General features: G+C 54.9%; 61 protein-coding genes and 1 tRNA gene (1 of these 62 only partly in view). 39 read left to right on the top strand and 23 right to left on the bottom strand.

Annotated features, from left to right (window positions below):
• The 3 genes from IB237_RS24005 to IB237_RS23995 form a co-directional block, all read left to right on the top strand.
• Window positions 1-210, top strand: partial view of a hypothetical protein gene (locus IB237_RS24005; protein ID WP_192491266.1) — the 3' portion only. 42 nt of this gene lie to the left of the window's left edge; the window shows 210 of its 252 coding nt (coding positions 43-252); its start codon lies beyond the left edge, outside the window; it ends in the stop codon at window positions 208-210.
• 104 nt (window positions 211-314) lie between these two features.
• The gene (locus IB237_RS24000; protein ID WP_192491265.1) at window positions 315-518 is read left to right on the top strand and encodes a hypothetical protein; all 204 of its coding nucleotides are present in this window, start codon (window positions 315-317) and stop codon (window positions 516-518) included.
• Window positions 515-910 carry a hypothetical protein gene (locus IB237_RS23995; RefSeq protein ID WP_192491264.1) on the top strand — a complete coding sequence of 132 codons (396 nt, stop codon included), beginning with the start codon at window positions 515-517 and terminating at the stop codon, window positions 908-910. Before IB237_RS24000 ends, IB237_RS23995 begins: the two co-directional genes overlap by 4 nt.
• 273 nt (window positions 911-1,183) lie before the next feature.
• Here the strand turns inward: IB237_RS23995 and IB237_RS23990 are convergent, their stop codons facing one another.
• Window positions 1,184-1,804 (bottom strand): helix-turn-helix transcriptional regulator, encoded by a 621-nt coding sequence (locus tag IB237_RS23990; protein WP_192491263.1) that lies wholly within the window; start codon window positions 1,802-1,804, stop codon window positions 1,184-1,186.
• 308 nt (window positions 1,805-2,112) lie between these two features.
• Here IB237_RS23990 and IB237_RS23985 point away from each other — a divergent pair, with 308 nt between their 5' ends.
• Window positions 2,113-2,361 carry a hypothetical protein gene (locus tag IB237_RS23985; RefSeq protein WP_192491262.1) on the top strand — a complete coding sequence of 83 codons (249 nt, stop codon included), beginning with the start codon at window positions 2,113-2,115 and terminating at the stop codon, window positions 2,359-2,361.
• A gap of 208 nt (window positions 2,362-2,569) precedes the next feature.
• A complete protein-coding gene (locus IB237_RS23980) occupies window positions 2,570-3,352 on the top strand; it encodes a helix-turn-helix domain-containing protein (RefSeq protein WP_192491261.1) in 783 nt (260 codons plus the stop codon).
• A gap of 170 nt (window positions 3,353-3,522) precedes the next feature.
• Here the strand turns inward: IB237_RS23980 and IB237_RS23975 are convergent, their stop codons facing one another.
• Window positions 3,523-3,945, bottom strand: a complete 423-nt coding sequence (locus IB237_RS23975; RefSeq protein WP_192491260.1) for a hypothetical protein — start codon at window positions 3,943-3,945, stop codon at window positions 3,523-3,525.
• A gap of 406 nt (window positions 3,946-4,351) precedes the next feature.
• Here IB237_RS23975 and IB237_RS23970 point away from each other — a divergent pair, with 406 nt between their 5' ends.
• Both IB237_RS23970 and IB237_RS23965 read left to right on the top strand, forming a co-directional pair.
• Window positions 4,352-6,895, top strand: coding sequence for a CHC2 zinc finger domain-containing protein (locus IB237_RS23970; protein ID WP_192491259.1), 2,544 nt, complete (start codon window positions 4,352-4,354; stop codon window positions 6,893-6,895).
• 84 nt (window positions 6,896-6,979) lie between these two features.
• Complete coding sequence (locus IB237_RS23965; protein WP_192491258.1) at window positions 6,980-7,795, top strand: glycoside hydrolase family 108 protein; 816 nt, start codon at window positions 6,980-6,982, stop codon at window positions 7,793-7,795.
• Window positions 7,796-8,256: 461 nt separating this feature from the next.
• Here the strand turns inward: IB237_RS23965 and IB237_RS23960 are convergent, their stop codons facing one another.
• On the bottom strand, window positions 8,257-8,709 hold the full coding sequence (locus IB237_RS23960) for a flavin reductase family protein (RefSeq protein ID WP_192491410.1): 453 nt from the start codon (window positions 8,707-8,709) through the stop codon (window positions 8,257-8,259).
• A 223-nt stretch (window positions 8,710-8,932) separates the two neighbouring features.
• Between IB237_RS23960 and IB237_RS23955 the strand changes: the two genes are divergently transcribed.
• From IB237_RS23955 to IB237_RS23925, 7 genes are all read left to right on the top strand, one after another.
• Window positions 8,933-10,027 (top strand): branched-chain amino acid ABC transporter substrate-binding protein, encoded by a 1,095-nt coding sequence (locus IB237_RS23955; RefSeq protein ID WP_246788265.1) that lies wholly within the window; start codon window positions 8,933-8,935, stop codon window positions 10,025-10,027.
• Between the two features lie 149 nt (window positions 10,028-10,176).
• Window positions 10,177-10,854 carry a ribulose-phosphate 3-epimerase gene (rpe, locus tag IB237_RS23950; protein ID WP_192491257.1) on the top strand — a complete coding sequence of 226 codons (678 nt, stop codon included), beginning with the start codon at window positions 10,177-10,179 and terminating at the stop codon, window positions 10,852-10,854.
• Entirely contained in the window at window positions 10,851-11,582 is a 732-nt protein-coding gene (locus tag IB237_RS23945) for a DUF2259 domain-containing protein (RefSeq protein WP_192491256.1), read from the top strand. Before rpe ends, IB237_RS23945 begins: the two co-directional genes overlap by 4 nt.
• A 24-nt stretch (window positions 11,583-11,606) precedes the next feature.
• Window positions 11,607-12,095: a hypothetical protein gene (locus IB237_RS23940; protein ID WP_192491255.1), complete on the top strand. Its 489-nt coding sequence runs from the start codon at window positions 11,607-11,609 to the stop codon at window positions 12,093-12,095.
• A gap of 60 nt (window positions 12,096-12,155) precedes the next feature.
• The gene (gene purB / locus IB237_RS23935) at window positions 12,156-13,463 is read left to right on the top strand and encodes an adenylosuccinate lyase (RefSeq protein ID WP_192491254.1); all 1,308 of its coding nucleotides are present in this window, start codon (window positions 12,156-12,158) and stop codon (window positions 13,461-13,463) included.
• Between the two features lie 165 nt (window positions 13,464-13,628).
• Window positions 13,629-14,201 carry an alpha/beta hydrolase gene (locus IB237_RS23930; protein ID WP_192491408.1) on the top strand — a complete coding sequence of 191 codons (573 nt, stop codon included), beginning with the start codon at window positions 13,629-13,631 and terminating at the stop codon, window positions 14,199-14,201.
• A 78-nt stretch (window positions 14,202-14,279) separates the two neighbouring features.
• A complete protein-coding gene (locus IB237_RS23925; RefSeq protein WP_192491253.1) occupies window positions 14,280-14,486 on the top strand; it encodes a CsbD family protein in 207 nt (68 codons plus the stop codon).
• 194 nt (window positions 14,487-14,680) lie between these two features.
• Here the strand turns inward: IB237_RS23925 and IB237_RS23920 are convergent, their stop codons facing one another.
• Window positions 14,681-15,073 (bottom strand): PAS domain-containing protein, encoded by a 393-nt coding sequence (locus IB237_RS23920; RefSeq protein WP_192491252.1) that lies wholly within the window; start codon window positions 15,071-15,073, stop codon window positions 14,681-14,683.
• 454 nt (window positions 15,074-15,527) lie between these two features.
• On the opposite strand from IB237_RS23920, the gene IB237_RS23915 reads away from it, so the two are divergent.
• The 8 genes from IB237_RS23915 (at window position 15,528) to IB237_RS26610 (ending at window position 20,442) form a co-directional block, all read left to right on the top strand.
• The gene (locus IB237_RS23915; RefSeq protein WP_192491251.1) at window positions 15,528-16,874 is read left to right on the top strand and encodes a hypothetical protein; all 1,347 of its coding nucleotides are present in this window, start codon (window positions 15,528-15,530) and stop codon (window positions 16,872-16,874) included.
• Window positions 16,875-17,108: 234 nt separating this feature from the next.
• On the top strand, window positions 17,109-17,534 hold the full coding sequence (locus IB237_RS23910) for a hypothetical protein (RefSeq protein ID WP_192491250.1): 426 nt from the start codon (window positions 17,109-17,111) through the stop codon (window positions 17,532-17,534).
• A gap of 504 nt (window positions 17,535-18,038) precedes the next feature.
• A complete protein-coding gene (locus IB237_RS23905; protein ID WP_192491249.1) occupies window positions 18,039-18,320 on the top strand; it encodes a hypothetical protein in 282 nt (93 codons plus the stop codon).
• A gap of 171 nt (window positions 18,321-18,491) precedes the next feature.
• A complete protein-coding gene (locus tag IB237_RS23900; protein WP_192491248.1) occupies window positions 18,492-18,701 on the top strand; it encodes a cold-shock protein in 210 nt (69 codons plus the stop codon).
• A gap of 109 nt (window positions 18,702-18,810) precedes the next feature.
• Complete coding sequence (locus IB237_RS23895; RefSeq protein ID WP_192491247.1) at window positions 18,811-19,101, top strand: cold-shock protein; 291 nt, start codon at window positions 18,811-18,813, stop codon at window positions 19,099-19,101.
• 27 nt (window positions 19,102-19,128) lie between these two features.
• The gene (rpsU, locus tag IB237_RS23890) at window positions 19,129-19,365 is read left to right on the top strand and encodes a 30S ribosomal protein S21 (protein WP_192491246.1); all 237 of its coding nucleotides are present in this window, start codon (window positions 19,129-19,131) and stop codon (window positions 19,363-19,365) included.
• A gap of 33 nt (window positions 19,366-19,398) precedes the next feature.
• A complete protein-coding gene (locus IB237_RS23885; protein WP_192491245.1) occupies window positions 19,399-19,617 on the top strand; it encodes a hypothetical protein in 219 nt (72 codons plus the stop codon).
• Window positions 19,618-20,106: 489 nt separating this feature from the next.
• Window positions 20,107-20,442: a GCG_CRPN prefix-to-repeats domain-containing protein gene (locus IB237_RS26610; RefSeq protein WP_371815396.1), complete on the top strand. Its 336-nt coding sequence runs from the start codon at window positions 20,107-20,109 to the stop codon at window positions 20,440-20,442.
• 92 nt (window positions 20,443-20,534) lie between these two features.
• Here the strand turns inward: IB237_RS26610 and IB237_RS23870 are convergent, their stop codons facing one another.
• The gene (locus IB237_RS23870; RefSeq protein WP_246788264.1) at window positions 20,535-21,146 is read right to left on the bottom strand and encodes a VRR-NUC domain-containing protein; all 612 of its coding nucleotides are present in this window, start codon (window positions 21,144-21,146) and stop codon (window positions 20,535-20,537) included.
• A gap of 123 nt (window positions 21,147-21,269) precedes the next feature.
• Window positions 21,270-21,449, bottom strand: a complete 180-nt coding sequence (locus IB237_RS23865) for a hypothetical protein (protein ID WP_192491243.1) — start codon at window positions 21,447-21,449, stop codon at window positions 21,270-21,272.
• Between the two features lie 341 nt (window positions 21,450-21,790).
• On the opposite strand from IB237_RS23865, the gene IB237_RS23860 reads away from it, so the two are divergent.
• The gene (locus IB237_RS23860; RefSeq protein WP_192491242.1) at window positions 21,791-22,324 is read left to right on the top strand and encodes a hypothetical protein; all 534 of its coding nucleotides are present in this window, start codon (window positions 21,791-21,793) and stop codon (window positions 22,322-22,324) included.
• 111 nt (window positions 22,325-22,435) lie between these two features.
• On the opposite strand, the gene IB237_RS23855 is transcribed toward IB237_RS23860, so the two are convergent.
• Both IB237_RS23855 and IB237_RS23850 read right to left on the bottom strand, forming a co-directional pair.
• Window positions 22,436-22,912: a DUF3597 domain-containing protein gene (locus tag IB237_RS23855; RefSeq protein WP_192491241.1), complete on the bottom strand. Its 477-nt coding sequence runs from the start codon at window positions 22,910-22,912 to the stop codon at window positions 22,436-22,438.
• Window positions 22,913-22,985: 73 nt separating this feature from the next.
• Window positions 22,986-23,189, bottom strand: a complete 204-nt coding sequence (locus IB237_RS23850; RefSeq protein ID WP_192491240.1) for a CsbD family protein — start codon at window positions 23,187-23,189, stop codon at window positions 22,986-22,988.
• Between the two features lie 117 nt (window positions 23,190-23,306).
• Between IB237_RS23850 and IB237_RS23845 the strand changes: the two genes are divergently transcribed.
• Window positions 23,307-23,570 (top strand): hypothetical protein, encoded by a 264-nt coding sequence (locus tag IB237_RS23845; RefSeq protein WP_192491239.1) that lies wholly within the window; start codon window positions 23,307-23,309, stop codon window positions 23,568-23,570.
• A gap of 83 nt (window positions 23,571-23,653) precedes the next feature.
• On the opposite strand, the gene IB237_RS23840 is transcribed toward IB237_RS23845, so the two are convergent.
• Window positions 23,654-23,743, bottom strand: a tRNA-Ser gene (locus IB237_RS23840).
• 572 nt (window positions 23,744-24,315) lie between these two features.
• Between IB237_RS23840 and IB237_RS23835 the strand changes: the two genes are divergently transcribed.
• Window positions 24,316-26,874 (top strand): bifunctional diguanylate cyclase/phosphodiesterase, encoded by a 2,559-nt coding sequence (locus IB237_RS23835; protein WP_192491238.1) that lies wholly within the window; start codon window positions 24,316-24,318, stop codon window positions 26,872-26,874.
• A gap of 46 nt (window positions 26,875-26,920) precedes the next feature.
• On the opposite strand, the gene IB237_RS23830 is transcribed toward IB237_RS23835, so the two are convergent.
• Window positions 26,921-27,232 carry a DUF1476 domain-containing protein gene (locus tag IB237_RS23830; RefSeq protein ID WP_192491237.1) on the bottom strand — a complete coding sequence of 104 codons (312 nt, stop codon included), beginning with the start codon at window positions 27,230-27,232 and terminating at the stop codon, window positions 26,921-26,923.
• Between the two features lie 637 nt (window positions 27,233-27,869).
• On the opposite strand from IB237_RS23830, the gene purC reads away from it, so the two are divergent.
• The 4 genes from purC (at window position 27,870) to IB237_RS23810 (ending at window position 30,061) form a co-directional block, all read left to right on the top strand.
• On the top strand, window positions 27,870-28,634 hold the full coding sequence (gene purC / locus IB237_RS23825; RefSeq protein WP_192491236.1) for a phosphoribosylaminoimidazolesuccinocarboxamide synthase: 765 nt from the start codon (window positions 27,870-27,872) through the stop codon (window positions 28,632-28,634).
• A gap of 21 nt (window positions 28,635-28,655) precedes the next feature.
• On the top strand, window positions 28,656-28,898 hold the full coding sequence (gene purS, locus IB237_RS23820) for a phosphoribosylformylglycinamidine synthase subunit PurS (protein ID WP_192491235.1): 243 nt from the start codon (window positions 28,656-28,658) through the stop codon (window positions 28,896-28,898).
• 16 nt (window positions 28,899-28,914) lie between these two features.
• A complete protein-coding gene (purQ, locus tag IB237_RS23815; protein ID WP_192491234.1) occupies window positions 28,915-29,586 on the top strand; it encodes a phosphoribosylformylglycinamidine synthase subunit PurQ in 672 nt (223 codons plus the stop codon).
• A 67-nt stretch (window positions 29,587-29,653) separates the two neighbouring features.
• Window positions 29,654-30,061: a hypothetical protein gene (locus IB237_RS23810; protein WP_192491233.1), complete on the top strand. Its 408-nt coding sequence runs from the start codon at window positions 29,654-29,656 to the stop codon at window positions 30,059-30,061.
• A gap of 382 nt (window positions 30,062-30,443) precedes the next feature.
• Here the strand turns inward: IB237_RS23810 and IB237_RS23805 are convergent, their stop codons facing one another.
• Window positions 30,444-30,731, bottom strand: a complete 288-nt coding sequence (locus IB237_RS23805) for a DUF1127 domain-containing protein (RefSeq protein WP_192491232.1) — start codon at window positions 30,729-30,731, stop codon at window positions 30,444-30,446.
• 94 nt (window positions 30,732-30,825) lie between these two features.
• On the opposite strand from IB237_RS23805, the gene IB237_RS23800 reads away from it, so the two are divergent.
• From IB237_RS23800 to IB237_RS23770, 7 genes are all read left to right on the top strand, one after another.
• On the top strand, window positions 30,826-32,244 hold the full coding sequence (locus tag IB237_RS23800) for a PLP-dependent aminotransferase family protein (RefSeq protein WP_192491231.1): 1,419 nt from the start codon (window positions 30,826-30,828) through the stop codon (window positions 32,242-32,244).
• Between the two features lie 293 nt (window positions 32,245-32,537).
• Window positions 32,538-33,137: an acyloxyacyl hydrolase gene (locus tag IB237_RS23795; RefSeq protein WP_246788262.1), complete on the top strand. Its 600-nt coding sequence runs from the start codon at window positions 32,538-32,540 to the stop codon at window positions 33,135-33,137.
• Window positions 33,138-33,444: 307 nt separating this feature from the next.
• On the top strand, window positions 33,445-35,679 hold the full coding sequence (gene purL, locus IB237_RS23790) for a phosphoribosylformylglycinamidine synthase subunit PurL (RefSeq protein WP_192491230.1): 2,235 nt from the start codon (window positions 33,445-33,447) through the stop codon (window positions 35,677-35,679).
• An 18-nt stretch (window positions 35,680-35,697) separates the two neighbouring features.
• Window positions 35,698-35,931: a BolA family protein gene (locus IB237_RS23785; protein ID WP_192491229.1), complete on the top strand. Its 234-nt coding sequence runs from the start codon at window positions 35,698-35,700 to the stop codon at window positions 35,929-35,931.
• A 7-nt stretch (window positions 35,932-35,938) separates the two neighbouring features.
• Entirely contained in the window at window positions 35,939-36,202 is a 264-nt protein-coding gene (locus tag IB237_RS23780) for a hypothetical protein (RefSeq protein WP_192491228.1), read from the top strand.
• Between the two features lie 158 nt (window positions 36,203-36,360).
• Entirely contained in the window at window positions 36,361-36,696 is a 336-nt protein-coding gene (gene grxD / locus IB237_RS23775) for a Grx4 family monothiol glutaredoxin (RefSeq protein WP_192491227.1), read from the top strand.
• A gap of 138 nt (window positions 36,697-36,834) precedes the next feature.
• Window positions 36,835-38,040, top strand: coding sequence for a multidrug effflux MFS transporter (locus tag IB237_RS23770; protein ID WP_192491406.1), 1,206 nt, complete (start codon window positions 36,835-36,837; stop codon window positions 38,038-38,040).
• 347 nt (window positions 38,041-38,387) lie between these two features.
• Here IB237_RS23770 and IB237_RS23765 read toward each other — a convergent pair whose 3' ends face one another.
• The 8 genes from IB237_RS23765 to rpsD all read right to left on the bottom strand — a co-directional run bounded on the left by IB237_RS23765 (window position 38,388) and on the right by rpsD (window position 46,529).
• Entirely contained in the window at window positions 38,388-39,212 is an 825-nt protein-coding gene (locus IB237_RS23765) for an inositol monophosphatase family protein (protein ID WP_192491226.1), read from the bottom strand.
• A 15-nt stretch (window positions 39,213-39,227) separates the two neighbouring features.
• A complete protein-coding gene (locus IB237_RS23760; RefSeq protein WP_192491225.1) occupies window positions 39,228-40,058 on the bottom strand; it encodes an inositol monophosphatase family protein in 831 nt (276 codons plus the stop codon).
• A gap of 14 nt (window positions 40,059-40,072) precedes the next feature.
• Entirely contained in the window at window positions 40,073-40,981 is a 909-nt protein-coding gene (gene ttcA / locus IB237_RS23755) for a tRNA 2-thiocytidine(32) synthetase TtcA (protein WP_192491224.1), read from the bottom strand.
• Window positions 40,982-41,057: 76 nt separating this feature from the next.
• A complete protein-coding gene (locus IB237_RS23750; protein WP_192491223.1) occupies window positions 41,058-41,987 on the bottom strand; it encodes a glutaminase in 930 nt (309 codons plus the stop codon).
• A 318-nt stretch (window positions 41,988-42,305) separates the two neighbouring features.
• Window positions 42,306-43,124, bottom strand: a complete 819-nt coding sequence (locus IB237_RS23745; RefSeq protein ID WP_192491222.1) for a ChbG/HpnK family deacetylase — start codon at window positions 43,122-43,124, stop codon at window positions 42,306-42,308.
• Window positions 43,121-44,113 carry a glycosyltransferase family 2 protein gene (locus IB237_RS23740; protein WP_192491221.1) on the bottom strand — a complete coding sequence of 331 codons (993 nt, stop codon included), beginning with the start codon at window positions 44,111-44,113 and terminating at the stop codon, window positions 43,121-43,123. Before IB237_RS23740 ends, IB237_RS23745 begins: the two co-directional genes overlap by 4 nt.
• 29 nt (window positions 44,114-44,142) lie before the next feature.
• A complete protein-coding gene (locus IB237_RS23735; RefSeq protein WP_192491220.1) occupies window positions 44,143-45,654 on the bottom strand; it encodes a glycosyltransferase family 39 protein in 1,512 nt (503 codons plus the stop codon).
• A 257-nt stretch (window positions 45,655-45,911) separates the two neighbouring features.
• Window positions 45,912-46,529, bottom strand: coding sequence for a 30S ribosomal protein S4 (rpsD, locus tag IB237_RS23730; RefSeq protein WP_192491219.1), 618 nt, complete (start codon window positions 46,527-46,529; stop codon window positions 45,912-45,914).
• Between the two features lie 443 nt (window positions 46,530-46,972).
• Between rpsD and IB237_RS23725 the strand changes: the two genes are divergently transcribed.
• Window positions 46,973-47,956, top strand: coding sequence for a TerC family protein (locus IB237_RS23725; RefSeq protein ID WP_192491218.1), 984 nt, complete (start codon window positions 46,973-46,975; stop codon window positions 47,954-47,956).
• 96 nt (window positions 47,957-48,052) lie between these two features.
• On the opposite strand, the gene IB237_RS23720 is transcribed toward IB237_RS23725, so the two are convergent.
• Together IB237_RS23720 and IB237_RS23715 are read right to left on the bottom strand one after the other, a co-directional pair.
• Window positions 48,053-48,223 carry a hypothetical protein gene (locus IB237_RS23720; protein WP_192491217.1) on the bottom strand — a complete coding sequence of 57 codons (171 nt, stop codon included), beginning with the start codon at window positions 48,221-48,223 and terminating at the stop codon, window positions 48,053-48,055.
• Window positions 48,224-48,402: 179 nt separating this feature from the next.
• Entirely contained in the window at window positions 48,403-49,920 is a 1,518-nt protein-coding gene (locus IB237_RS23715) for an ATP-binding protein (RefSeq protein WP_192491216.1), read from the bottom strand.
• A 451-nt stretch (window positions 49,921-50,371) separates the two neighbouring features.
• Here IB237_RS23715 and lexA point away from each other — a divergent pair, with 451 nt between their 5' ends.
• Window positions 50,372-51,100 (top strand): transcriptional repressor LexA, encoded by a 729-nt coding sequence (gene lexA / locus IB237_RS23710; protein ID WP_192491215.1) that lies wholly within the window; start codon window positions 50,372-50,374, stop codon window positions 51,098-51,100.
• Between the two features lie 104 nt (window positions 51,101-51,204).
• Here the strand turns inward: lexA and IB237_RS23705 are convergent, their stop codons facing one another.
• Entirely contained in the window at window positions 51,205-53,703 is a 2,499-nt protein-coding gene (locus IB237_RS23705; RefSeq protein ID WP_246788260.1) for a ComEC/Rec2 family competence protein, read from the bottom strand.
• Window positions 53,704-54,004: 301 nt separating this feature from the next.
• Here IB237_RS23705 and gltA point away from each other — a divergent pair, with 301 nt between their 5' ends.
• On the top strand, window positions 54,005-55,294 hold the full coding sequence (gltA, locus tag IB237_RS23700) for a citrate synthase (RefSeq protein WP_192491214.1): 1,290 nt from the start codon (window positions 54,005-54,007) through the stop codon (window positions 55,292-55,294).
• A 159-nt stretch (window positions 55,295-55,453) separates the two neighbouring features.
• On the opposite strand, the gene IB237_RS26230 is transcribed toward gltA, so the two are convergent.
• The coding region (locus tag IB237_RS26230; protein ID WP_210324080.1) for a hypothetical protein at window positions 55,454-55,761 on the bottom strand (308 nt) is incomplete at its 5' end.

Genomic DNA, 55,761 nt, shown 5'->3' with positions numbered 1-55,761 from the left:
CGTATCAACGACATGAGGGAGCGGATTGTGACGCTGGAGGCGCAGCAGCCGCACATCAATGCCGCGCTTCTGCGCATTGAAGGCAGTGTTGGCAAACTGGCAGACCGCATTCGCAATGCGCTGTGGGCCTTGCTGTTACTGGTGCTTTCACCGCTGGCCGTGCTGCTTATAAAAGCCTTTGCCTCCGGCGCGCTGTCTGCTCATCTCTAATCCCTACGAAAGTGGTAACCGTTTTTTTGCCGGGAACGCCCCGGGTTGGCCACCACAACCATCCCTGCCCGATGCTGCCGCCATCTTCAATCGAGGTGGCAAACATGACATTCGTCTTCACCCGCATCTTCCTGCGCTATGTCGCGGCAATCCTTGTTACCAAGGGATTGATTGCCCCTGACATGGGGCACATTCTGTCCAATGACCCGGACCTTGCGACCGGTTTGCACTTGGCTGTCGGCATGGTAGCCGCCCTTGTTGCGGAAGGCTGGTATTATCTGGCGCACAGGTTTGGCTGGGCAAAATGACATGGCTGCGCAATCTCCTGCTGGGCGGTGTGGTGGAAAAGTTCACCGGCCCCCTTCTTGCCGCCTATCAGGCCAAACTGGCAGCGCAAACCGACAAGGACCGGCTGGCGGCCGAACAGGCAATCAAAAGCATTGAGGCGGCGCGTGATATTGCCGTTGCAGAAGCGGCGGATCGCTGGAGCGCGACGCGCCTTGGTCGGTTGCTGATCGTGGTGCCTTTTGGCCTGTGGTGGGCGGCGATCTACTGTGTGCAGATCATCAATCCGTGGTTTGGGCTGTCACTTGTGGTGGTCGATGTGCCTAAACACATCAATGATATGGCGCTAGTGCTGATCCCGGCGATTGTTATTGGCGATGCCGGTGCGCTACTGGCGCGCCAACTGAAACGATAAAAGATCGGTAAATAGACTAATGTGAATGTTGACATAATCACAACATGTTGTTATTATATCAACATCAAGAAAACGATGGGTTGGGGGCTGAATACTCCGGACTTTGCGAAACTCCTTCAGCCGGTGCCAGTCGTTTTCCTGACATTTCACAACCGCCCGGTCTGCACGACCAACGATCCCTTCGCTGACGTTCCACCAGCGATAGCGGCGCTACGCTTACCCCATACATGGCAGACCAAACTGATCTGCAACCTCCCCTTGGGTTATGTACCCTCAGGGTATGAGCGCAATGACAGGTGTGGCCGTGGTCAAAATGGCGTCTTCGATCTTGCCGGCTGGTGACACAAGGTCTGCTTCCCCGGTTTTGCGGGCGCGCTCCACCCTGGCCAAAATCTGCTTGCCATCACGCAGCCCGCAGATGGACAGCGCGCCAATCGCAGCCGGATCAACCAGTTCCGACTGGCCAAACAGCACGACGGCATCATCCCAAATTGCCAGAGTGCCCGAGGATGCGCGGATCTGTGCGGCAATGATCTGCCGTGTGTAATGGCCACTGGCGGCCAGTTGCGCCTTTTCGATAACCGCCTGCGGCAGCGGCCGGGGTTCTGGCAACATGTGCAACGTACCATCCTCATCAATGGTGGCTGCCAGCAGAATTCTTGCTTGCAGAGCATCAGCCTCTGATGTGATGCCAGCGTGTTTGATCACCTCTGACACCGGCACGGAAAGAAAGATGGCAATCTGGACCGCCTCTTCCATCTTCATCTTGCGGCTGCCAGAGAAGGTGCGCGACACAGCAGACGGGTCAGAGTTCAGGTGCCTGGCAAGCGCACGCAGCGATTTACCGGTATCCTTCAACCTGTTGTGAAACCATTCGCCATCAATCTCGGCCATAAAATTCTCTCTTGGATGCGCAACGTTGTGCATTTGTTGCAAAATTCACAACATTTTGCAAGAGCACATGAAAAGGACGATCACTATTGCGGCGGTCGGCGGGTCTTCATCGCATAAGATGCCAGGCATCTTTTCCCGCTCAAGATACAGAAACATATCGATAATCCCAGTGATGCGGCCCGCTGATAATTCCACGTTTCCAGCCGCTTCATTTTTTCTGCCTATCAGTGTTGTTATCTGTTGACGTTGCTATAATCACAACATATTGTTGATTACGACAACGCCAACAAATAGCCGGGATAAACACTATGCGCGCCAACCCTCAGCAAGACACGGACACGATGGCGAAACGCCAGTCGACGCTGTCTATGCTGGAACAGGCAGAGATGATTGATCATCTTGTCGGGCGCTGTGTGATGCGCGGTGGTGCGGTTGCTGACGAAACACTTCTCGTCATCACCGGCCAGACCGCAGAAAACCTGATCTCGCTCGCCAATCATCTCAGGCGCCTATCACATTTTCAGGGCCGTCCCGACGGGATGGTGAAATCGCGATGAGCAACACATATTTTCCCTCGCCGCTTCGGCAAAAACGCCTTGAAGCAGATAACCGCGAGCGCCGCCTTGGGCAGGTTCGCACCGGTTATCGCAGGCGTGGCAACACACTTCGCAAAGTCCCCAAACGGCAATTTGCCAGAAAACCGGCGGTGCCTGCCTGCTCAGCCAAATGCAGACAGAAAAACACCGTCAGTCAGGGTGCTTTATCATGAACATTTTCGTCAAAAAACCACGCCTCAGCAGCTACAGGAAGATTGAAAACCCGCTGGACCGTTTTCCAAGCTGGCAAACCTTCAACCAGATCGACAAGGAGCGCGCCCGCGAGCTGTTTGATTACCGCGATGGCAAGCTGTACTGGCGCAACATGGTCGGTCGCCGGCGTCCGGAAGCCGGTTCCGAGCTGATGCGCAAGACCACCGGCGGCGATCCCGTCTGGGTAATTTCTCTGGGCAGCCGTCAGGAAGTGCGCCGTTACATGCGCTGCTATCTGGTCTGGAACTGGCATTACGGCAAGACAGACCGTATCTTGCGCCCACTGGATGGCGACCATCTGAATGACCGCATTGGCAATATCGGTTTTGCCGGGCCTTTGCCGCAGGAGGACATGCCGGAGCCTGCCCCAGCACCGCAACCGCTTGAAAGCAAATATGGCGTGAACTGCCCGTGCTGCGGCGCAGGTGTGCAGGTGATGACCGCAGATCTCGCGACACAGGTCTATGGCATTACCGAACAGCAGGCCCGTATCTTGCGTGCCATCTGGAGCGGCAAGGGAAAACCCGTACACATGGAACGGGTGTTTTCCGAAATGTATGCCGACGATCCCGACGGTGGACCGACGCAGGAAAAAATGTATCTGGCTTTCAAGGTGGCCATGTCCCATCTGCGCACCAAGCTGGAGGGCTCCGGCATTTCAGTTGAAACGGTGGGGTACCGACAGGGATACCGGCTTATTCTGGGTGATCGGGCCACATCGTTGGACAGTCCGGCCTGAGTGGGTTCCTCGCCACGTCATCCTCGCCCCTGAGGCGAGGATCTAATCACGTTGACCAGATATGTTGCGGTTGCGGATACGTGGTTAGATCCCAGGGTCAAGCCCTGGGATGACGCCAGAGATGGAAGCCAGCGGCGCGCGTCTGCGCAGTGGAAGACGTCTCCCATCGCTCAGACCAAAGGCACTCCCTTTTCCCAGAAGTCACGCACCTTATGCCACCATGTCACTGTTTCCGGGTGCATCCATGGCAGAAAATCGTCCGGCTTGGTGGTGTTGTGCAGATTTTCGTTCTGCAAATCTTCCAGCAAACCGACGATTGCTGCGTCCTTCACGTACTGGACGCCATGGGTATGCCAGTCTTTTACAACTTGAAAAACGGCGGTAAAACGCGATGTATCACCTGCTTCCAGACATCGGATCAAACGGCAGGCGAATTCCCCAGCAATCAAATAGCCACTCACCTCTTCGTCAGATTCCTGCTCGCGCCGGAGCCTTTCCCAAGTCTCCCGAAAGGTGGGGTCAGCCAATAACAGCGGCTCAAACATGTTTGAGCGGTGAATTATCGTGGCGTCGTCGTGATCGGGTTGAGACATAACTCTTTTTGTCAAAGCCTAAACCCTGCCGCAAGTCCTGTCGCAAAAACCGTAATTTCACTGCGTATATTTGCCTGGCAAAAAATCCAGAAATCACTGTGCAGGAAAATATTTGTCGGCCGGTGGCTCCCTCTGCACGTCATCCTCGCCTCTGTGGCGAGGATCTAATCACGTTGACCAGATATGTCGCGGTTGCGGATACGTGGTTAGATCCCAGGGTCAAGCCCTGGGACGACGTGGGATGACGTAAGAGAGCGATGCAGTTCAGTACAGGAAAGAGGGACGGCGCAGCGGGCTCACAAAACCCGCAAACCACTTTGACCGCAAATATTTCGCGGCCGATGGCTTGCGTTACGTCGAATACGTTGCGATAATCGCAACATAATTCAACATGAGTCACAACAACATGTCATCTGATGTCGAACGGCTGCGCCGCGACGTGTCGCTGTCTTCTACCGTGGCGAGCTACGGTTACAGGCTGCAGCGCAACGGTCGCGAATACCAAACCTGCTGCCCGTTTCACGCAGAGAACACGGCATCATTTACAATTTATGCCGGACAGGACGGCGTTGAGCGGTTTCACTGCTTTGGTTGTGGTGAACATGGTGACGTGCTGGATTTTGTGCGCAAACTGAAAGGCGTCAGCCTGCCTGAGGCGATGCGCCTGCTGGGCAGCGGTGACTGCAGCCATCATCACATCTCGCGCGCTGAGACCCCCGCCACGGATGCCTATGACGGTATTGTGCCGGTAACGCCCCCTGTTGAACCGTTGCTGCCCGGCCGCCGCGTGCGGCTCTATAATCCCAAACGCCGCGGCAAACGCGCGGAATGGGGCGCATTTGCCCCTTCAATGGTGTTTCCCTATCGCCACCGCGATGGTTCGCTGATGGGATATGTGCTGCGGCACGACCTGCCCGGTGGCACCAAGGAAACGCCGATGGTGATGTTTGTGCGGCTGGAAGACGGCACGCAGACATGGTGCCGTTTCCCCTTCCCCAAACCACGACCTCTCTATGGCCTGCAGGAACTGCCTGACAGCGGCAAGGTCATTGTCGTGGAAGGCGAAAAATGCCGCGACAGCCTGCGCAAGGCGACCGGACACAGCGTTGTGTCATGGGCGGGCGGCACGCAAGGCGCCAAACACACCGACTGGTCACCCCTGGCAGGTCGCGACATTCTCATCTGGCCGGATTTCGATGTGTCGGGCCTGTCGACATCAAGCGATATTGCGCAGCGCCTGACGGCACTCGCCGCCAAGGTGCAGCTGGTCGGGTTTACCGAGACAGACAAGGCCTCACAGGCAGAGGTTTTCTCCTATGCGGACTGGCAGGCCGGAAACCTGCCCAGTCGTGGCTGGGACTGTGCCGATGCGGTGGATGCCGGCTGGACAAAGGCCAGGCTGCAAACATTCATGCGCCAGACCATACGTCCCTATCTGCCACCTGCCCCGCCAGACAGCAAACCGGCCGCGACAGCAGTCACACCATCAGCCCCCGGTAAATCATCAACCGGCAAATCGGCAATCACAACACAGGGCAAACCGCGTGGCGTTGACGGTATTGAGGACATGCCAGAGCATTTTCCGCCGCAAAGCTACGGATCAGAAGTCTGGCTGGCGCGTGAGTTTCAACAGGCGTTGAAACAGGCCTGTGGCGGCGACATCGTGCGGGCGGAGGGAAAATTCTGGGCCTTTGGTCCGTCGGCATGGCGACCGATACCGGACCAGAAAATTCGCCTTGCGGTGCATGCGCTTGACGCGGTTGCCATCGGTGCCAAGGCGACACCGCTGAAGCTGGGCAAACGGATGATTGACGGCATTCTCAATGAACTCGGCACCCGGGTTTGTGATGATGATTTTTTCAAGAATCCCGTGGTCGGCATGAATGCCAAAAACTGCACGATTACCATTGATGACAGCGGCAAGGTGACCTGCCGTGACCATGATCCGCAGGACCGGTTTCGGTTCACCATCGATGCCGAATATCATCTGCACACCGACAGCAAACCGCCTGATGGTTCGTTGCTGCACCGCCTGCTGTCCGGTGCTTTCAAGGGTGATGTCGATGCCGACAGCAAAATCCATCTGATTTCCGAAATGCTGGGGGCGGCTGCCTTCGGACTTGCGACGCGGGTCAAACAGCCGAAGGCCTTCATTCTGCTGGGCGAAACCGCGAGCAACGGCAAATCCACCATTGCCGCATTGTTTCGCGCGCTTCTGCCAGAAGGTGCGGTGTCATCGATCTCACCGGCGTTTTTCAACGATGAAAAACGCATCATCAACCTTGCTGGCAAGGCTGCCAATGTCGCGGACGAGTTGAGTGCGGCGGCCATTGCCGGTGAGGAATTCAAGGCGGCGGTCACCGGCAACCCTATTGAAGGCCGCAGCCTTTATAAAAACGTCGTGAGCTTTTCGCCCCGCGCCCTGCACTGTTTTACCACCAACACCCTGCCCCGTTTTAATGGCGGCATCGATCGCGGCCTGCGCCGCCGTCTGGTGGTCATGCAATTTAACCGCACCATCCCCGAGAGCGAGGTCATTACCGATATTGCCGAGCGCATTCAGGCGGAAGAGCTGGATCTGCTGTTGGGTTTTGCGGTGGCCGGCGCCATCCGGCTGAAAAAGAATGGCGGTTATTCCATTCCCGAAAGTTCAAAAGACGCGCTGAATTCCTGGCTGCTGCTTGATCCGCTCAATGAATGGTTCGATATCCGCGTTGTGCCAGCACCGTTTGAACCACAAGGCGGCTGGCTGCGCACCAGCCGGCTGTTTGAGGACTTCAAGACCTGGGCGGTCGATCAGGGTTACAAGGAAAGCTTCCTGCCGCCGGTCAACACCTTCTCGCAACGACTGAAATCCATGCCCAATATCCAGCTGAAACGCCTGAGCACCGGCATGGTCGCACAGGGCGTGACCATTCAGGGCGGCACGCAATATGGACAGGTGTTTTGAACAGCCGCGTCACATCCACCATGCCATAGGCACAACCGTTATCTGGAAAAATGTCGCGTTTTCATCAACAAGGGAAATCGCGATATGGCAAAAGACAACTATGGCGCATGCCTTGATTTTACGTTGCAGGCTGAAGGCGGTCTGTCGAAAGACCGTAAAGATCCCGGCAACTGGACGGGCGGTAAAGTGGGCGTTGGAACCTTCAAGGGCACCAAATATGGCATTTCCGCCGCGTCATTTCCCCATCTCGATATTGCCAACCTCACCCTTGCCGATGTGAAGCCGATCTACAAGACACGCTACTGGGATGCGGTGGGCGGTGACAGCCTGCCGGCTGGTTTTGATCTGGCGGTTTGGGATTACGCCGTCAATTCCGGCCCCGCGCGTGCGCTGCGTGAAGCGCAGGCGATTATCGGTGCGAAGGTGGACGGCAAGATTGGCCCGGAAACCATAACCAAGTCCGCGACCGCCGGCGTCAAACACATCCAATCGCTGTGCGCGCGGCGTCTCAGCTTCATGCGCTCCTTAAAAATCTGGAGCATCAACAAAAACGGCTGGTCGGCCCGTGTTGCCAAGGTTGAGGCAAAAGGTGTTGCCATGTACCTGGCGGCGACCGGCACAAGTGCTGCGGCACGCAAGACATTGGCCGCTGAGGGCCAGAAGGCCAGCGACAAGGCCGCAACACTGGCCAACCAAGGCGCGCTGTTCGGCACCGGTGGCACGGTTGGGGTTTCAGCCGGTGTGCCATCCTGGACCGGCTTCAGCCTGGCCATGGTTGGCGTTCTCCTCGCGACCCTGGTCATCTTTGCCATTTACCGTAAAAACCGCCAGCGGGCAGAAGCCTACCGGGCAGAGGCTGCCGCCTTGAAGGACCGTCCGCTCGAGACAGTTTCCCTGTAACGCAAATGACAAATCTGGCGCTTGCTTAGATATTGTGCGGCTTTTCAACCCGTTATGCGGAAAGCACACGGGTTGCCGACAGTCGAAATGTCGGTTTGCAGCCTGATGTCGTGAGTGCAAAAACGAATAAAGCCGCTTCGGTTTCCCAAAGCGGCCCTGTTCGTGATCAAAAATATATTCAGTGTAAACGAGTCAGTGCTTAATATAAATGGACACTTCCCGTGGCCACTGTGGCCAATTTCAGTCGTCCCCTGAAACAAGTCCATTGAAGCGAACTATTGGCCAATCGTCAAGTTATTTCCCTTCGCATCTGCGGAATTTTTTAGAGAAATTTCATTTTTGCAGCAAATATGGGGAATAAAATTCTTTAAATTCAGCACCTTATAGAACAGCAAAAAAGTTATGCAGCGAAAATCGCTGCACACATAATGATCACACAATGTTCACATTGACGCCGCAAATCATTGGGAACCGAGGTAATTACGGTTAAAATACAGTAGAGGATCACCCTTTGTGCCGAAGTGAATTGCCTCAACCTGTCCCAAAAGAATCAGGTGCGTCGACATGGGTTTTACATCGACAAGATTACAATCAAACGACACCAGCGCGTCCTCCAGCACCGGTGCGCCGGTGGCCAGCGTCATCCATTTCGCCTTTGCGAAACGCTCATCATTTTGCAACCCTCCAAAGCCGGCAAAGGCATCGGACAATGCGCGGTGACGCAGGCCCAGACTGTTGAGAACAAACTTGCCGCTTTGCGCAAAAATCGCATTTTTTTCATTGCCGGAATTCAGGCAGGCCAGCACGGTGGGCGGATTGTCGGATACGGAACACGCCGCCGTAATCGTCACGCCACGCCGCACGCCGCCGTGCTCGGTGGTAATCAACTGGACGTGCCCGGCATATTGCGCCATGGCATCGCGGTAAATATGCGCATCAACGGCATTATATACAGTCAAAAGAAACTCCGTGCGTTAAATACGTCCCACCCGCCCGCTAGGCACACGGACAGCGGCGATTATGTAGCCGAACAGTTACATTTTTGAAAATCCCGAACAATTTCCGCCTAAACATTGTTCGCAGCAATATTTTTCCCTTTTTCCGTGCGTCTGACATGTTAAACAACAGCCAATTAATATGGATAAACCGCTTTCAATGCTGACAAGCCGCATTTTATTTCTGGTCGCATCTGTTGCGTTTGCGCATGGCGCAAGTGCCGCGACACTTGGCGTTGTCGCACCACAGGACGGTCCTTATAAAATTCTCGGCGACCAGATCCGCCAGGGTGCCAAGGCCGCAGCTGCGCAGGCTGGGCTCGATGTGGTGGAGATCAATGAGGATTGCACCGACAGTGGCGGCGGTGCCATTGCCGACGGACTTGTTGCCGCCAAGGTCAGCATTGCCATCGGTTTTCTGTGTTCGGAAACCCTTGCCAGCAGCCTGCCCGCGCTGAAAGAAACCGGCACGCCGGTGATTACCCTTTCCAGCCGCTCGACCATTCTGCTTGAAGATGCCGCCAAAAACAGCTGGCCGGTGTTCCGTCTTGCGCCATCAGACACTGCCGAATCCGACCGGCTGTCCGAGGTTATTCTGCGGGACTGGCAGGGGTCACTGTTTGCTCTGGTCGATGATGGCACAATTCATGGCCGCGAGCTGGTGGACCGGATTCGTGCCAAGCTGGAAGAAGCAGGCCTGCAGCCAACCCGCATGGAAACGCTGCGCCCGGCGCAGGAACAGCAGGTGGCGCTGGTACGGCGTCTGTCGCGTGCTGGCATCGGCAATGTGTTCATGGCAACCGACCGCAATGATGTCTCGACGGTTGCGCGCGATGCCGCCTCTGAAAACATTGCGCTGACCATTCTGGGTGGCGACACGCTCAATGCCGCCAATGCCCCGCTGCAACTGACTGCTGGCACCTTTGCCGTGACGCTGCCTGATTATGCCTCATTGCCTGAAGCTGCAGCCGCGCTTGACGTATTGACGGCAGCGGGCGTGACAATTCCTGAAGGTTATACCCTGCCCGCCTTTGCCGCAGTGCAGATTGCCGCCAACGGCATTGGACTGGCCGACCAGCAGAAAAAACCGGTTCTCGACATATTAAAAGACTCGACCTTCACCACCGCCATTGGCGACGTTGCCTTTAACGAGGCACATGAGTTGAAGAACAATCCTTACAGCCTACAACAGTGGAATGGTCAGGCCTTTGTGCCGGCCGCACGCGCAGTGCGCTGAACCTCCACCGCACCGGCAGGTCATCCTCCGCATCAGGCGTTGATCTCGGTTGTTCCGCGGCAATGACAATGATATGGCAGCGCATGTGCTCATATGCTTGAGCGCAAGCCCTTTGCCATCGCGTTCATGCACTCTGTCCGGAGCTTTCCATGTCCCTTCCCGTCCGCCTTGCCCCTTCCATTCTTGCAGCCAATTTCGCCAAGCTGGGACAGGAGGTCAGTGATGTCGTTGAAGCTGGTGCGGACTGGATCCATCTGGATGTGATGGACGGCCATTTTGTGCCGAATATTTCCTTTGGGCCCGATGTCATCAAGGCGCTTCGTCCGCATACCAATGCGTTTTTTGATTGCCACCTGATGATTGCCCCTGCCGATCCTTATCTGGAAGCCTTTGCCAAGGCCGGCTGTGACGGCATTACCGTGCATGCGGAAGCTGGCGCACATTTGCACCGTTCGCTGCAGACCATTCGCTCGCTCGGCAAAAAGGTTGGTGTCACGCTGAACCCTGCAACCCCTCTTTCCGTACTGGAAAACGTCATTGATGATGTCGACCTTATCCTGATCATGAGCGTCAACCCCGGTTTCGGTGGCCAGAAGTTCATTCCCGCCATGCTGGACAAGATCAAGGCTGCCAAGGCGATGATCGGCGCACGCCCGATCGAGCTGGAAGTGGATGGCGGCATTACCGTGGAAACTGCACCGGCCGCCATTGCCGCAGGTGCCAATGTGCTGGTTGCCGGTTCTGCCATTTACAAGGGCGACGGCGTGGAGGATTACCGCAAGACTGTTACCGCCATTCGCCAGGCCGCAGAAAGCGGGCGCGCGTGAAGAAGGCAGGCTTCTTTCTTTCCTTGATTACATCAGGTGCCGCATGTTTTGCGGCCCCGGCCCATGCCGGTGATATCGCCGCCTTCCAGACAATCGGTTTTTCAAAGGATGGTTCAGTCTACGCCTTTGAGGAATATGGCGTGCAGGACGGGTCCGGTTTTGCCTATTCCAATATCTATGTCATCGATACCGTCAAAGACACCTATCTCGAGGGCACGCCCATACGGGTGTTGGTGAAGGATGAGGCGGTTGGTGTGGGTGCAGCACGCGCACAAGCGCTGGAAAAAGCAGCCCCACTGATTGAACAGCACAGACTGGCTGACAATCCCGGTCTGCTGGCCGCCTTCAACCCGGTCAGCGATGCCAGTGGCAACCCCTACCAGATCAGCTATTACGCTTATGCCGCAGCACCACCCTTTGGTTCACCCTACAGGCTGGGGCTGGAAGAGGTTATGCAGCCGGCCGGTGAAAAATGCAGTTCCTGGACCGAGCGTAGTTCCACCTTCAAGCTGAAAATGCTTCTGCAGGACGGCAAGAACAGTGATAGAATTGTCTATGATGAGCAGCGCGCGCCGGAAAGCCGCGGCTGCGTGACCGGCTACCGGCTGGGTGGCGTGGTCACACATCAGGGTTTTGGCTCCAACCTGCACATGGCACTGGTAACGGTGCTGCAACATGGCTTTGAAGGGCAGAATGGACGCTGGATCGCCGTACCCGTCAGACCATGAGCGGTGCCTTGAAAGGGCAGTCCATTGAAACAGCGGGTTGAACACGCCCTGCCCTCAAAAACCGCAGCACTTGCCGGACCATTCATCTGGGGTGCTGCGATGGCGCTTTCCTGCGTCATTGGTCTTTATATGCGCCACCGGGGCGAAACCGACCATTTCTGGCAGATCGTGGCGTTTTATTTCGCCGGTGCCTTCATTGCCTTTACGCCTGCCTTGGTGCTGGCGCGGTATCTGGCCTTTTCAAAACCGGCCACCGCCCGCTTCTGCGCCTTTGCGCTGTGTCTCTGTCTTGTCACCTATGGCGTGACGGCGCTGCTGTTTGCTCTGCAGTACCGCATTTTTTATGCGCAGTGGCATGAGCCATTCCTGACACGGATCTGGTTTTTCCAGCAGTTGTTCACCACGCTTGGCGCAACCTACCAGTTCACCATCATCGGCCTTTGGCTGTATTTTCCCGTGGGCATCGTGTGTCTGTTCGTAACCAGTTTCATCCTTTCCCTTCGAATGCGTTGAGATTGGCGTCACACTTTGCTACACGGGCTGCAAATTCTCACCATATAGAAAGCGGTAGCAATGATCCCTCGCTATTCCCGGCCGGAAATGGTCGCAATCTGGTCGCCGGAAACGAAGTTCCGTATCTGGTTTGAAATCGAAGCCTATGCCTGTGATGCGCTGGCCGAGATCGGCGTCATTCCAAAGTCGGCAGCTGAGACAATCTGGGAAAAAGGCGGCAGCGCCACTTTCAATGTTGAGCGCATCGATGAAATCGAAGCCGTTACCAAACATGACGTCATCGCCTTCCTGACGCATCTGGCAGAATTTGTCGGTCCTGACAGCCGCTTCGTGCACCAGGGCATGACCTCTTCCGACGTGCTGGACACCACGCTGAACATTCAGCTGGTTCGCGCCGCAGACATTCTGCTTGCCGGCATGGACCGCGTACTGGCTGCACTGAAGACCCGCGCCTTCGAACACAAGGACACGATCCGCATTGGCCGCAGCCACGGCATTCACGCCGAGCCGACCACAATGGGTCTGACCTTTGCCCGCTTCTACGCGGAAATGGACCGTAACCGCACCCGTCTGGTCAACGCCCGTGCAGAAATTGCCACCGGCGCCGTTTCCGGTGCAGTTGGTACCTTTGCCAATATCGACCCGCGCGTTGAAGAACATGTCTGCGAAAAGCTGGGCCTGATCCCTGAGCCGGTTTCCACACAGGTTATTCCGCGTGACCGCCACGCCATGTTCTTTGCAACGCTTGGCGTCATCGCCTCGTCGATTGAAAATGTGGCGATTGAAATCCGCCACATGCAGCGCACCGAAGTTCTGGAAGCCGAAGAGTTCTTCTCGCCGGGCCAGAAGGGTTCGTCGGCCATGCCACACAAGCGCAACCCGGTTTTGACCGAAAACCTGACCGGCCTTGCCCGTCTGGTGCGTATGTCGGTTGTGCCAGCACTGGAAAACGTTGCCCTGTGGCACGAGCGTGACATCAGCCACTCCAGCGTTGAGCGCGCCATTGGCCCTGATACGACCATCACCCTCGACTTTGCGCTGCACCGCTTGGCCGGGGTTGTCGAAAAGCTGGTGATCTACCCGGAAAACATGCTGAAGAACCTCAACAAGTTCCGTGGCCTCGTGCATTCGCAGCGCGTTCTGCTTGCACTGACACAGGCTGGCGTTTCCCGCGAGGATTCCTACCGCCTCGTGCAGCGCAACGCCATGAAGGTCTGGGAACAGGGCGCGGACTTCCTGGAGGAACTGCTGGGCGATGAGGAAGTGCGTGCAGCCCTTTCCGAAGACGCCATCCGCGAAAAGTTCGACCTCGGCTACCACACCAAACATGTTGATACGATCTTCAACCGTGTGTTCGGCAAGGCCTGATTGAACCAGTAACGCCCGTGTCAGATGCCCGGACCTTGTCCGGGCATTTTCATAATGACGACAGGTTTGCGGCCCATCGTCAAAACCACGCCGGGCAGCCCCGACAATGTCGACAATCCTCACCGCCATCTTGAATACGGTGACATTGATACCAAGATAAGCGCCATGAAAGCATCCGAAGCAGATATCCTCATCGTTCCCGGTTACACCAATTCCGGGCCAGACCACTGGCAATCCCGCTGGCAGCAGAAGCTTGGCAGCGCGCGCCGCGTTGAGCAGGCCGAATGGTCGAAGCCCGTGCGTGAAGACTGGATCACTAGGCTGGTTGAAGACGTCAATGCCTGCACGAAACCGGTTGTGCTGGTGGCGCATTCGCTTGGCGTACCAACCGTGGTGCATGCCATTCCGGAAATTGGCCACAAGGTTGCCGGCGCATTTCTGGTGGCACCGCCAGATGTCACCAACCCAACCATCCGGCCAAAACACCTGATGACCTTTGGTCCCTACCCGCGCGAACCGTTCCCGTTTCCGGCAATGACCATTGCCAGCCGCAACGACCCGTTCGGCACCTATGAGCATGCTGACGAGATTGCCGCTGCATGGGGCTCGTTGCTGGTGGATGCCGGCATGTCCGGCCACATCAACACTGAATCCGGCCACGGCCCATGGCCGGAAGGCACCATGGTTTTTGCCCAGTTTCTCAGCCGTTTGAAGAACCCTGAATCCAGCCAGCACTAAAAACCGGCATTTTTTCCTGAACCATTCGGCCATTCAAGCGTTTCTTCTATGTGTTTAATTAACTTGGAGGAAACGCAAATGGACTGGAACCGTGTTGAAGGAAACTGGAAACAGGTTAAGGGCAAGATCAAGGAACAGTGGGGCAAACTCACTGATGACGACCTGGATCAGATTGCCGGTAAACGTGACCAGCTTGAAGGCAAGTTGCAGGAACGTTACGGCCTCGCCAAGGATCGCGCTAAGACCGATGTAGATGATTGGTATGGCCGCCAGACCTGGCATTGAAAACCACAAGTCCGCAAAAGTTTTGGTTCAAACACCAAGACGATGCCGTCAAAGAGTTCAGCCCCCGTTTTCGGGCGGCGCGTAGTTGACGGTAAATAGACGGACACGTGCCTAGACATCAACGCTATGCCTTGAATAACAAAAGCCTAGACGATTGATGACACACTCAAAGCCCCGCTTATGCGGGGCTTTTTTTATGAGGCGATCATATTGGCGGCCGGCAGGCGGTTTGCGGTTATATCCCGCATGGTGCCGATTGACCGTATCGGCACATTGTCTGTATCCATGATCATGCGTCCGGTCACATGGATCCAGCGCAGCGTGCCATCTGTATTGTTCAGCGGATATTCGGTTTCGAAGTAGTCACCGGCAATCAACGCATCATAAATCTCCTTGGCCACCCTCTCCCTGGTGTCCGCATCGATCTTTTGCAAAATGCCCTCAATGGGTACGCCGGCCCTGCCATGGCAGGGTAAAAATTCAAAGAAATCTGCACACACATAATCCAACGTGACGAGATTTTCGATTACATCCCACGTGTAATAACCGGTCTTCTCGTCCTGCATTTCAAGCCTTTGCGATGACACGCCATCCTCCTGCGCGCATATTTCGATTCTAAGCCTACCGGACACAAATTGGTTGAGTAAGGACCGGCACTATAGTTTTTGACTATAATTTTAACGGATAACAATTTGTGGTAGTGTCGCTGGTAGGCTCGTAAGTGCGCCAATCACGAAATGGTTCCAATGTTTTTTTGAAAACGTCAGTTTTTTGATGAGACGGAAGATGGCGCGGCTGGAGGCGGTGCCAGGAGGTGTTATGCATCCGTTCGATTGTTAGGGAACGCAAGTGGCACTGCCTTGCGTGGGCGAAAGAGCGGATGGAACGATATCATACATCTCAATTTTTCTGTGAAATAATGGCCGCACAAATATTCAAAGGACAGCCAGCCACATATTCAAATGGTTAGACTTATGCGGTCATGTTTGCCGCCAACAGCACCAATTACCAGAACGGATATCTACTTAAGGTAAAACCAGAATGTACAACTATCTATCAAGTTTTGGTTTTGATTTGAACAATCGCGAAATCGCAACCCTATCATATTTAGCGTTACTGCCAGTCATCGCAATTTATAAAGGTTTTGTCACATCTTTGGGTGACGTGGCGCGCGCGTTTTTTAATCCGAAGTTTGCCGCAGTCTGGTTGATAATGTCGCTTTACGTGACAACGTGTGTTTGGCTGTTGGCCAAATTAGACCTTTGGGATTGGCCCAATCTTAAATCAACCCTAGTGTGGTGGTTAACAGTTGGATTCAGCAGTTTCTTTGATGCAAAGCGATTTATAAACGACAGAAAAATAATAAGAAAATTACTGAGGGATACGCTCACACTATCAGCTGTCATTACATTTATCGCAGAACTTGTTAGCTTCCCCCTTTGGGTTGAATTCTTACTGTTTCCAATACTCGCGCTTGTCACTTTACTGCTAGCAGTTGGTGATAGCCTTAGGGACGACCCCAAATTCCACCGTCTCTTATCTTTTCTTCGGAGACTTCAAATTCTGGCGGGCTTAATTATGCTCGGCTCTAGTTACTGGATGGTAGCGAACACAGTTGGTGAACACTGGACAGTGAATACACTACGCGAGTTCGGGCTACCGTTACTGCTTTGGCTAATGTTCATTCCTTTCATTATTCTGCTCGCCACATATATGAGCTATGAGACCAGCTTCATTCAATTGGCTCGCCGACCAAAACAAGAAGCGATTTACGGTTATGCGAAGCGTAGAGCGATAATTGCATTTGGATGGAATTCAGAAGGCGTAAGGCGTTTAATACGAGACATTATTGCCCGCGACGTTGACGACAAGAATGGCGTTAAAGAAGCCATTGATGAAATCAAGAAAAGCTTCAAGATAGAGAAAAAACCACTCCCGGTAAGAAGTGCAGATGGTTGGTCACCGCAAGAGGCACGGTATTTTCTTGGTGAGTTTGATATGGTAACAGACGATTATCATCGTAACCAGTGGGAGTGGTTTGCGAGTAAATCACTCAAGCTTAAAAACGCACCATTAGCGGATCAGATCTCGTACTATATCACAGGAAAACAGCAAGCGGTGACACGGTTGCGGCTCGCTCTAAATGGGTCAAACCAAAACAACGTCTTTGAGGCAGAAAGGTTTTTTGATGAGCGCGCTATGGTGTTACTTACCAAAATCTTTGATGCGAAGCATGCGACAGAGATACTGCGGCACCCACAAGACGTTACATTGATCGATGAAACCACCGTATCAATTAGCAGATCCGAGTACGGCAGTGCAGTCAACGGCGGGTACAACCGAAATCTCGTTATCGAGCATAAAACACACAAAGAAGACGGTCTTTAACTCGTCGACCCTAGCTTAACGAAGGCAAGCCAGAATCCGTCGGCCGCTTTAAGCATGACTGCTGGCAAGCAATCTGATTTTACACTTAAAATAGGAAGAAAATTTCCGCTCCTGCGCGAAGAGTTGCCTTCATCCAATCAACATTTTGTATTGTCGATCAAATTACCCACTATTGCGTTTCCGTTATGTTCTGTCATTCTATGTGAGTGACAACGAATCATCGGGATGCAGAGCATGACAACCGGTTTTTTTGGTTTACTCACCCAACGCCCTTCAATTGAAGGATACGGCCCTCATCACCATTGGCAAGGACGATCGGGGCAATGGCATATAACGACGGTGTATCCATTATGGGGTAATCACGTTGATCTCCCATCCGTATATATATTGGTGCGGCGAGATTCAGATGGTTTAACTCACCCTCTTTACATAGGGCAAACCTCGGACACCGCACGCCGACTGCAAGAGCATTTATATGATAAGATACTCAGAGCCGCTCATCTCGGCGTGAATGAATTACATTTACATTTCTTGGCCAAAAGTGAAGCGGATCGAATTTCTATCGAAACTGATCTTAGAAACGGTCATTGTACTCCCCTTAATAAACAATCAAGTTCAGCGATGAGTGGAGGCTTACTTGGTCTTGGATCGCTTATGTAGATTTCGCTTCCATTTTGGTGGCGTGAAGTAACCGATAGAAGGAGGCTTCGTTACGTGCCTCACCCCTGTTTCAGCCTCTCGGCGTCACTGGCGCGAGAATTGTGCCGCTCCTAAACTTCCTGTGCACGCTGTTGATTTCAGCCTTGGCGCGGTCCATTGCGTCGGCATCTGCTTTCGGGTCACCGGATGACTGATGGATTTTTGCCGAGATGGGTTTGCCGAGATGGGTTTGCCGTTGGCGTCCATCTTCAGGGCGACAATTGTCATGCCATCGAAAGGTTTTGGTTTGGCAACGCAGCCCTGCAATGGGAAGCGAAATAAGCGACCAGCAAAGGCTCAACATATTTCATTTGAGATGGCTCCTGGACATACCGTTTATGCGATTTCTCCGGTTGTCAGAGCCGTCACCCAACGCCAGTTCGCCTACTACCGGAGGATTAAATCCGAACGCACGCACACGCCTTAAAATCGCATATTGTACAAAATAGAGCGGAGGTCGGGACAATGGGTTCGAATTCCACCTCTTCCGCCACAATCGGTCAATGGGCAGGGCAGCGCCCTACCCGGAAACAACAATGGCCCGGCGCATTGAGTTGCGCCCAACACAGCAAAACTTATGTAGCGGTTGCAATGTGTTCGCCAGCAGTGCCACCTCAAGAATTTTCCAAAACCGGCGCGAAAAATACAACCCAGCGAGAAAAACTGGCCCGAAAAATTAAAAAATCGAAAAATATTTCGATATTTTATCTCTATCCAATCAATGACTTCGGGGTGGTTTTGAACTAAATCGGGTAAGTTGATTGCATAACCTTAGATTTAATCCTATATTGCCTTATCGACCATTGCTTGTGACGCCGGTCCAGAGCTTTTGCTCCCGTCGGATTTCCTCTCAAAATATCGATCCAATCCTGCGAGGTTTCGCAGGAACAACAACGATTGCTATGAAAGGAAATCGTTATGAACACTGGCACCGTAAAGTGGTTCAACGCAACCAAGGGCTTCGGCTTCATTCAGCCTGACGATGGCGCGACCGACGTTTTCGTACACATCTCTGCCGTAGAGCGCGCTGGCCTCAGCTCGCTTACAGACGGTCAGAAGATCCGCTACGAACTCGTTCAGGACCGCCGTTCTGGCAAGAACTCTGCCGATAACCTTCAGGCGGCATAAATTTGTCATTTGCTCCGCCGACCACGGATGTACTGGCGGCATGAGTAGATGACAGTGAGAGGTCGGGTTTGCGCCCGGCCTTTATTTTTTTAAGACATGGGAGATTCTCATGCTGAAAGTTCCCTATCGCTGCGGCGATAAAATCGTCCTCAAAACGCGCACACGCGGCAGTGTCCAACCCCATGGGACTGGCGAAGTCGTTGCAGTGTTGCCCGAAACTCAGGGCGTGATCCGCTACCGGATACGTATTGATGGCGAAAATTTCGACCGCAGTATTGGCCAGGACGACATCGACACCGACGCATCGTCCCGTGGCACTCCGAAGTCCAAGACCCCGACATCCCGCGGCGATACCAACGCCAGCTGGATTGATCTGACTGCGGTCAGAACAAAAAAATAGTCCACCACGTACAGATAAGGAGATATTTTGCAGGTCATCGTTAGAGAAAACAACGTCGAACAGGCACTTCGTGTCCTGAAGAAAAAATTGCAGCGCGAAGGCGTTTTCCGCGAAATGCGTGCCCGTAGCGCCTATGAAAAACCGTCCGAAAAAAGAAATCGGGAACAGGCCGAAGCCGTTCGCCGTCACCGCAAACTGCAGCGGAAAAAATTGCAGCGCGAGGGTTTGCTCCCCGCCCCTAAAAAAGCTGTGCACACTCGCTGAGCATTGGTTGCCCCTTCACGAAAGGAGGTCGTCATGACGATTAATAAAGAACCAATCTTAAAAACCGGCAGAGCATCTGCACAGGATAAAGCCTCAGCAACCGATCAAGCCGCACGGCAGATCATTGCGACGGATGAAGCCCAGCGTGCCAAAAAGACGGAACGCTTGCGCTTGTTGCGCGAGGCACAGGAATCCGCAACGCCTGTAGAGCTGCCCACAGTGACAAAGCGCAAATCGCGCGCAAAGGCCTGACAAGGTCCTTGATGTGTTGCCTGACGATTGGCGGCTCTAAAAAGACAGGACGGGCGCAGCAACTGCGCCTGAATACACAGTAGCGCATCGGGTCACATCAGATACCCGGTCGCTTCTCTCCCCAGAACAAACTCCCCTGGAAAACACAACGCCTTTGACACAGCACGAACAGCCGTGTGCTCGAGAAGGTGCGGCTGCTGCCAGCAAATGCGAGTGTGATGCTGAGCATCACATCGTGTGGCGGCTCGCGTGCCTCGCCCTGAACAGCGCGTGCGTGCAACGTCAAAGGAACAGCGCCCTCCGTGCGGAGCACGGCTTGCTTCTTGATCAGTCAGCCATCGTTCTTGCGAGCATCGCTGCTATTTCAAGCTTGTGTGCGACCTACGCGCGCGCGGTGAGCCAACCGCGCCCTGAAAACGTCACAGTTCATTCAGCAGCCGTTCACGCGGATGAGAGCTAATCTCAATCACCACACAGGGAGTGTTTGAGATGCGTAAGTTACTTTTAGGTGCAGGTATTATTCTCACGGCATTTATTGGCGGCGGCGCAAATGCGATGCCGATCATGCAGCCGTCTGCGCCAGTGGCGTCAATTGTCCAAAAAGTCGACTATGCTTGCGGGCGAGGCTATTACCTGACGCCCCGCGGTTATTGCCGACCCTACGAACCGCGGCGTTACGAGCGCGAATGGGACCGTCGAAGCGATTGGAACCCTCGTCGCGAGTGGCGTGAACACCAAGCCCGTCGCGAATGGCGCGAGCATAGACGGTGGGAAGAGCGCGGTGATTGGCGCCGCGAACGCGAATATCGCCAGTGGCAATGGTAGACACTGTTAGGCCCGCTTTTTGGGCGGGCCTTTTCTTCTTTCCGGGTAAAAAGAGCGCCTAGCCATCCATGTTCACAAGAACGAATTCGCGCTTAACCGCGCCGCTCATAGATCTTGGAAACGTCATTGTTAGCGAGCGAGGCCATTCTGGCTGACACGCATCCAGCAGTTCGCGCCCAATCCTCGTATGCGTCGAGCATCCTGATAGCGCCGCGACCACGGGCCAGCGGCGTCGCGAACCAAACAGTTTCTTTCGTGATACGACCAGCGCCAAATGGATGATCAAATGCTACGGCCATCTCACGTGTTGACGTGAAGCGCACGACCTCGACATGGTGGCCAAGTCTTGCGAGAGATGCGTGGCGTTCAGTCTGAGCTGGTGACAACCGGCCTTTGCCAACCTTGTTCTCGATCATTCGCAGCTTGCCGCCCGCGATGTAGATGCTGAGGTCAGCTTCGCCTGGCGTAAGTCCTGTGGCCACTGCGTCAGCCTGTGCGCGTGGTCCTCGCTTGGCGCTGTTCATGTCGCCTGCCAGTAGAAACTTGCGACCGTATTCTGGCAGTGCCCGCAATGCCCTCACTTGAGCCGCCTGCCCTTCGCTTTCCTTGATCGGTGCGTCGGAGACGGAAACCTTGCCGCTGGTGCTGGTACGGATGACAACACGCTTACCGTCAATGCGGGTGGTCTGCTGTGACTTGGGCATGAACCCTCCTTGGTTATGAGGGTAATATTAGGAAATCGAAGCAAAACGTCTTGGGGTGTCGTGAAATAAATTTGGTCACGAAAAAGCCCCGCGACATGCAGGGCTTGTTCGTTGTGTGGGATATCAGTTCTTCCCGGCGTCTATCGGCTTCGCTCTTTTCTGCGGCCACCGCTTCAAGAATTTATCAATTCTCGACCGGTCACCACCGAACTGCTCCATCACACCTACTGCGACCTGCATGCTGACAGCATATTGCTGTTGCAGCTGTTCGACGGTGTACGGCTCACTCTTGCTCTCGGACATATGCATTCTCCTTACGATCAGAAAATGCGATTGGGTCGGTCCTGGTTCCGGGTTGTATTTCGACAGCCCCTTTGCCCGGTGCACCGTGCCCGAATAAAAAACTCAATAACCGTGCAGCCAGCACACCCTGCGCGGTTGCACGAGTAGGGTATATATTTAAAAATATATATACCCCTAAACGTGCACTAACCGGGCAGAGCTGTGCAGGTGTGAACGCCCGGATGTGCACGGATAATGCACGGATAACATTTCGCTATCCGGGCAGTATTTAAAGTTGTATTTGTGACGACAAAGAGGTTGTATCTCTATGTTGAGAGCACAACGAATCTCGTGGGCAAGAAATGACCGAAGGCAGCACCGATACTCCTCCCTTGCAACCTAAGCAATTCATGAGAACACGCCCAGAAGTGGCGGAAATCGTCTACAAAGACTATAAGGAAATGCACCGCGCGACATTCGAATTGGCTGGTCAATACGGTCGTTGGCTGCTCGCAAGTCTCTTGTTGATTCACGGCGGCGCGTTGTTCGGCTTATTCACTTTCTTAAGCGAATTAGCAGACAAGCCTGATGCTTTGGCGCGCTATCAACTTACGGTATGGTGGTTCGTTATCGGCCTTATGCTTACTCTGTTCGCAGGCCTGTGCACGTGGGCGAATTGGACTTTGCACAGCGACAATTACGACGGATGGGCGAACAAACCTATGCTGTGGGACCCCGAAGAGTGGGCGGGAGCAACGCGTCATACGTGGGCTATTGATTTCTTCTATTGGGCCGCTCTTGTCCTTGGAGTTTTAGCGTCACTTTGCATCGTTGGCGGCGCGTACTCCACACTCAATGGAAACTGGGTGCAATCGGTGGTGACGGCTGTCGTCTAACAAAAAAGGCCGGAGCTAACAGCCCCGACCTTTCTAACGCTTATCATCTTCTGCCGTTACAGTGTGAAAGCTACTTGGCTGAACAATGCATGACGACAGCCTTGGTTCCGCTTAATCCAGCAGTTCAGCCGCGACCTTACCGCCGTTCTCAGACAGCTTCTTGAGAAGCGCCTTGTGCAGCCAGGTGTTCATTTCCGCCGAACCATTGAGCTCACCGGTGTAACCCAGCTCCTCCGCCAACTCCTTACGCTCGGACAAGCTCGCGTCCATTCCGAGAGCTTTCATCAGGTCAACAATCGAGTGCCTCCAGTCGAGCTTCTGGCCGCTAGTCACCACCGCCGCATCAAGCTGCGCGGCAACGTCCACAGTCTGCACTGAAGAGGTGGCGGACGTCACAGGTGCTGATGCGCCAGAGGTTGGCGGGACCGCCTGCCCGGTTCCTCCAACCGGCGTTGCAGTCGTTGCAACCGGCTCGGGGATTGACGATGGCGCTGGCGTGGACTCAGCCGCAGTTGGCAAGACAGGGGCTGTCTCTGCATGTGCGGAACGACCGAAGATCGCATCCTTGATTTTGCCGAATATGCTCATGTGTTTCTCCTCATGGTTACAAACGAAAGCCGCTGGCTATTGCTAACCAGCGGCTCAACTTCATGTTAGGTAATCACCAAGTCTGTCGACCATACCAGTCATCGACGTCTTTTTTGGTCTGGTCTTTTTCGTAACCATATCGCTCTTGGATTTTGCCTTCGAGCTGGTCACGCTTGCCATTGATGACATCAAGATCATCATCGGTGAGTTTGCCCCACTGCTCCTTGATCTTGCCTTTTGCCTGTTTCCAGTTTCCTTCAACACGGTTCCAGTCCATTGAAATATCTCCTCTTTGAGCTGTGGAGAGATAACGGGCCGGGGAGCGACTTGGTTCCGACAAGGTTTGCTTGACGGCCATGAGCATGTCCAGACGCGATCAGATGTGGGGAATCGCATGCTGGCCGCGTATACGGCTCTCGCCTTTCGTTCCGGGCGCGCCATAGTGGTCAAAAGTACCTTTGACATAGTGGTAGCGGAGGCCGCCTCTTTCGGCGACATCAGTCTTGGCTTATTATTAATTGGTGCGGTCATTTTCATCTCCTTCCTTGCTGATTTTGAAAGGATGCTGCTGGTCGCAAACATCACTGTCAAATGCGCAAATTTTGGAAAGAGTGAAGATTTTAGATTTGTTCGCAGGTTGTCGTTCAAGACTTTCTAGAGCGAAATGGATAAACAGAGTGCCAAAACGTAGTTATGGCAAACAGAAAAAATCTACTGCAAGTCTTTGATTTAATTTGGAAATGGCGGAAGAGGTGGGATTCGAACCCACGGTAGGCTCGCACCTACGCCGGTTTTCAAGACCGGTGCCTTAAACCGCTCGGCCACTCTTCCTTAATTTCGATCTGGCGGTGGGCCGTCACGCAATGTGACAACAGCACCCAAATCAAGCGGTGGCTGGCTTTATAGCGGTTCGGTTCGCCGCGTCAACGTGCAGAAGCAACTAAAAACACCCGCCCACATAAATAGCGTGCAAAAGCTGAAATGCAACTTTACGCCACCGGCCAATGTGCCATCATGCTGCGCCATGCGGGTGCACCAACACAGTTGATTTCAACCCAAGAGGCACCCTGCCCTTGATTGTTATTATATATAACGATTTCAGTGCATTATTTAATTTCATGAAATTAAAAAATTAAATGATATTCAGCGTGCAGCCGTAAGACATCATCGATAAAATGACCGCGCGGCAATTAAGACAGAGTTAAACCAAAACTGGCAGATTGCCCGGATGCAATGATTGCATGAAGCCCAGGATATGAATTTCCAATATCGTTCACCTCCTGCATTCTCTTTGCATATGACTTTGATTGTAAAAGAAAAATCACACAGAGGCTGAAATTCCTTACGGAGCACTTCATTCGGCGGTGTGAAAGTGGTGGCAGGTTCGGTTGACAATAAATCGTATGCTGAATGACATTCTGGATGCGCTTCCTCTACCGACCATTCGCGTTAAAACGAATGGAACCGTCCTCTTTTGCAACAAAGTCTGCGGCGATTTTCTGCAGGACCCGGCCACTCTGACAGGCAGCAGTCTTATTGCGCTTGTCCATGCCGACGACCAGGATGCCGTGCGTGATGCGCTGGTAAAGGCGGCCACCGGCCAGCCGACACAAATTGAAGTGCGCCTTGACCAGGACGGCAGCCCCCTGCACTACGCATTGTTTTCCTTTCGGGACGATCCGTTTCCCGAGGAGCCGGCGATCCTCGTGCAGGCCACAGACATTACAGCCCAGAAGCTGCTGGAGCTTGATCTTGCCTCGCGTGAAAGCCGCTGGAATAGCGCGCTGATCAATTCAGAAAGCGGTGTGTGGGACCAGAACATGTCGACCGGCGTGTTTTACGGATCCGATACATGGCGGTCCATTCGTGGCATGGCGCCGGATGACCCGATCGAGACCAATCACCAACGCTGGCTGGAGCTTATTCACCCCGACGATCGTGACAGGGTGATCTTTTCTATTGAGCGGCAAAATGCCGGTGATCCCGAATTTGCGGTGTTCGAGTACCGCGAAAAGCACAAGGACGGCCACTGGGTGTGGATCGAGTGTCGTGGTGCGGCTGTCGAGCATGATGCCGATGGCAATCCGATCCGCATCGTCGGTATCGACAATGATATCTCCACCCGCAAGGCGGCTGAATTCGCGCTGGAGAAAATGTCTCGCCGTTTGAAGCTGGCGCTGGAAGCCTCGCATATCGGTGTGTTCGAGGTGGATTTTGAAACACGACAGACCACCTGGGATGACCGCATGTATTCGATCTTCAATGTATCGAAGGGTCAGGACATCGTCATTGATGGTGTCTGGGAAAAGATGGTGCATCCGGAAGACCTGCCGCGCGTGCAGAAAAATGTCGAGTTTCATGTTGGCAAACTGACAGCCTTTTCCGACGAATACCGCATCATCATGCCCGATGGAAAGCTGCGCTACATCCGTTCCAGAACCGTACCGTTTATCGACAATGCCGGTCACGTTCGCATGGTTGGCGCCAACTGGGACGTGACGGATGACATTGTTTTACAGCGGGAGCTGGAGCGCGCCAAGAACCTGGCAGAAGCCAGAAACCTTGAATTAGAAGAAGCAAAAAACAGCATCGAATACAATGCGATGCATGATTATCTTACAGAATTACCTAATCGGCGGTATCTGGATGAAACCCTGCGTCGCATGGCGGCGGAATGCGCGCGTGATGGTCAGGGCATCGGCATTTTGCATATTGATCTTGACCGTTTCAAACAGGTCAACGACACATTTGGCCATCGGGCTGGCGACATGCTGTTGCAGAATGTGGCACAGCTTCTGCGCAAGAATGTACGCGGTGCAGATTTTGTGGCCCGCATTGGCGGCGACGAATTTGTGTTCGTGTCACGCTACACCGGCACCTCCAAGAAGTTCTCCGCCCTGGCAGACCGCCTGATCAAGGAACTGCGCAAACCCATGCACCATGACGGCCACGAATTTCGGTGTGGCGCCAGCATCGGCATTGCCTGTGAAAGCGGCCGGGATATCGACCCCAAGCAGTTGCTGCTCAATGCCGACATCGCGCTCTACAACGCCAAGAAACGTGGCCGTAACCGCTACGACTTCTTCTCGTCAGACACACAGGACATTCTCATCAACACCAAACGTGTGTCGGACGAGATCCTGCTGGGTCTGGAGCGCAGCGAATTCATTCCCTATTACCAGCTGCAGTTTGACGCCAAGACACTCGACATCATCGGTGCCGAGACACTGGCGCGCTGGAAGCACCCGACCGAAGGCATTTTAACACCGGACCGTTTTCTGGCCATTGCCGAGGATCTGGATGCCGTTACCGCCATTGACGAGATGATGCTGGAAAAGGCAGTCAGCGATTTCAACATCTGGCAGAAGACGGGTTTGCCAATCCCAAAAGTGTCGGTCAACGTGTCCTCACGGCGTCTGCATGATCCGTTGCTGACCAAATCGCTGAAGTCGCTGGATATCAAACCAGGCACGGTGTCATTCGAACTTCTCGAATCCATCTTCCTGGATGATAGCGACCAGACGGTACTGGACAACCTCACCCGCCTGCGCAAGCTGGGCATTGCCATTGAGGTGGATGACTTTGGAACCGGCCACGCATCTATCATCAGCCTGTTGCGCATCAGCCCTGATGCACTGAAAATCGATCGGGAGCTGGTGAGGCTTTTGCCGCAGTCCAACGAGCAGCGCAAATTGCTGAGCTCCATCCTGGAAATCGGCCGCTCGCTTAACATCAGAGTCATTGCCGAAGGTGTTGAAACGCAAGCACATATTCGCATCCTGCGCGATCTGGGCTGCGATTACCTTCAAGGTTATGCACTGTGCCGCCCCATACCGGCGGAAATGGTTGAAGCTTTTGTAACCGGCCAGTCCTGGCGGCAAGACAATGGCAATGGCAGCGTCCACAACAAGTTCAGTGAAATTCTGGCTGCCAATAAAAAGAAAGCCGGCGACTATCGCTAAGAGCAGATAGTCGCCGGCCCAATGTTTCAATCAATCGACTTGAGGATCAGGCCTGGCTGATCTGCTCGGCTGCTTCAATCAGCAGGCTCTGCATCTTTGCCGTCAATTCGCTGTCGCTGACATTCACGCCTGCCGCGTCGAAATCGCCGCGTACCTTGCGGAACACGTCTGCGTCGCCTGCCTCTTCAAAATCGGCAGCGACTACTTCCTTTGCGTAAGCATCAGCATCAGCCTTGCCAAGCAGGCCGGCGGCCCACAGGCCCAGCAGCTTGTTTCTGCGAGCTTCAGCCTTGAATCTCAGTTCCTCATCATGAGCGAACTTGTTTTCGAATGCCTTATCGCGATCACCGAGGGCCATGTCATAATCTCCCAAATTTATTCACATTTACCGAAAGCTGAAAGTTCAGCCTGTTGTCCATAAATCAAAAGCATTGCCAGACTGCAATGCAAAGTTTCACGACAGGCCGCGATGAAACGAAAAGGATGTATTGTTGCCTTTCGCCACACCATGCAGCCTTGCGCAACAGACATGGGAACGGCCAATCTGAAACGCCAGACCCCTACGTGAATTTAAGTTTTCCTCATCAGCACTTTACGTAAGAAAGATCGATTCAACAAAATGGAATTACGTATTGATTCAACAACAATAGTCATTTTTTCTAATTTATGTTAAATTGGTGAAATGACTTTCGACGAGATAATTCGCAACACGCAAATGTGTCGTTTGAAAACAGCTGCGCTGTCGCGAACACGCTTTGCGGCGGCGTCGGCCTTGCCTCATTCACGCGGCAATAACATATATGTATGCCGGACGTGACTATTGCTATATTCATTGAACCAACACAGGACACAGGAGGTTTCATTCACAAGCGACAACGAATTGACGCGGAGAACCCATCCTACAGATTGTTAAAGTCCATCTTTTCCGATATGGGACCGCTTCAAAGAATGAAACACAACGCCATGCGCATGGCGCCAACACGAGATCTCATATTATGAACCGTCGCCGCCGTATTTACGAAGGCAAGGCAAAGATCCTTTATGAAGGACCAGAGCCAGGTACGCTGATTCAGTTCTTCAAGGACGATGCAACCGCCTTTAACAAGAAAAAACACGAAGTTATCGACGGTAAGGGTGTTCTAAACAACCGTATCTCCGAATACGTGTTTACGCATCTGAACAAGATCGGCATCCCCACCCACTTCATCCGCCGCCTCAACATGCGCGAACAGCTGATCAAGGAAGTGGAAATGATTCCACTTGAGATCGTTGTACGCAACGTTGCTGCCGGTTCGCTGTCCAAGCGTCTGGGCATTGATGAAGGCATCGTGCTACCACGCTCGATCATCGAATTCTATTACAAGTCGGATGAGCTTGAAGACCCGATGGTGTCTGAAGAGCACATCACCGCTTTTGGCTGGGCCAACCCTGCCGAGCTTGATGACATCATGGCTCTTGCCATTCGCGTCAACGACTTCCTGTCGGGCCTGTTCCTGGGCGTCGGCATCCAGCTCGTCGATTTCAAGATCGAATGCGGCCGCCTTTACGAAGGCGATATGATGCGCATTATCCTGGCCGATGAAATCTCGCCGGACAGCTGCCGTTTGTGGGACATCGAAACCCAGGAAAAAATGGACAAGGACCGGTTCCGTCGTGATATGGGCGGCCTTCTCGAAGCCTATTCCGAAGTGGCTCGCCGCTTGGGCATCATCAATGAAAACGAACCGATCCGCGGCACCGGCCCGGTCCTCGTAAAATAAGCACATCAGGAGAACTATCAGGTGATCAAGGCACGGGTGACTGTTACGCTGAAAAATGGCGTTCTCGATCCACAGGGCAAGGCAATTGAAGGCGCACTGGGAAGCCTCGGCTTCGAAGGCGTTGGACAGGTTCGTCAGGGCAAGGTTTTCGATCTGGAGATCGACAGCACTGATGGAGCCAAGGCAGAGGCCGATATCAAGGCTATGTGCGAAAAGCTCCTCGCAAACACAGTGATCGAAAACTACTCTATCGCTATCCTCTGACAGCAGGAGCCGCTCAATGAAATCGGCAGTCGTTCAGCTTCCCGGCCTCAATCGTGATCGTGACATGATTGCGGCCCTGACAAAAATCTCCGGCAAGGAGCCGATCACCATCTGGCAGACGGAAACGGAAATTCCCGACGTTGACCTGATCGTTATCCCCGGCGGTTTCTCCTATGGTGACTATCTGCGCTGTGGTGCCATTGCGGCCCGTATGCCTGTGATGCGCGCCATTCGCGAAAAGGCAGAAAAAGGCGTTAAGGTTCTTGGCGTGTGCAACGGCTTCCAGATTCTGGTTGAAGCCGAAATGCTGCCGGGCGCGTTGATGCGCAATTCCTCGCTGAAGTTCGTTTGCCGCGAAGTGAAGCTGGAAGTCGTCAACAGCGATACGGATTTCACCCGCGCCTATTCGCAGGGTCAGATCCTGCGTTGCCCGGTTGCCCACCATGACGGCAACTACTTTGCGGAAGCATCCGAGATCGCGTCCATGGAAGACAAGGGCCAGATCGTGTTCCGTTATGCCGAGGGTACCAACCCGAACGGCTCGCTGAACGACATTGCCGGTATCATCAACGAGCGTGGCAATGTTCTCGGCATGATGCCGCATCCGGAAAACCTGATTGAAGCGGCCCATGGCGGCAATGATGGCAGAGGCCTGTTTGCTTCCGCCCTCAATGTTATCGCGGCCTGATCATATCCAGACCATCAAACCGGCACTCAGTGCCGGTTTTTTTTCTCTTCTCATCAAGGTTGCACCCATGACACGCCTGCCCCTTCGCTATGCTCTGAGTTTTGCCAGCGTTACGGCAGCCATGGTCGCATTAAGCGCCTGCCAGTCTGAGAGAAGCACTCCGGCCCCTGCCAGCCAGGCAGCCCTGCCGACCATGGAGCGCGTTGCGCTTGGTGCAAATGCCTGCTGGTTCAAAAGCGGTGATCCTGCTTTCAAGGCATACCGCCTTGCACCGGAACTGAATTCCTTCTCCGGACGTCCACGCATTTTGCTGGTGCCACGCAACAGTCCGGAATCCCGGCCAATGCTGGTTGTAGAAGCTGAAGGCTCGCCCGCCAAGCTTCAGGCCTATGGCCCCGTCATGAACGAGGCCCATGCTTCGCGTGTTGCCACAGACGTCAAGCGCTGGGCAGCGGGCGGCAAAGGCTGCTCATAAGAAGAAAACCCAGCTGCACAGGTTGGGAAAAAGGATGCAGTGGGCCTGCCCATTGGCTTATCGTCCATATGTCTTGGCTTCCGGGACGAAAAACCGATTGATGGCAGTAAACATGTTGCACGCCTCCCGAACATTTGCCCGGGCGGCATGCGTGGATATGGTGTTCACGGAAAATACGGCACCGCCTACAGCGGCTTGATGCTACTGGCGTCCACATTCCTGTACTTGTCACAAAAATCCGATAAGTCGCGCTGAACCGGGCGCGTCACGGGCTGATCAGTCAAATGACATCAGCCCTATGGAATTCTGTGAAAAGCACAGGAATGAGAGACCAGATTGTACCAATTGTTGACCTGTGATGTGTGTATCCATTCAATGACAATCACACCAGAAAGCGGGATTTTGCGGTTTCATTGCGCGCCTGCGATCGGCTGATGCCAATATCAAGCAACTGCTCGTCGGTCAGTTCTCTCAAAGCAAGGCGGCCGGCCCGCTTGATGTGCCATGTGCGAATGGCAGCCACAAAACGGCCAAATACATGGTTTGGCGCAGTAATGGTCAGTGGTACGGGGTCAACCATGTCGCCATCGTCACGGAACACATATTCCCGCGTATAGCTGTCAGGGTACATTGTATCTATTGTCGTTAGGTATTGATCCATCTTGCGCATAATTGCACCTGTTCACCTTTAATTGTTCGGGGTCATTCTCTGCGACAATAAATACAATTGACTCACGTGCAGGTACAATGTTTAAATTGTCACCATGACAAATTGGCTCCCTAATCTTTCCAATGGCACCGGCCCGCTTTACATGCGCCTGGCCGACCATATTGAAACCGCCATTTCGAATGGCGAGCTGGCGGCAGGCACAAAACTGCCACCGCAAAGAAATCTCGCTTATGATCTGGGCGTTACCATCGGCACCGTCAGCCGCGCCTATTCTGTGGTGCATGAGCGTGGTCTCGTCAGCGGCGAGGTTGGGCGTGGCACCTATGTAAACAGCCGCCACACCCCGACACCGTCTGTCCATATTGGCCAGGCCGCCAACACATCAAATGCTGCGGTCTCGGCTGCCGAAACGAAACAACTTTCCAAGCTGGACACCACGGCAGCGCCGACGGTTGGGCAAGGTGTGCTGATTGAGCGCCATCTGTCCGACATCATGGCGGAGCGTGCCGCGCAGGTTGCCAGTTATGCCCGCGACTTTCCGGAGGAATGGTCGATTGCCGGTGCACGCTGGCTGGCGCAAAATGGCTGGACCCCAAGCCCTGAGAACATCGTGCCAACGATTGGCGCACATGCCGCGGTGATGGGCATCATCGGTGCCGTCACCTCCCCGGGCGATCGTATTGCTTTTGAGCACCTGACCTACTCGCAGATCAGCCGCAGCGCCGCCCTTGCCGGACGACGTATTGCGCTGGTGGATTCTGACGAAAACGGCATCATCCCCGAGGATTTCGAGCGGGTCTGTGCGCAGCAGCACCCCAAGATGATCTTCCTGATGTCGTCGGGCCAGAACCCGACGTCCACCACATTGCCGTTGGAGCGCCGCAAGGCCATTGCCGACATTGCCCACAGGCACAATGTCTGGATCATTGAAGACAATCTTTATGGCGCCATGTGCCGCGATGACATTCCGCTGATTGCGCAACTGGCACCGGAACAGACATTTCTGGTGGGCAGCCTGTCCAAGTCGGTTGCCGCCGGTGTTCGCGGCGGCTGGGTTGCCTGTCCGCCGCACTTCGGCACACGGGTGCGCACCGCCCACAAGATGATGACGGGCGGCCTGCCCTTTCTGCTAGCCGAACTCTGCGCCCGGCTGGTGTTGAGCGGTGATGCCCATCGCATCCGCCAGGACTGTATTGCCGAGGTCAATGCGCGCGAGCAAATGGTTCGGCAGATCTTTTCCGGTCTGGAGTTCAACTCTAATCCCGACATTGCTTTTGTGTGGCTGAAATTGCCCGAACCCTGGCTTTCCGGCACGTTCCGTAATGCAGCCCGCAAGGAAGGCATTCTCATTGACGATGAGGATGAGTTCAAGGCTGGACGCTCGGAGAAGGTCTACCACCGGGTGCGCATCAGCTTTTCTGCGCCCAATACCCGTGAAGAGCTGGCCCGCCACCTGCACACACTGCGCCGCCTGCTGGACAACGGTTCTGTGAGTTATGACAGTATGGCCTGAGGCCGGATGGCGGGTGCTGCCCTGCAGTACAAACTTGGGTATTTCGAGCTTTTTGCTCTCACGCTCGCCTGCTGAAAATCCGCTCATCCCATGGCGCGAATACGCTGGGTGAAGCGAATCGAAGCTGGCGGATGCGTGGCTGGAAGAACTTTTACACAAGCCAGAGGTCTGAAACGGGTCTTTGGGCTTGAGAGTCTTTTCGGCAACAGTACTGAAAATTAGAAATCCGCTCCCTTTACCTTCCGTTAAAATATGTCACGTTTCTGTGAAAACCTTCTCTGGGAACGATTCGTATGGGCAGTCAGCATTCTGCAAATGCCAAGGCAATGATTGCCAAGGTTCTTACCTCCTGTGCCCTCCTTCTATCTTTGACCCAACTCGCCAATGCCGCCGATGCTGCTGCAAACAGCAACATCTTCGACGAGTTGCGTTTTGGTGCCACAACATCGGTGTCTAGCAGTGACAATGGCGAAGACGGCGTCTTCCCGGCTCTCACGGTTTATTTCGATCCGTTTGACAGCGCCACAGCCGCCAGCTTTACCGACAAGCTGCTGCGCCCGCGTGTGCATCTGGGCGGTGAAATCGGCACTGAAGGGTCTGCCAACACCGTTTATGGCGGCATCAACTGGACGCTGGATCTGAATGAAAAGATCTTTCTAGACCTGGGCTTTGGCGGCCTCTGGCACGATGGCAACCTGAGAAACACCGGCTCTGAAACCGGCGCGCAGCTTGGCTGTCGTTTCCTGTTCCGCGAATATGCGGCCGTCGGTTACCGCATCAATCAAAACTGGAACATCTCCACGCAGATTGAGCATGCCTCCCATGCCAATCTCTGCGATGGCCCGAATGACGGGATTACCCGCGCCGGCCTGATGCTGGGTTACAGATTTTAACAACAGCGGCCATAGTTGAAGGCCACCTTCTTTCTCAACATCATCCTAGGGCTTGTCCCTAGTATCTGATCACGTTGCTGTCGTCGTTGAGGGCTTGGATTGTCCGGACAAGTCCTGACATGACGAAGGTCGATATGAAAACGCTACCTTTCAGACGTAGACACGCCCTACGGGCGGCTGCCATCTATAATCGCCCTGTCCAAAACTCTGCATTTGGTGGGTAATCGATACATTTTCCTGTCGCACCAGACTGTATCTTGCGCTAAAGAACCGGAAACTTCCTACCGGCTCGAACCTCGTGAGACCTATGGCTATTCCTAATCACATCCAGATCACCCCGGAACTCGTTGCATCGCATGGCCTCAAGCCCGATGAATACCAGCGCATCCTCGAATTGATCGGACGCGAACCAACCTTTACCGAGCTTGGCATTTTCTCGGCAATGTGGAACGAGCACTGCTCTTACAAGTCCTCCAAGAAGTGGTTGAAGACGCTGCCGACCACAGGTCCGCGCGTTATTCAGGGCCCGGGCGAAAACGCCGGCGTGGTCGATATTGATGACGGCGATTGCGTTGTCTTCAAGATGGAAAGCCACAACCACCCATCTTATATCGAGCCTTATCAGGGTGCAGCCACGGGTGTTGGCGGCATTCTGCGTGACGTGTTCACCATGGGTGCCCGTCCGGTTGCCGCCATGAACGCCCTGCGTTTTGGTGCCCCGGACCATCCCAAGACCCGCCATCTGGTGTCCGGCGTTGTTGCCGGCGTTGGTGGTTACGGCAACTCCTTCGGCGTGCCAACGGTTGGCGGCGAAGTCGAGTTCGACGCCCGTTACAACGGCAACATTCTGGTCAACGCTTTTGCAGCTGGCCTTGCAAAGTCTGATGCCATCTTCCTGTCGGAAGCCAAGGGCGTTGGCCTGCCTGTCGTTTACCTCGGCGCCAAGACCGGCCGTGACGGCGTGGGTGGTGCGACCATGGCATCGGCAGAATTTGACGAATCCATCGAAGAAAAGCGCCCAACCGTTCAGGTTGGCGACCCCTTCACTGAAAAGTGCCTGCTGGAAGCCTGCCTTGAGCTGATGAAGACCGGCGCAGTCATCGCCATTCAGGACATGGGCGCTGCCGGTTTGACCTGCTCGGCCGTGGAAATGGGTGCCAAGGGCAATCTGGGTATCGAGCTCATTCTCGACCAGGTTCCTGTGCGCGAAGAAAACATGACCGCCTATGAGATGATGTTGTCTGAAAGCCAGGAACGCATGCTGATGGTTCTGGAGCCTTCCAAAGAAGAAGTTGCCAAGGCAATCTTCATCAAGTGGGGTCTGGACTTTGCCATCGTTGGCAAGACCACTGACGACCTGCGTTTCCGCATCATTCACAGCGGCGAAGAAGTGGCCAACCTACCGATCAAGGAACTGGGCGATGAGGCTCCGGAATATGATCGTCCATGGACACCGGCCAAGGTTCCTGCTCCGCTTGCTGCCAATGACGTGCCACAGGCCGATATTGCCGACGCGCTGGTCAAGCTGGTCGGTTCGCCAAACGGCTCTTCCCGTCGCTGGGTTTACGAGCAGTATGACACGCTGATCCAGGGTAACTCGCTGCAGCTTCCTGGCGGTGACGCCGGCGTTGTGCGCGTTGAAGGTCATTACAGCAAGGCACTGGCCTTCTCGTCTGACGTAACGCCACGTTACGTAGAGGCAGATCCGTTTGAAGGCGGCAAGCAGGCTGTTGCAGAATGCTGGCGCAACATCACCGCCACTGGCGCTTTGCCACTGGCTGCAACCGACAACCTGAACTTCGGCAACCCGGAAAAGCCTGAAATCATGAGCCAGCTGGTTCATGCCATCAAGGGCATCGGCGAAGCCTGCACGGTTCTGGAGTTCCCGATCGTTTCCGGTAACGTGTCGCTTTATAACGAGACCAACGGTCAGGCGATCCTGCCAACCCCGACCATCGGTGGCGTTGGCCTGCTCAGCGACTGGGCAAAGATGGCCCGCATCCGTTTTGCCGCGGAAGGCGAAGCCATTCTGCTGGCCGGCGCACCAAAGGGCTGGGGCACGCATATTGCGCAGTCCACCTACATGCGCGACATTCATGACCGTATTGACGGCCCTGCTCCGCATGTTGATCTGGCCAAGGAAAAGAAGGTCGGCGATTTCGTTCGCGCGCTGATCAATGATGGTCTTGCCACCGCCGTTCACGATTGCTCTTCGGGCGGTCTCGGTGTTGCCGTTGCCGAAATGGCAATTTCTTCCGGCATTGGTGCGACTGTAAACCAGCCTGAAAACAACGATCCGGTTCTTGCCTTCTACGGCGAAGACCAGGGCCGTTATGTTTTGACCATCGCTCAGGATAACGCTGAAACCGTTGCACAGCGTGCAAAGGAAGCGGGCGTTGAGTGCCCGGTTATCGGCAAGACCGGTGGTAGCGAAGTATCACTTGGAAGTGCAAAGCCTGTGGCGATTAAGCAATTGCTTTCCGCCCATGAATCATGGTTCCCTGAGTTTATGGATGGGCCATCACTGGCCGCAGCAGAATAAGAAAAGGGAGCTGACACCATGCCAATGAACCCCGGCGATATTGAAGACATGATTAAAGCCGGAATTCCCGGCGCAAAGGTGACGATCCGCGATCTGGCTGGTGACGGCGATCACTACGCCGCTGAAGTCGTGGCGGAAGCCTTCAAGGGAAAAAGCCGTGTGCAGCAGCACCAGATGGTCTATGACGCCCTGAAGGGCAACATGGGCGGCGTGCTGCATGCCCTTGCCCTGCAAACTTCGGCCCCGGATTGAGAAAACCATGGCAAGCCTGATTGAAAAGGTCATTTCCGGCGTGGTGAAAAGCGCCATGTCGGAAATTCTTAAAAAGACAGGTGTGAAAACAACAAAACGGACCCGCCGGAAAACCCGCAGCAAATCTGTTGCGGGCAGTCTGGCGGAGACGATACTGGAGAGTGCGTTGGGCGGCGCGAAAAAAACCGCCAAGCCCAAACGCCAGCCAGCGCGCAAACAAACCAGCAAACGACGCACCGCTGCATCACGCAGCAAACAGCGCAGTGTTTGATTTTACGCAAACCTGCTGTCGCGCATGTTGGTATGCACTCCAGGCATAAGAGGCCTTTGCATTTTTTCAGCTTGCACGCTGGAAAAACGACACCAAAGTGTTATCTAGTCGGAATATCAAAGCAGCGGCTTTTGAACCGCGTGTGAAAGGAAATGGCCATGAGCGATATTAACGCAGTGATCGACAACGAAGTGAAGAGCAACGATATCGTTCTGTTCATGAAGGGTACACCGCAGTTTCCACAGTGTGGTTTCTCCGGTCAGGTCGTTCAGATTCTTGACTATATCGGCGTAGAATACAAAGGCATTAACGTGCTTGCCGATGCTGACCTGCGTCAGGGTATCAAGGATTATTCCAACTGGCCGACCATTCCTCAGCTTTACGTCAAAGGTGAATTCATCGGCGGTTGTGACATCATCAGAGAGATGTTCCAGTCGGGTGAACTTCAAAGCCAATTACAAGAACAGGGTATCGAGGTCCGCGGCGCGGCCTGATTTTTGCCGGGGTTCTCCACCCCGACACCCGATTGTTATGAAGTAGCAAGGCGTTGCATTCTGCAACGCCTTTGCCGTTCTTTTGGGAATATTTCTGTGACAAATCCTTCACAATCCGGCAATCCGGTTTTGAAATCCATGGGCAAAGTGGAGTTCATCGGGCTTGCTGCCATGTTGATGGCACTCAACGCACTTGCCATCGACATCATGCTTCCGGGCCTGCAGGAAATCGGTGCAGCACTTGGCGTGATCAATGAAAATCACCGCCAATATGTCATTTCGGCCTATCTTCTGGGCTTTGGCATTGCACAGTTGGGCTACGGCCCAATCTCGGACCGCTATGGCCGTCGCAAGCCAATGCTGTTTGGTCTTGGCATCTATGTCGTCTCGTCCATTGCGGTGGTGTTCGTTCCGTCCTTTGCCGGCGTGCTGGCACTGCGCTTCATTCAGGGCATCGGTTCTGCCGCCACCCGTGTCATTACCATCTCCATCGTTCGCGACGTTTACGGCGGCCGTCAGATGGCGGAAGTCATGTCGCTGATCATGATGGTGTTCATGGTTGTTCCGGTTATTGCACCGGGTACCGGCCAGATCGTTCTGCTGTTTGGTGACTGGCACCTGATTTTCGTGTTCATGGCTGTCATCGCTGTGATCGTCGGCGCATGGATGTATTACCGCCTGCCGGAAACCCTGCATCCGGAAGACGTGCGTCCCTTCACGGTCAAGTCGGTTCTCAACGGCTTCAAGATCGTTCTGACCAACCGCATTGCGCTCTGTTACACACTGTCCAGCACCTTCATCTTCGGTGCGCTGTTCGGCTTCATCAACTCAGCTGAACAGGTTTACAAGGGTGTCTACCAGCTCGGTCAGTGGTTTGCAGTGGCCTTTGCCGGCGTTGCCCTGTTCATGGCGCTTTCGTCCTTCATCAATGCCCGTCTTGTTGGCCGTTTTGGTATGCGCAGACTGTCGCATGGTTCGTTGATCGGCTTTATCGTCATCACCTTCGTGTGGCTGCTTATTCAGATCTATGGCCCACAGCCAATGCCGTTTGCACTGTTCATCGTGCTGTTTGCCTTGGCGATGTTCCAGTTCGGCTGGATCGGCTCCAACTTCAACTCGCTGGCCATGGAACCGCTTGGCCACGTTGCCGGTACAGCATCGTCCGTCATCGGTTTCATGGGCACGGTTGGCGGTTCGCTGATCGGTGCATTGATCGGTCAGTCCTTTGATGGCACTGCCCTGCCAATGGTCGCCGGCTTCTTTATCGTCTCGCTTATTGGTCTGGTGTTCGTACTGATCGGTGAAAAGGGTCAGCTGTTCCATCCGCATAACAAGCCGATCTGATACGGCTTCCCCTTACCCCGTGCCCGCCACGGGGGTAAGGAACGCAAACATGCCGCACAAGCAAAAGGCGCCGCTGTCATCCAGCGGCGCCTTTTTTTGCGACCATTGATATTGAATGTGATGTTTTCCGGGACTGTGTTTTCTCGCGTCTATCCACCCTCGCGGACCTCATTCCTGTGCTCGTCACAGGAATCCAGGCCAGCCCAAGTCATTGGGCTGAAAAGACTCTTTCGTCGCGCAGACGCGCGACAGCTGGATGCCTGTGACAAGCACGAGGCATGAGGGTCGAAAGCAAAAGGCGCCGCTGTCATCCAGCGGCGCCTTTTTTGATCCATACGTCCAGTCGATCAAACCGTGAAGATGTGGTTCTTGAGCAGGTTCCAGGAATCCTTGTCCGGTGCCAGCAGCAAGCCGCCATCCACATGGCTTGGCAGGTACGGCGAACCATCAAGGCGCGCCGCATAGGCGCCCGCTTCCTGCGAGATCAGCGTGCCGGCCAGATGGTCCCATGGCATCAGCTTGTTGTACATCAGGAAGTGCATGTGACCGCCGCAGAACACGCGGTATTCATGGGCAGCACAACGGTAGCTGGTGAACAGGCGCACATCGGCCAGATTAACGAGGATTTTGCGGCGGGTCTCGATGTCGAAATAGCCTGTATTGGCAATGCCGACCATCTGCGACAGTTCCGGTGCCGGAGACACGTGCATCTGCGTCTGGTTGCCATCTGGTGCGCACAGCCATGCGCCAGAGCCCTTTTCGGCGATCAGCCAGTCATTGCCCAACGGATCAAAGATGATGCCAGCAACAGTCTCGCCCTTGGAGATGACGCTCATCATCACGCCGAACAGCGGCAGGCCAGAGGCAAAGTTGAAGGTGCCGTCAATCGGATCCACCACCACGGCCAGATCGGCCTCACCCAGCTTGCCCAGCAGCGACGGATCAGCAGCAACGGCTTCCTCGCCCACGAACAGCGCGTTCGGCATGATTTCCGCCACGCGGTCCCGGATCAGGCGCTCGGCTGCTTCGTCCGCTTCGGTGACGAGGTCAATGGCCTCGGTCTTCATGCGAACGTCGCCCTCACCGAGATTGCGGAACCGCGGCATGATTTCCACGGCTGCGGCTTCCTGAAGCGTGTTTGCAAGCGACGCTATGTCGAGTTCGAGGGACATTGCCATTCCTTTCAGCTACCAGATACCTAAAATCTCGCGCCGTATCATCTTCCAGCTTTCCTTGTCGGGAGCGGACAGAATACCGCCGGAAATCTCTCCGGGGCGATAGGGCGTACCATCCAGCTTTACCGTGTAACCGCCAGCTTCCTGATGTACGAGAACACCGGCAAGGTGGTCCCATGGCATCAGCTTTTCGTGGCCGATAAAGTGGATCTTGCCTGTCGAGGCAAGCCAATATTCATGTGCAGAACAATTGAGCGACAGCGCCATGCGGATCTTGGCCATGTTGGCGGCAATGACCGGGCGGCGCTCCAGCGTGGCGTGTCCCCAGGCGTAAATGCCAACCATCTCGTCCAGCGCGACAGGAGCTGCCACTCGGATCGGTGTCACCTCGCCGCTGCGGCGGTGGAAATGCGCGCCTGCGCCTTTTACCGCCACCAGCGTGTCACCCATAACCGGATCATGGATGATACCGGCGACTGTCTCACCCTTGACGGTGACGGCCAGCAGAGAACCGAAAGCAGCAAGACCGGAGGCAAAGTTGAACGTGCCGTCGACGGGATCGATCACGAAGGCCAGATCCGCATCGGCCAGCGCCGGCACAACGGAAGGATCGGCATCATAGGTTTCTTCGCCGACGATATGGGCGTCCGGATAAAGCCTGCGAATGGCCGCGGTAATGCGCTTTTCCGTCTCAATATCCGCTTCTGTCACCAGATCGATGGACGAGGTTTTTTCGGCGACCGACTGGCTGTCAGGATTTCTGAAACGGGGAAGGATTTCGGTTGCTGCGGCATCGCGCACCGTTGCAACCAGGAATTCAATGTCTTTATCAAGAAGGGACATAAAGCGACGTTTCTTTAAACAGGTGGGTTCGTTTCCCTATCCGCGTTAGATGACGCTTCCGTGACACCCAGCATCGAAAAATCAAACAGTTTGGTATCCAGCAAATGCGAGGGATTGACGTGGGCCAGCGCCCGCAACATCGTGTCCTTGCGGCCCGGCATGCGCCGTTCGATATCGGCCAGCATGTCCTTCATGGCATTGCGCTGTAGACCATCCTGTGAGCCGCACAGGTCGCATGGAATGATCGGGAACTGCATGGCCGTGGCAAACTTAGCCATATCGTCTTCGGCGCAATAGGCCAGTGGCCGCAAAAGCATCAGATCGCCTTCGTCATTCAAAAGCTTTGCCGGCATGCCCGCCAGGCGTCCGCCATGGAAGAAGTTCATGAAGAAGGTTTCGAGAATGTCTTCGCGGTGGTGGCCAAGCACCAGTGCATCACAGCCCTCTTCGCGCGCAATGCGGTAAAGATTGCCGCGACGCAGACGCGAACAGAGCGAACAGTAGGTGCCACCATTCGGCATCTTTTCCTTCACGACCGAATAGGTGTCGCGGTATTCGATGCGGTGCTCCACGCCAATCGATGCCAGATATTCCGGCAGAATGTGTTTGGGAAAGTTCGGCTGGCCCTGATCGAGATTGCAGGCCACGAGATCGACCGGCAGCAGGCCGCGCCATTTCAGGTCCATCAGCAGCGCCAGCAGCCCGTAGCTGTCCTTGCCGCCCGACAGGCCAATCAGCCAGCGTTTCTGGCCTTTCAGCATGTCAAAGTCTTCAAATGCCTGGCGCACATTGCGCAACAGGCGCTTGCGCAGCTTGTTGAAGGAGACCGACCGTGGCGCATGCGCAAACAGCGCGTGCGAGGACATGTCCTCAGCACCATCCTCGACGTCATCGACGGAATTCATGTCTGTCGCAATATTCATGGGACGATTGCACTTTCGCTAATTCGGGCGCTAATACCGGCTGTCCTCCAGCCAATGCCTGCATATTCCGGCAAGATCAAGCCCCGAATACCGACCAGCCTGTCTGGTTGGCCAGCATTTCCAGTGCTGCAGAGCCAAGCGCGGAGTTGCCGACCTTGTTGAGGCCGGGTGACCACACCGCAATCGATGCCTTGCCCGGCGCAATGGCCAGAATGCCGCCGCCAACGCCGCTCTTGCCGGGCAGGCCGACAGAATAGGCAAAATCGCCGGACCCATCATAATGGCCGCAGGTCAGCATCAGCGCGTTGATACGTTTTGCCCGTCGCGCCGACACAACCGTGTGGCCGCTGAGCGGATTTCGGCCCTGATTGGCCAGAAACAGCCCCGCCCGTGACAATTGGTGACAGGTCATGGCCAGCGCACATTGATGGAAATACACACCCAGCACATTTTCGACCGGGTGATGCAGATTGCCGAACGAGCGCATAAAATTGGCCAGCGCATAATTGCGGTAACCGGTGGCATTTTCCGACTTCGCGACCGCATTGTCGATGATGATGCTGTCATCATCGGCGACATATTGCACAAAGCGCAGCAATTCACCGATTGCTTCACGCGGCTGGTGGCCAGCCATCACGATATCGCTAACGACGATCGCACCGGCATTGACGAAAGGATTGCGTGGAATGCCCGCCTCATGTTCCAGCTGTACGATGGAATTGAAGGACGATCCTGATGGTTCGCGCCCTACCCGGTTCCACACGGTTTCGCCAGCCTTGCCGAGCGCCAGCGTCAGCATGAAAACCTTGGAAATACTTTGAATGGAAAACGGCACCTCAGCATCGCCGGCGACGAATGTTTCGCCTTCAACCGTCGTGACGGCAATGCCAAACTGCTCGGGATCGACCTTGGCGAGCTCAGGAATGTAGTCGGCTACCTTCCCCTCACCCAATCTTGGCACCATCGCATCATAAATGCGGTCAATGATCAGCTGAATGTCCTGCATGCCCAAGCCTTTGTTCGCCAGTATCACTACGGTTCTGTTGGCTACATCAAAAGCAAAATCAATGCCACTATCGCGTGAGGATGAATGCGAAATCATTGCTGCGCGAATTGGTGAGATGTACGGCGGCCTGTCACAGGGCATCAAAACTACTGAGGTTGAGATATTCGATGCGCGTTCCCACACTCGCCCCTCTTCTCTGTGCTTGTCACAGAGACCCAGCATCCGCGCGTCTGTGCGGCATACAACCCTTTTCAGCCCGAAGACTCGGGCTGGCCTGGATTCCTGTGACGAGCACAGGAATGAAGGAAAAAGTGGAGACTAAACCCGCCTCTCCAACGCAAAAGGCAAAGCTTGCTCCAGCACGCGCAGTTCTTCTGCACGCGCACCGGTCAGCGGGTCGCGGGCTTGCAGAACGTCATCAACATAACCAGGGTGGCACATCATGACGCTGCCATTACGAACGCGACCTTTCAGGACCGAACTGAATTTGTCCGCCTGTTGCCAGTCATAAAAGCCGCAGAGCGGACCGTGCACCAACAAGCCGGCACTGCGCATCTCAGCATCAAAACCACGCGCCAACCCGGCCACGAAGCAGGTTTTCAGGCCAATCTTCACACCTTGCGAAAAATCGACCGCCGGTGCGCCACGCAGCCATGGCTTCACACCACCTTGGGCAAGGGTTTGAGAGCGGCTTAACAGCCATGACCTTACCGGCGGCAGGAAATGCACATGCTGATGGCCATCAAGATAATGCGGCATATGCCCCATTTCATCCGCAAAGGCTGCCAGCTGCGCATCCAGCTCGGCGTGCACCTGTGCGGTAAACCCTTCCGTAGGCCGCAACGCGCCAAGGATCAGCTCTTTCAACGGCAGTAACCTGCCATCTTTGCTGATGGCGGGTGCATCGGTCAGCGGTTTAAAATCGGTCAGCGTCAGGTGAATGCCGGCAAAGACGTCCCCATAACCCTGACATTCTTTCAGCTTTGCCGCCTCGTCCCGCCATTCCGGAAACAAAGTCATGCAGCCGGTGCCGGACAGGTTGCCCTTTGCGATCAGATGGCGAATGCCATCGCTGACGGCCGGTGACAGGCCATAATCATCAGCAACCAGAAACACCTTTACGTCCGCCATGCTCATGGCGTTTGTTTTTCAGCGGATTGCGCGGCCTTGTCCAGCGTCTTGATCTCGCCTGATCTATGCACGCGGCGCACCAGATAAAGCGGCCGATCCTTGGTTTCGGCAATGCCGACCCAGATATATTCGCCGAGCAGTCCAAGCAGCGCCAAATTGAAGCCGCCAAGCACCGACACCGCCACCATAAGGCTTGGATAACCGGGAACCGACACGCCGTAAAACAGCACTTCAAAGATGATCTTCAGGCCATAGAAAATGCCGCAAATACCAACCAGCGCACCAATGATCGACACCAGTCGCAAAGGCAGCGCCGAAAACGAGGTGATGCCCTCCAGTGACAAGGACAGCAAAGACAGGTTAGACCATTTGGTGGCACCGTGCTGGCGCTCGTCCGGCATGTAACCAATGGCCTTCTGGCGGAAGCCTGCCCAGGCGTATAGCCCCTTGTTGAAACGGCGACGGTCACGGATCTTCAGCATCGCCTCGACAACCGGGCGGCGCATGACGCGGAAATCGCCAGCATTTTCCGGCACGATAAAACGCTGGCGGAAATTGATCAGCCAGTAGAACAGATGAACGGCGGCCGCCTTTTTCATCGATTCCTGCAGACGGTCATCACGTACCGCATAAACGGCGTCGAGATTTTCGTCGGCCATCAGCTGTGAAATCATGTCGAGTGCGACGGTCCATGGGTGCTGCATGTCGGCATCCATGATCATCACAAGATCGCCCCTGCACTCTTCCAGACCGGCAAACACCGCAACTTCCTTGCCGAAGTTGCGGCTGAGTTCAACGATGCGCCAGGTGCCCGGCATTGACGTGATGTAGCGTGTCACGCTGTCATCGGTGCTGCCGTCATCGACCAGCACCACTTCGAGATCGAGATCGAATTTTTCACGCAATTCACCCGCCACCTTTTCAATGAAGGTCGTGAATGCCGGCACGTTATCCCGTTCATTCAAAAACGGTACGATGAGTGAAAAAAGAGCCATGCCCCGATCCCGTTACAAAATTCGCATTATCAGTTCTGCGGCTTGACCAGCCAGATCTGGATATCCCAGCTGCCCTTGCCGTTTATGCCGGTGACTTGAAGGTCCTGTGGCGCGGGCAACGGGCCAACCAGCTTGGTCGAGGCATCGGTGCACTTCGATTCGCCCTTGAAGCAAACCAGCACCAGACCTTTTTGACGCGCCAGCTCCGGTGTCAGGTAGCCCTTGGCATATTCCGCCGAGTTGCCATCCACGATCAGCGGTGCGTAACGCGAGTAAAAGGAGGTGCCATCGGCCAGACCACGGCTACCCGCGACATAAAAGCCCTTGGCACCGCCACTTTCCGTCAGCCACAGCTCATCGATGCGGTCGGACACGGCCTCCAGCGGCACACTGCGGAATGATTCAAACCCACCGTAGTTACGGTCCAACATAGCGATGACAGGCCCAGAAGCGATCATGCCCAACAGGTAGATGACGGCAACTGTCACGGCGCGTCCGATATTGCGCTGCAGCCACTGCTGCGGCACCAGAAGCGCAATCAGCACGGCAATTGGCGTGAAGATCGGTAGTACCCAGACGGCGCTCAGTTCTGCCTGTGCGGCAAAGCCCAGAATGATGGTGAGGATAAATGGCAGGATGCTGAAGGCCAGCAGCGCGCGGCCCTGAACGCTGTCTCTCAGGCGGGCAATATTGGCAGGCTGAAAGGCCGGGCCCTTTTCGCTTTTGTCATGACGCACCAAAAGCGCAACCAGCAAAGCGCCAATCGTATAAAGCGGCACGCCCACCACGAATTTCAGCGCCTTGATGAAAATATGCAGCCATTCGCCATCACCCTGCTCTGCGGCATAAACGATGGGCAGGAAATCATGTTCGAACAGCCAAAGAACATGGCCGGCAATGGTGACGAAAAACACCACCAGCACGGTGAGGCCAAAGGTGGACAGCAGCGCCGCACGGGCCTGCTTGTCGAAAGATGCATGCAGGAACAGCGCCAGCAGCACGACACCGGAGTGATATTTGGTCAGCATGGCAGCAGTCGCCAGCAGGCCAATCATTACGGCATCAACAATCCGGCGTCCTTCCAGGCCGCGCAGATAGAATACGAACAGCCAGGCCCAGATTGGCGTCATTGCCGAATTGGCGTTGTATTTGATGGCCAGGAACGACAGCGGCGGCATCAGCATGGCGCAAATAACCGCCATCAACTGCACATTGCCATCACCAAACCGGGCAGCAATGCGCCAGACGGCAGCAAAGGTCAGACCGCAATTGACGGCGGAAAACAGGAAATACGCCCAGTTCTCATGTGGGAAAACTGCAAACCATGCGGCCGTGGTCCAGCCGAAGAATGGCGGGTGCTTGTACGTGCCCCACTGCCACAGCGCGCCCCAGGCGTAGTTTTCAACCATGTCGCCATATTGGTCGAGGTTGAGCTTGGAGAATGCGGCATGCACGGTCAGCGCCAGAACGAACAGCAGAATGACGCCAACAATCGAGACTGTCTTTCCCTGAGCAAACGCAATTTTGTCCGAACGTTCCATGGCCGAATTCCCAACAGCGCGCCCTGCTTCAAGCGGCTTGATTTCATAACTTCACAAGGTCGAAGTCCCGATAGCACAACCAAAGGGGACAAGCATTACGCAGTTGTGCATTCCTGCGCTTTTACGCAGAAAATCAAGGCTGGATTACGTGCCAAAATCCGGCAACTTGTGACGTATTTCTCAAATCATCACACCATGCCATGAATGCAAAAAAGCCGCCCCGAAGGGCGGCTTTTTCAAAGTCAACTTCGCAGCGATTAGCGCGAGTAGAATTCGACCACGAGGTGTGGTTCCATGACGACTGGGTATGGAACGTCAGACAGAGCTGGTACGCGAGCAAACGTCGCAACCATCTTGTTGTGATCAACTTCGATGTAGTCAGGAACGTCACGCTCAGCGAGCGAAACAGCTTCCAGAACAACGGTCAGCTGCTTGGACTTCTGACGAACTTCAACAACGTCACCTGGCTTGCAACGGTAAGAACCAACGTTAACGCGAACGCCATTAACCGTGACGTGGCCATGGTTGATGAACTGACGCGATGCGAAAACGGTTGGAACGAACTTTGCGCGGTATACGATCGCGTCCAGACGGGACTCGAGCAGACCGATCAGGTTCTCGGAAGTGTCACCCTTGCGACGGTTAGCTTCGTCGTAAGTTGCACGGAACTGCTTTTCACGCAGTTCGCCGTAGTAGCCCTTGAGCTTCTGCTTGGCGCGCAGCTGCGTGCCGAAGTCGCTCATCTTGCCCTTGCGGCGCTGACCGTGCTGGCCAGGACCGTATTCGCGGCGGTTTACTGGGGACTTAGGACGACCCCAGATGTTTTCGCCCATGCGGCGGTCAATTTTATACTTAGACGATTCGCGCTTGCTCATCGTATTTCCTTCTCAACATATTATACCGGTTTGTTGCCAAACCGGATTAAGGAAACACGCCCTCCTCTGAGTTCTGTTGATGAACTCTGACAGGTCTCTCACATTTGCGAATGGAGAAGCCACGGGACATGTCGGTGATGTTGACTACCGAACGTCAGTTATTAAAACTGCAAGGTAGTCAACGAAACACACCGGGCTTTGCGGCCCGGCGTTGATGGGGCTTCTAGGTGGCCTTCATAAAATTGTCAACGAGAAAAAAAGTGCATCCCGCCCTTGAAAGCGCATTTTCCTGCACTATTTCGTTTCTCGTGATCAGGACTCGGGCCCCTCTGGCGTATTACCGGACAATACGTGATGTCGAGTCTCTTTAGGTTGGGGCCCACGTTTATTTCTGCCGCACGTTCCCCAGCCATATAGCCAACCTGTCCGGCAAAGGTTGACTGATGGACTTTCTGTTCTCGGATTTTCTCGGCACCCCCACATGGATGTGGGCGGTCTTCATTTCTCTCGTTCTTGGCCTTCTGGCCCTCGACCTTGGTGTTCTGCATAAGAATTCCAAGGAAATCGGCATTCGCGAAAGCATGCTGATGTCCACCTTCTATATTGCCATCGGTTTGGCCTTTGGTGGCTGGATCTGGTATCAGTCGGGCCAGCAGTCCGCGATGGAATATGTGACAGGCTTCGTGGTGGAAAAAAGCCTGGCGATGGACAACATCTTTATCATCGCCATGATCTTTTCCTATTTCGCCATTCCGCGCCAATACCAGCACCGCGTGCTGCTGTGGGGTATTCTGGGCGTGATCGTGCTGCGTGGCATCATGATTGCCGCTGGCGCTGCCATCGTCGAAAACTTCCACTGGGTGCTTTATCTCTTTGCGGCCTTCCTGGTGTTTACCGGTCTCAAGATGCTGTTTTCGGCCGATCATGATGAAAACGATCTCGACAACAACCGCATCCTGAAGTTCCTCAAGCGCCACCTGCCGCTGACCAACCGCCTGCATGGCGAAAAATTCTTCGTCAAGGAAGCCGACGAAAAGACCGGCAAGCTGAAAACCTTTGTCACCCCGCTGTTTCTGGCGCTGGTGATGGTGGAAATTGCCGACCTGATCTTTGCGGTTGATTCGATCCCGGCGATCTTCGCGATCACCACCGACCCGTTCATTGTCTACACGTCGAACATTTTCGCGATCCTTGGCCTGCGTGCACTCTACTTTGCACTGGCTGCCCTGATCCACCGCTTCGCGTATCTGAAATATGCGCTGGCTGCGGTTCTGGTGTTCGTTGGTTCGAAAATCTTCGTGGCTGACATGCTGGGTCTGGCAAAAATCCCGCCTGCCGTATCGCTTGGTGTGACCGTCGCAATTCTGGTGACCGGTGTTGTCGGTTCGCTGTTTGCCACACGCAAGCAAGCAAAGGCTGTCGAATAATGTCTCGCTTCACAACATCCCGAAACTCCACCATCCTCGGCACTACGCCGAGGATGGGCACCACCAGATGGCCGGGACACGCTGGCCACACACACCTCATGCCTTGTGCTTGTCACAGGCATCCAGTCGACGCGCGTCGGCGCGGCGGAAAGAACTCTTTTCAGCCCAAAGACTTGGGCTGGCCTGGATTCCTGTGACGAGCACAGGAATGAGGATCGCCCGGGGGGAATGCCAGCATTCAGAGCCGCCGACTTTGGCGATAATCATCGCCACCGTCATCCTCGGCCTTGTGCCGAGGATCTACAATGCCAGCGCTCTCTCAAGGTTCAGTACGAGTCCACTCGCCACGTTGCGACATATAGCAAACGACAGCAGATGGTTGGGACAAGCCCGACCATGATGCAAGGCGAGCGCCAGCTCACGTAATATATTGAGAAGCTGCAGCCTTATTCGGCTGCCAGCGTTGCCTCGTCATCAGCCGCATCCGCATCACCGGGTGCGGTTTTTGCATCAAGGTCCGGAAACGCCACGATACGCTTGCCGGAGAAATCGGCATGCACCACGACCAATTCCTTCTCCTCGAAATAACCGAGCAGACGGCGTGCACGGCGTGCAGAATGCGTGCCATAGGCGCGGGCAATACGGGCATCAGATGGGCAAGGCTCCTCGCCCAGCGCGGCTTTCACCAGCATCAGGAATACGCCCTGCAGATCGTCTGACACATTCTTTGAGAGATCTAGTGCCGTTTGCCAGTTCTCGCTTGCCGCCATTTCGGTATTAACGCCGGAACGGGTGATGGCCACCTGACGGCGGAATTCCGACAGCGCCATCGGCGTGCCGGGAATGCGGCGCATTCGGGCGCGCACCAGAAAATCCTGATAGAGCACCGCATCGGTGCGATAGGCCGACTGCGGATCATCCAGAATTTCGTAGAGAACGCCTGAAATCTTCTCTTCGCGCTCCTCCGGCGTCATGTCCGAGGCGCTGCTGCGCTGCGGCTGTTCGGAGGCTGGCGTGATCGCAGCCGGCGTCGAGCGGGATAGCTCTGCCAGAATGTCTGTTGTCGGGCGCGGTGCCGGTGGCGTGCGGCGCACAGGGGCGCGCGTAAATTCTTCCGGATCCGGCGTGAAGATCAGGTCTTCCACGTCCTGCGGCGCATCGGGCAGCGGCATCAGCTTGGGCGATGACGAACGGGCCGAGGTTTCCACAGCACCAATGACGATTGGCAGTGGGCGGCGCGACAGAGCCGGGCCAAGCGCCACGAAATTACCACGCTGCAAATCGCGGAACATTTCCGCCTGACGGCGGTCCATGCCGAGCAGGTCGGCTGCGCGTGCCATGTCGATATCAAGGAAAGTACGGCCCATCAGGAAGTTGGAGGCTTCCGCCGCCACGTTCTTGGCAAGTTTTGCCAGACGCTGCGTGGCGATAACGCCGGCCAGACCACGCTTACGGCCACGACACATCAGGTTGGTCATGGCGCCAAGCGACGCCTTGCGGGCATCTTCGGTTACTTCGCCAGCCACGGACGGCGCAAACATCTGCGCTTCGTCGACCACCACCAGCACCGGGTACCAGTATTCACGGTCGGCATCGAACATGCCGTTGAGGAATGCAGCTGCGGCCCGCATCTGCTGTTCGACATCAAGACCTTCAAGCGTCAGGACGCAGGATACGCGGTGTTGGCGAATACGGTTGGCAATACCGGCCAACTCACCTTCTGTGCGTTCGCCATCCACAACGATATGGCCGAACTTGTCGGCCAGCGTCACAAAGTCCCCTTCAGGGTCAATAATGACCTGCTGAACCCAGGGGGCGGATTGTTCCAGAAGCCTGCGCAGCAGATGCGACTTTCCGGAACCGGAATTGCCTTGCACCAGCAGACGCGTGGCGAGCAATTCCTCAATGTCGAGTTTGGCAGCCTGCCCACCCGATAGCGTTCCCATGTCGATGCCGACCTGCAATGCCCTAAAACCTTATACTGTCAAAAATTGATGTTGAATGCCGACTCCGAACGAGCAGCGAACCCTCCCCATAACAGAGATTTCAACGCAATGCTTCCTCGTGAAGGTAAAAATGCACAGGGAATATGCGCTGCCAACCCAATCTGGTGGAGAGAATCAAACGAACCGAATCATAGCGCCTTACGATATCAGATTGATAATCGTGCCGGTTGGCCAGCTAACGGGCGGTGTTGCGAGCCTCACCGTTCTGACGGATCGTTTTGCCACGGATTAACGTAAAATCGTTTTAAAAACAGAACGATAGGCAAACATTGCACGTCTTGGCTGTTTTGAAAGAAAATTCACCGGTACGGCGATTACGAAGTATTAAAGCCTTGCGGAACACATATGGAACATATAGTGTATGTTCTGCATTTGTTTCGATTTTCATCAACGGTTGGGGTGCGACTTCATGCTCACACGCAAACAGCAGGAACTGCTTCTTTTCATTCACGAAAGAATGAAGGAATCCGGTGTTCCTCCCTCATTTGATGAGATGAAGGATGCGCTTGATCTCGCCTCCAAATCCGGCATTCACCGGTTGATCACAGCGCTTGAAGAACGTGGCTTCATTCGCCGTCTGCCAAACCGGGCACGCGCACTGGAAGTCATCAAACTTCCAGAGGCCTATTCGCCAAGCCTCAAACCACAGCGTGGCTTCTCGCCGAGTGTGATTGAAGGCAGCCTTGGCAAACCAAAACCGGTTGTCGCCCCTGCGCCGGCCCCTGCCCCTGTCAGCGCCAATGATGGTGGCAGCTCGGTATCGGTGCCGATGATGGGACGGATCGCGGCTGGTGTGCCGATCTCTGCCATTCAGAACAACACACATGATGTATCCGTTCCGGCCGACATGCTGGGTTCTGGCGAACATTATGCACTGGAAGTGCGCGGTGACTCGATGATCGATGCCGGCATTTTTGACGGCGACACCGTCATCATCCGCAACGCCAAGACCGCCAATCCCGGTGACATCATCGTGGCGCTGGTCGATGATGAAGAAGCGACCTTGAAGCGTTTTCGTCGCAAGGGTGCATCGATTGCGCTTGAGGCGGCAAACCCGGCCTATGAAACCCGTATCTTTGGACCTGACCGCGTCAAGATCCAAGGCAAGCTGGTTGGACTGATCCGCAGATACCACTAAGCGGTCATCAAAAGATCCATATCACTGTCAGGTGACGCGCCAGCGCGTCATCGTTACTGTCGCCGGAAAACGCCCGACAAAACGGGCGTTCAACTCTCTTTAGCCTAGTGACTGTCCAGCAGTTGCGAGACATGCGGCGGTACTGCTGTTTCAAATGTCCTACTGCGCCAGTTGTAATAACGATGCATGGTCCATGGACGGTAGGAACCATAAATGGCAGCCGTCATCCTCTGTATTGGCAAATCCTGATTTGCGGCGGTAGTTGCCTCAGTTGAAAATGTGATCTCCAGCGATCCGGTGCGCCGCAATGTCTGGGCGCTGAGCAAAAAAGCGCCGGAGCGGCAGGTTTCAAAAGACGTGGGGCGCGTGGTGATAACCACAGTGCCGATGTTGCAGGCGAGACCAAGATATCTGTTGTCCAGCACGGAAATCACCACCTGCCCCTTTGCTGATCTGGCGATACACCAGCTGTCGCGCCGGCAGGTAAAGGCATCGGTTGCATTTGCAACGGCGGCAGACATCACCTGCCTTTCAGTCTGAATGGTGTCATCGTCCAGCATCGGCCGTCTGGATCGTGGTGACGCGGCATCGGTATTGCCTGTCGTTGTGTCATTGGCAGCGTCAGGCGGTGGTTCTGGGACCGGCAGTTCCGGCAGCATGACCGGGCGGATATATTTGTCAGGTAAAAACAAAGCCCGCGCCCATTGGTCATAGATAAAGCCGGATGGGCGTTGGCTGGTGCTGGCAACCTGATCCTTGCCAACCAGTGCCATCAGTTTTCCATCTTCAAAAACCACCAGATCGGCATTGTCCTGCTGCCGTGACAGCACAAACAGCGCAAGGCCTGCCAACAGGAACACAGCACTCGCCCAGGCAAGTCGGGTGCGAAACAGTGTCAGCGCCAATAGGCCAAGCGTTCCGGCGCCCAGAAACCATTGATGTTGTCGTCCGACGCCGGCATCGCCTCCCCATGAGGCCACATAGGTGGCAATATCAATTGTCATCGCCATGCCGTAACCCATGACGGTCAGAAACGGCCCGTCCAGCCCAAAGGGCATCAGCAACATGGCGATCAAGGCAAAGGGCATGACGATGAAAGACATCACCGGCATGGCGGCGAGATTTGCCGCCAGTCCATAGGTGGTGACACGGTGAAAATGCTCCATCGAATAGATGGCCGTGGAGATGCCGCCAATCAGCGAAGTCACGACAATACCGGCGCAGAAGCTGCCAAGGATGGACAGGCCCTTGAGGGCGATTGGCATATGTGTCGGTCGGAATGTTGCGCTGTCTTGTGCGGCACGGTGCCGTGTCCAGAAACCGTACGCGGCCACCAGCGCGATGGTTGCGGCAAAGGACATCTGGAAACTTGGCCCCATGACCTCCGACGGCGAAACGCAGATAATAATGATGGCGGAAATGGCAACATTTCTGAGGCTGATCGACGGGCGATCAAACAGCACGGCGATCAGCATGATCGACATCATCAGCCAAGCCCGTTCGGCCGACACTGCAAAACCGGAAATCAGGTAATAGGCCAGCGTCATGATAAGGGCGGCAAAGGCAGCGATCTTCTTGACCGGTCGCCTCTCAGCAAAACCCGGAAAACAGCTGAGTGCCGTGCGCAGGCCAACGAAGAATATGCCCGATGCCAGGGCCATGTTGAGGCCCGAGATGGCAACGATGTGGGCAAGGCCGGAAACACGCAGTGCTTCCATGGTGGTTTCTGATATCGCCCGCCGTTCATCGGTAATGATCGAGGCGGCAAAGGCGCCGGCGTCGCCGCCAATCGTGCTGCGGATGCGCTCGGCGATGGCGCTTCGCAATTGATAAAGTCCTGTATCAGTCACGCTGAGCCAGTGTCCGCGTTCCGCAATGCGGCGTTTGATCGCCTCGCTGACCGCCGGCTGTGGCGCACCATAAAAGAAACCGGTTGCACCTATGCCATTAAAATAGCCGGAAAAGGCAAAGTCATTCAGACCGGGCAAGGCCGGTCCTGAGGGTGGAGACAGGCGTGCGCGGCCGGTAATGCCCTGCCCGATCTCAATCGGCTGATGGCGACTTCTTGATAGTGCCGTGATCTTTTGCGGCGGGCGCGACAGCACAGGGTTTTCAGTTCCGGTGACCGATATAATGTAGCGCCAGTAACCGCGCGCATCCACCTCGCGCCGCTCGACAACTCCTGACACGACTGTGGTGACAGGCGTATCAATGATGACGGTATCCTGCCGCCAGCTTTCCAATTGCGCCAGCAGCATGCCTGCCAGACACAGCGCAACAAGGTTAAGCAATCCTGCCAGTTGTGCCGCGCGGTACCGCAGGGTGAGCGCCAGTGTGCCGGCTAAACAAAAGCCGCCAGCAAGCAGGTAGGGTGACGGTGTCTGAAGGCTTGAAAACCAGATGATGGCACCGACTGCCAGAAAAACCGGAATGCAAAGAAAGCCGTGGCCATAAGCCTTCTCGATGTGCAGCATGCGCGACAGCGACGATATCCGGCCGGATAAATTCCCTGCCGTTGCAGACTGTTCATAAACCTCTGCTACCCCGCCCTGATATCGTTGCAGAGCAAAGGAATCACCCTCACCGGGGAGATCCAGTCTCAACGGTTCCTGCTGTCGCAATTCTTGCGATGGTCTTACAGTCAAACCCGCAGCTCCCCCGCCGGACAGGGGGTAATTTGCAACCGGCACAACAACAATGCAACCACTTATATTTTAAGGAAGCATTGACCTAATATGAAACAGTCAAACGCCAAAAGCCTAGTTTTTGGCACAAGTTGATACCGCAACGCACAATTTGCCTTTTGGATAGCTTGGCATATGGCGCAGGATCAGATAGCTATCCTGAACGCTTAACGCCTAGATGCCTCACGGCATCCAAAACGCATGTTCTCGGAGGATTATGATGACGGAAAAAAGCGCTTCTATTACGCTCGGCGACAAGACAGTAGAACTTCCCATTCGAGAGGGAGCGATAGGCCCAGACGTCATCGACATCGCTGCTTTGTACAAGCACACCGGCAATTTCACCTACGATCCCGGCTTCACATCAACTGCATCTTGCGAATCCAAGATCACCTATATCGATGGTGACGAAGGCGTCCTTCTGCACCGTGGTTACCCGATCGAGCAGCTTGCCGAAAAGGGCGATTTCCTTGAAACCTGCTACCTGCTTCTATACGGCGATCTGCCAACAGCAGAACAGAAAAAGGATTTTGACAACCGCGTAACGCGCCACACCATGGTGCATGAGCAGATGACGAAGTTCTTCAGCGGTTACCGCCGTGACGCGCATCCGATGGCTGTGATGGTTGGTACCGTTGGCGCCCTGTCTGCCTTCTACCACGACTCGACCGACATTACCGATCCGCACCAGCGCATGGTCGCAAGTCTTCGCATGATCGCCAAGATGCCGACAATCGCGGCAATGGCTTACAAGTACCACGTCGGTCAGCCATTTGTTTACCCGAAGAACGACCTCGACTACGCGTCGAACTTCCTCAACATGTGCTTTGCCGTTCCATGCGAAGAGTACAAGGTGAACCCGGTTCTGGCCCGCGCCATGGACCGTATCTTCATCCTGCATGCTGACCATGAGCAGAACGCTTCCACCTCGACCGTTCGTCTGGCCGGTTCTTCCGGTGCAAACCCGTTCGCCTGTATCGCAGCTGGCATTGCCTGCCTTTGGGGCCCTGCCCATGGCGGCGCCAACGAAGCAGCGCTCAACATGCTCAACGAAATCGGCTCTGTTGACCGCATTCCTGAGTATATTGCCCGGGCCAAGGACAAGAACGATCCGTTCCGTCTGATGGGCTTTGGTCACCGCGTGTACAAGAACTACGACCCACGCGCCAAGATCATGCAGAAGACCATGTATGAAGTGCTCGAAGCAACGGGCAACGGCGACGACCCGATCATGCAGGTTGCTCTTGAGCTTGAAAAGATCGCCCTGTCCGATCCGTACTTCGTCGAAAAGAAGCTGTACCCGAACGTCGACTTCTACTCCGGCATCACGCTGAAGGCTCTCGGCTTCCCCACAACCATGTTCACGGTTCTGTTTGCTCTGGCACGTACCGTCGGCTGGATTGCCCAGTGGAACGAAATGATCGAAGATCCGCAGCAGCGTATCGGCCGTCCGCGCCAGCTTTACACCGGCGCACCACAGCGCGATTACGTACCAGTCTCCAAGCGTTGATTGGTTAGTGAATGACAAAAAACACCGGCGCTCTCGCCGGTGTTTTTTTATGCGCGGGATTCCGGGGAGTGTGTGGTGGGAGTGGGAGCGGCCGACATTTCCCTGGCGTCATCCTCGCCCTTGGCGAGTATCTAACCACGCCAACCGCATCAGTTTCGCTCAATGATAGGTGATTGGATCCTCGGGAAAGGTCCTGACATGACGGAAGAGTGCGGAGACACCGATCGCCCCAACCGCCCCTTGTAACTTCCCATTTCCGCCATTTAGCGCTGTAATGCCAAATGCGGTGACGGATGAAAGACCGCAACGCCCTAGGGCTTTGAAGCCCGTGAATGAGCTTGGGTCTTCATCCGTCGTTCCATCGAACCCGAACAGTCGCCAGGGCCGCTTGCTGATGCGAAGCCCGATTAGGCAAGGATGGGATAAGATGGATATCATTGCTGGAATAGACGTCTCGAAAGCCCGGC

This window comes from Agrobacterium sp. AGB01 (genome assembly GCF_014851585.1).
In the GTDB taxonomy this organism is placed as follows: domain Bacteria; phylum Pseudomonadota; class Alphaproteobacteria; order Rhizobiales; family Rhizobiaceae; genus Agrobacterium.
The sequence above is the reverse complement of the archived record's forward strand: the minus strand, read 5'-3'. Positions and strand labels throughout refer to the sequence as shown.

Excerpts from the sequence above, each read along its gene's own strand:
- IB237_RS24000 (WP_192491265.1), top strand. The coding sequence starts at position 315 with ATGACATTCGTCTTCACCCGCATCTTCCTGCGCTATGTCGCGGCAATC.
- IB237_RS23995 (WP_192491264.1), top strand. The coding sequence starts at position 515 with ATGACATGGCTGCGCAATCTCCTGCTGGGCGGTGTGGTGGAAAAGTTC.
- IB237_RS23990 (WP_192491263.1), bottom strand. The coding sequence starts at position 1,804 with ATGGCCGAGATTGATGGCGAATGGTTTCACAACAGGTTGAAGGATACC.
- IB237_RS23985 (WP_192491262.1), top strand. The coding sequence starts at position 2,113 with ATGCGCGCCAACCCTCAGCAAGACACGGACACGATGGCGAAACGCCAG.
- IB237_RS23980 (WP_192491261.1), top strand. The coding sequence starts at position 2,570 with ATGAACATTTTCGTCAAAAAACCACGCCTCAGCAGCTACAGGAAGATT.
- IB237_RS23975 (WP_192491260.1), bottom strand. The coding sequence starts at position 3,945 with ATGTCTCAACCCGATCACGACGACGCCACGATAATTCACCGCTCAAAC.
- IB237_RS23970 (WP_192491259.1), top strand. The coding sequence starts at position 4,352 with ATGTCATCTGATGTCGAACGGCTGCGCCGCGACGTGTCGCTGTCTTCT.
- IB237_RS23965 (WP_192491258.1), top strand. The coding sequence starts at position 6,980 with ATGGCAAAAGACAACTATGGCGCATGCCTTGATTTTACGTTGCAGGCT.
- IB237_RS23960 (WP_192491410.1), bottom strand. The coding sequence starts at position 8,709 with ATGGCGCAATATGCCGGGCACGTCCAGTTGATTACCACCGAGCACGGC.
- IB237_RS23955 (WP_246788265.1), top strand. The coding sequence starts at position 8,933 with ATGGATAAACCGCTTTCAATGCTGACAAGCCGCATTTTATTTCTGGTC.
- rpe (WP_192491257.1), top strand. The coding sequence starts at position 10,177 with ATGTCCCTTCCCGTCCGCCTTGCCCCTTCCATTCTTGCAGCCAATTTC.
- purB (WP_192491254.1), top strand. The coding sequence starts at position 12,156 with ATGATCCCTCGCTATTCCCGGCCGGAAATGGTCGCAATCTGGTCGCCG.
- IB237_RS23930 (WP_192491408.1), top strand. The coding sequence starts at position 13,629 with ATGAAAGCATCCGAAGCAGATATCCTCATCGTTCCCGGTTACACCAAT.
- IB237_RS23925 (WP_192491253.1), top strand. The coding sequence starts at position 14,280 with ATGGACTGGAACCGTGTTGAAGGAAACTGGAAACAGGTTAAGGGCAAG.
- IB237_RS23915 (WP_192491251.1), top strand. The coding sequence starts at position 15,528 with ATGTACAACTATCTATCAAGTTTTGGTTTTGATTTGAACAATCGCGAA.
- IB237_RS23910 (WP_192491250.1), top strand. The coding sequence starts at position 17,109 with ATGACAACCGGTTTTTTTGGTTTACTCACCCAACGCCCTTCAATTGAA.
- IB237_RS23905 (WP_192491249.1), top strand. The coding sequence starts at position 18,039 with ATGGGTTCGAATTCCACCTCTTCCGCCACAATCGGTCAATGGGCAGGG.
- IB237_RS23900 (WP_192491248.1), top strand. The coding sequence starts at position 18,492 with ATGAACACTGGCACCGTAAAGTGGTTCAACGCAACCAAGGGCTTCGGC.
- IB237_RS23895 (WP_192491247.1), top strand. The coding sequence starts at position 18,811 with ATGCTGAAAGTTCCCTATCGCTGCGGCGATAAAATCGTCCTCAAAACG.
- IB237_RS23885 (WP_192491245.1), top strand. The coding sequence starts at position 19,399 with ATGACGATTAATAAAGAACCAATCTTAAAAACCGGCAGAGCATCTGCA.
- IB237_RS26610 (WP_371815396.1), top strand. The coding sequence starts at position 20,107 with ATGCGTAAGTTACTTTTAGGTGCAGGTATTATTCTCACGGCATTTATT.
- IB237_RS23870 (WP_246788264.1), bottom strand. The coding sequence starts at position 21,146 with ATGCCCAAGTCACAGCAGACCACCCGCATTGACGGTAAGCGTGTTGTC.
- IB237_RS23865 (WP_192491243.1), bottom strand. The coding sequence starts at position 21,449 with ATGTCCGAGAGCAAGAGTGAGCCGTACACCGTCGAACAGCTGCAACAG.
- IB237_RS23860 (WP_192491242.1), top strand. The coding sequence starts at position 21,791 with ATGACCGAAGGCAGCACCGATACTCCTCCCTTGCAACCTAAGCAATTC.
- IB237_RS23855 (WP_192491241.1), bottom strand. The coding sequence starts at position 22,912 with ATGAGCATATTCGGCAAAATCAAGGATGCGATCTTCGGTCGTTCCGCA.
- IB237_RS23850 (WP_192491240.1), bottom strand. The coding sequence starts at position 23,189 with ATGGACTGGAACCGTGTTGAAGGAAACTGGAAACAGGCAAAAGGCAAG.
- IB237_RS23845 (WP_192491239.1), top strand. The coding sequence starts at position 23,307 with ATGCTGGCCGCGTATACGGCTCTCGCCTTTCGTTCCGGGCGCGCCATA.
- IB237_RS23835 (WP_192491238.1), top strand. The coding sequence starts at position 24,316 with ATGCTGAATGACATTCTGGATGCGCTTCCTCTACCGACCATTCGCGTT.
- IB237_RS23830 (WP_192491237.1), bottom strand. The coding sequence starts at position 27,232 with ATGGCCCTCGGTGATCGCGATAAGGCATTCGAAAACAAGTTCGCTCAT.
- purC (WP_192491236.1), top strand. The coding sequence starts at position 27,870 with ATGAACCGTCGCCGCCGTATTTACGAAGGCAAGGCAAAGATCCTTTAT.
- purQ (WP_192491234.1), top strand. The coding sequence starts at position 28,915 with ATGAAATCGGCAGTCGTTCAGCTTCCCGGCCTCAATCGTGATCGTGAC.
- IB237_RS23810 (WP_192491233.1), top strand. The coding sequence starts at position 29,654 with ATGACACGCCTGCCCCTTCGCTATGCTCTGAGTTTTGCCAGCGTTACG.
- IB237_RS23805 (WP_192491232.1), bottom strand. The coding sequence starts at position 30,731 with ATGCGCAAGATGGATCAATACCTAACGACAATAGATACAATGTACCCT.
- IB237_RS23800 (WP_192491231.1), top strand. The coding sequence starts at position 30,826 with ATGACAAATTGGCTCCCTAATCTTTCCAATGGCACCGGCCCGCTTTAC.
- IB237_RS23795 (WP_246788262.1), top strand. The coding sequence starts at position 32,538 with ATGGGCAGTCAGCATTCTGCAAATGCCAAGGCAATGATTGCCAAGGTT.
- purL (WP_192491230.1), top strand. The coding sequence starts at position 33,445 with ATGGCTATTCCTAATCACATCCAGATCACCCCGGAACTCGTTGCATCG.
- IB237_RS23785 (WP_192491229.1), top strand. The coding sequence starts at position 35,698 with ATGCCAATGAACCCCGGCGATATTGAAGACATGATTAAAGCCGGAATT.
- IB237_RS23780 (WP_192491228.1), top strand. The coding sequence starts at position 35,939 with ATGGCAAGCCTGATTGAAAAGGTCATTTCCGGCGTGGTGAAAAGCGCC.
- grxD (WP_192491227.1), top strand. The coding sequence starts at position 36,361 with ATGAGCGATATTAACGCAGTGATCGACAACGAAGTGAAGAGCAACGAT.
- IB237_RS23770 (WP_192491406.1), top strand. The coding sequence starts at position 36,835 with ATGGGCAAAGTGGAGTTCATCGGGCTTGCTGCCATGTTGATGGCACTC.
- IB237_RS23765 (WP_192491226.1), bottom strand. The coding sequence starts at position 39,212 with ATGTCCCTCGAACTCGACATAGCGTCGCTTGCAAACACGCTTCAGGAA.
- IB237_RS23760 (WP_192491225.1), bottom strand. The coding sequence starts at position 40,058 with ATGTCCCTTCTTGATAAAGACATTGAATTCCTGGTTGCAACGGTGCGC.
- ttcA (WP_192491224.1), bottom strand. The coding sequence starts at position 40,981 with ATGAATATTGCGACAGACATGAATTCCGTCGATGACGTCGAGGATGGT.
- IB237_RS23750 (WP_192491223.1), bottom strand. The coding sequence starts at position 41,987 with ATGCAGGACATTCAGCTGATCATTGACCGCATTTATGATGCGATGGTG.
- IB237_RS23745 (WP_192491222.1), bottom strand. The coding sequence starts at position 43,124 with ATGAGCATGGCGGACGTAAAGGTGTTTCTGGTTGCTGATGATTATGGC.
- IB237_RS23740 (WP_192491221.1), bottom strand. The coding sequence starts at position 44,113 with ATGGCTCTTTTTTCACTCATCGTACCGTTTTTGAATGAACGGGATAAC.
- IB237_RS23735 (WP_192491220.1), bottom strand. The coding sequence starts at position 45,654 with ATGGAACGTTCGGACAAAATTGCGTTTGCTCAGGGAAAGACAGTCTCG.
- rpsD (WP_192491219.1), bottom strand. The coding sequence starts at position 46,529 with ATGAGCAAGCGCGAATCGTCTAAGTATAAAATTGACCGCCGCATGGGC.
- IB237_RS23725 (WP_192491218.1), top strand. The coding sequence starts at position 46,973 with ATGGACTTTCTGTTCTCGGATTTTCTCGGCACCCCCACATGGATGTGG.
- IB237_RS23720 (WP_192491217.1), bottom strand. The coding sequence starts at position 48,223 with ATGATTATCGCCAAAGTCGGCGGCTCTGAATGCTGGCATTCCCCCCGG.
- lexA (WP_192491215.1), top strand. The coding sequence starts at position 50,372 with ATGCTCACACGCAAACAGCAGGAACTGCTTCTTTTCATTCACGAAAGA.
- gltA (WP_192491214.1), top strand. The coding sequence starts at position 54,005 with ATGACGGAAAAAAGCGCTTCTATTACGCTCGGCGACAAGACAGTAGAA.